Annotated in this window: 48 protein-coding genes (1 of these 48 only partly in view); 22 read left to right on the top strand and 26 right to left on the bottom strand. The window is 73.8% G+C overall.

Going from position 1 to position 56,619, the window contains the following annotated elements; genetic code table 11:
- Both IO39_RS17805 and IO39_RS17800 read left to right on the top strand, forming a co-directional pair.
- Positions 1-1,237 carry the 3' portion of a cytochrome ubiquinol oxidase subunit I gene (locus IO39_RS17805; RefSeq protein ID WP_043623944.1) on the top strand. Its footprint begins 14 nt before the window's first position, so 1,237 of the gene's 1,251 nt are visible here — the last part of the coding sequence; the start codon falls outside the window, past its left edge; its stop codon occupies positions 1,235-1,237.
- An 11-nt stretch (positions 1,238-1,248) separates the two neighbouring features.
- Positions 1,249-1,989 (top strand): cytochrome d ubiquinol oxidase subunit II, encoded by a 741-nt coding sequence (locus IO39_RS17800; protein ID WP_043623941.1) that lies wholly within the window; start codon positions 1,249-1,251, stop codon positions 1,987-1,989.
- 79 nt (positions 1,990-2,068) lie between these two features.
- Here IO39_RS17800 and IO39_RS17795 read toward each other — a convergent pair whose 3' ends face one another.
- Positions 2,069-2,833 (bottom strand): alpha/beta fold hydrolase, encoded by a 765-nt coding sequence (locus IO39_RS17795; RefSeq protein WP_043623938.1) that lies wholly within the window; start codon positions 2,831-2,833, stop codon positions 2,069-2,071.
- A 69-nt stretch (positions 2,834-2,902) separates the two neighbouring features.
- Between IO39_RS17795 and IO39_RS17790 the strand changes: the two genes are divergently transcribed.
- The gene (locus IO39_RS17790; RefSeq protein WP_043623935.1) at positions 2,903-3,505 is read left to right on the top strand and encodes a TetR/AcrR family transcriptional regulator; all 603 of its coding nucleotides are present in this window, start codon (positions 2,903-2,905) and stop codon (positions 3,503-3,505) included.
- A 44-nt stretch (positions 3,506-3,549) separates the two neighbouring features.
- On the opposite strand, the gene IO39_RS17785 is transcribed toward IO39_RS17790, so the two are convergent.
- A complete protein-coding gene (locus tag IO39_RS17785; protein WP_043623932.1) occupies positions 3,550-5,214 on the bottom strand; it encodes an alpha-amylase family protein in 1,665 nt (554 codons plus the stop codon).
- A gap of 132 nt (positions 5,215-5,346) precedes the next feature.
- Here IO39_RS17785 and IO39_RS17780 point away from each other — a divergent pair, with 132 nt between their 5' ends.
- The gene (locus IO39_RS17780; protein ID WP_211267058.1) at positions 5,347-5,508 is read left to right on the top strand and encodes a PNPOx family protein; all 162 of its coding nucleotides are present in this window, start codon (positions 5,347-5,349) and stop codon (positions 5,506-5,508) included.
- A 94-nt stretch (positions 5,509-5,602) separates the two neighbouring features.
- Here the strand turns inward: IO39_RS17780 and IO39_RS17775 are convergent, their stop codons facing one another.
- The 3 genes from IO39_RS17775 to IO39_RS17765 all read right to left on the bottom strand — a co-directional run bounded on the left by IO39_RS17775 (position 5,603) and on the right by IO39_RS17765 (position 7,948).
- Positions 5,603-6,772 (bottom strand): PucR family transcriptional regulator, encoded by a 1,170-nt coding sequence (locus IO39_RS17775; RefSeq protein ID WP_211267057.1) that lies wholly within the window; start codon positions 6,770-6,772, stop codon positions 5,603-5,605.
- Between the two features lie 63 nt (positions 6,773-6,835).
- Positions 6,836-7,036, bottom strand: coding sequence for an EF-hand domain-containing protein (locus tag IO39_RS17770; protein WP_043623929.1), 201 nt, complete (start codon positions 7,034-7,036; stop codon positions 6,836-6,838).
- 33 nt (positions 7,037-7,069) lie between these two features.
- Positions 7,070-7,948: a LysR family transcriptional regulator gene (locus IO39_RS17765; protein ID WP_043623926.1), complete on the bottom strand. Its 879-nt coding sequence runs from the start codon at positions 7,946-7,948 to the stop codon at positions 7,070-7,072.
- Positions 7,949-8,010: 62 nt separating this feature from the next.
- Here IO39_RS17765 and IO39_RS17760 point away from each other — a divergent pair, with 62 nt between their 5' ends.
- The gene (locus IO39_RS17760) at positions 8,011-8,991 is read left to right on the top strand and encodes an aldo/keto reductase (RefSeq protein WP_043623923.1); all 981 of its coding nucleotides are present in this window, start codon (positions 8,011-8,013) and stop codon (positions 8,989-8,991) included.
- Positions 8,992-9,046: 55 nt separating this feature from the next.
- Here IO39_RS17760 and IO39_RS17755 read toward each other — a convergent pair whose 3' ends face one another.
- The 4 genes from IO39_RS17755 to IO39_RS17740 form a co-directional block, all read right to left on the bottom strand.
- Positions 9,047-10,234: a tetratricopeptide repeat protein gene (locus tag IO39_RS17755; protein WP_043623919.1), complete on the bottom strand. Its 1,188-nt coding sequence runs from the start codon at positions 10,232-10,234 to the stop codon at positions 9,047-9,049.
- 10 nt (positions 10,235-10,244) lie between these two features.
- Positions 10,245-11,648: an AAA family ATPase gene (locus tag IO39_RS17750; protein WP_043623916.1), complete on the bottom strand. Its 1,404-nt coding sequence runs from the start codon at positions 11,646-11,648 to the stop codon at positions 10,245-10,247.
- A 110-nt stretch (positions 11,649-11,758) separates the two neighbouring features.
- Positions 11,759-13,117 (bottom strand): crotonyl-CoA carboxylase/reductase, encoded by a 1,359-nt coding sequence (gene ccrA, locus IO39_RS17745; protein ID WP_043623913.1) that lies wholly within the window; start codon positions 13,115-13,117, stop codon positions 11,759-11,761.
- Positions 13,114-18,738 carry a type I polyketide synthase gene (locus tag IO39_RS17740; protein WP_043624131.1) on the bottom strand — a complete coding sequence of 1,875 codons (5,625 nt, stop codon included), beginning with the start codon at positions 18,736-18,738 and terminating at the stop codon, positions 13,114-13,116. Before IO39_RS17740 ends, ccrA begins: the two co-directional genes overlap by 4 nt.
- Positions 18,739-18,957: 219 nt before the next feature.
- Between IO39_RS17740 and IO39_RS17735 the strand changes: the two genes are divergently transcribed.
- Positions 18,958-20,055, top strand: coding sequence for an alpha/beta hydrolase (locus IO39_RS17735; RefSeq protein ID WP_043623909.1), 1,098 nt, complete (start codon positions 18,958-18,960; stop codon positions 20,053-20,055).
- 37 nt (positions 20,056-20,092) lie between these two features.
- Here IO39_RS17735 and IO39_RS17730 read toward each other — a convergent pair whose 3' ends face one another.
- From IO39_RS17730 to IO39_RS17705, 6 genes are all read right to left on the bottom strand, one after another.
- Positions 20,093-20,425 (bottom strand): hypothetical protein, encoded by a 333-nt coding sequence (locus IO39_RS17730; protein WP_043623906.1) that lies wholly within the window; start codon positions 20,423-20,425, stop codon positions 20,093-20,095.
- Between the two features lie 159 nt (positions 20,426-20,584).
- Positions 20,585-21,883, bottom strand: coding sequence for a hypothetical protein (locus IO39_RS17725; protein ID WP_043623903.1), 1,299 nt, complete (start codon positions 21,881-21,883; stop codon positions 20,585-20,587).
- A 55-nt stretch (positions 21,884-21,938) separates the two neighbouring features.
- Positions 21,939-23,147 carry a glycosyltransferase gene (locus IO39_RS17720; protein WP_043623900.1) on the bottom strand — a complete coding sequence of 403 codons (1,209 nt, stop codon included), beginning with the start codon at positions 23,145-23,147 and terminating at the stop codon, positions 21,939-21,941.
- Positions 23,148-23,238: 91 nt separating this feature from the next.
- Complete coding sequence (locus tag IO39_RS17715) at positions 23,239-24,543, bottom strand: MFS transporter (RefSeq protein ID WP_052423032.1); 1,305 nt, start codon at positions 24,541-24,543, stop codon at positions 23,239-23,241.
- 128 nt (positions 24,544-24,671) lie between these two features.
- Complete coding sequence (locus tag IO39_RS17710) at positions 24,672-27,191, bottom strand: MMPL family transporter (RefSeq protein WP_063765299.1); 2,520 nt, start codon at positions 27,189-27,191, stop codon at positions 24,672-24,674.
- A gap of 67 nt (positions 27,192-27,258) precedes the next feature.
- Positions 27,259-29,037, bottom strand: a complete 1,779-nt coding sequence (locus IO39_RS17705) for a fatty acyl-AMP ligase (protein WP_043623897.1) — start codon at positions 29,035-29,037, stop codon at positions 27,259-27,261.
- A gap of 187 nt (positions 29,038-29,224) precedes the next feature.
- On the opposite strand from IO39_RS17705, the gene IO39_RS17700 reads away from it, so the two are divergent.
- The gene (locus IO39_RS17700) at positions 29,225-30,478 is read left to right on the top strand and encodes an MFS transporter (protein WP_043623894.1); all 1,254 of its coding nucleotides are present in this window, start codon (positions 29,225-29,227) and stop codon (positions 30,476-30,478) included.
- Here the strand turns inward: IO39_RS17700 and IO39_RS17695 are convergent.
- The 3 genes from IO39_RS17695 to IO39_RS17685 form a co-directional block, all read right to left on the bottom strand.
- Positions 30,460-30,936, bottom strand: a complete 477-nt coding sequence (locus tag IO39_RS17695) for a hypothetical protein (protein ID WP_052423031.1) — start codon at positions 30,934-30,936, stop codon at positions 30,460-30,462. The genes IO39_RS17700 and IO39_RS17695 overlap by 19 nt on opposite strands.
- Positions 30,937-31,077: 141 nt before the next feature.
- Positions 31,078-32,196 (bottom strand): NAD(P)/FAD-dependent oxidoreductase, encoded by a 1,119-nt coding sequence (locus tag IO39_RS17690; RefSeq protein WP_084773026.1) that lies wholly within the window; start codon positions 32,194-32,196, stop codon positions 31,078-31,080.
- A gap of 92 nt (positions 32,197-32,288) precedes the next feature.
- Positions 32,289-32,918, bottom strand: a complete 630-nt coding sequence (locus IO39_RS17685; RefSeq protein ID WP_157548524.1) for a hypothetical protein — start codon at positions 32,916-32,918, stop codon at positions 32,289-32,291.
- Positions 32,919-32,989: 71 nt separating this feature from the next.
- Here IO39_RS17685 and IO39_RS17680 point away from each other — a divergent pair, with 71 nt between their 5' ends.
- The 13 genes from IO39_RS17680 (at position 32,990) to IO39_RS17620 (ending at position 45,862) form a co-directional block, all read left to right on the top strand.
- The gene (locus tag IO39_RS17680; RefSeq protein WP_043623885.1) at positions 32,990-33,619 is read left to right on the top strand and encodes an IclR family transcriptional regulator; all 630 of its coding nucleotides are present in this window, start codon (positions 32,990-32,992) and stop codon (positions 33,617-33,619) included.
- Positions 33,620-33,699: 80 nt separating this feature from the next.
- Positions 33,700-34,869, top strand: coding sequence for a homogentisate 1,2-dioxygenase (locus tag IO39_RS17675; protein WP_043623882.1), 1,170 nt, complete (start codon positions 33,700-33,702; stop codon positions 34,867-34,869).
- Positions 34,866-35,651, top strand: a complete 786-nt coding sequence (locus tag IO39_RS17670; protein ID WP_052423030.1) for a hypothetical protein — start codon at positions 34,866-34,868, stop codon at positions 35,649-35,651. Before IO39_RS17675 ends, IO39_RS17670 begins: the two co-directional genes overlap by 4 nt.
- Positions 35,648-36,751 carry a fumarylacetoacetase gene (gene fahA, locus IO39_RS17665; RefSeq protein ID WP_043623879.1) on the top strand — a complete coding sequence of 368 codons (1,104 nt, stop codon included), beginning with the start codon at positions 35,648-35,650 and terminating at the stop codon, positions 36,749-36,751. The genes IO39_RS17670 and fahA overlap by 4 nt, the downstream gene beginning before the upstream one ends.
- A gap of 88 nt (positions 36,752-36,839) precedes the next feature.
- The gene (locus IO39_RS17660; RefSeq protein WP_245642032.1) at positions 36,840-38,009 is read left to right on the top strand and encodes a L,D-transpeptidase; all 1,170 of its coding nucleotides are present in this window, start codon (positions 36,840-36,842) and stop codon (positions 38,007-38,009) included.
- Positions 38,010-38,082: 73 nt separating this feature from the next.
- Complete coding sequence (locus IO39_RS17655; RefSeq protein ID WP_043623873.1) at positions 38,083-38,514, top strand: NfeD family protein; 432 nt, start codon at positions 38,083-38,085, stop codon at positions 38,512-38,514.
- Between the two features lie 3 nt (positions 38,515-38,517).
- Positions 38,518-39,594 carry an SPFH domain-containing protein gene (locus IO39_RS17650; RefSeq protein ID WP_043623870.1) on the top strand — a complete coding sequence of 359 codons (1,077 nt, stop codon included), beginning with the start codon at positions 38,518-38,520 and terminating at the stop codon, positions 39,592-39,594.
- Positions 39,595-39,882: 288 nt separating this feature from the next.
- Complete coding sequence (gene tdh / locus IO39_RS17645) at positions 39,883-40,983, top strand: L-threonine 3-dehydrogenase (protein ID WP_084773024.1); 1,101 nt, start codon at positions 39,883-39,885, stop codon at positions 40,981-40,983.
- Positions 40,983-42,152 carry a glycine C-acetyltransferase gene (locus tag IO39_RS17640; protein WP_043623868.1) on the top strand — a complete coding sequence of 390 codons (1,170 nt, stop codon included), beginning with the start codon at positions 40,983-40,985 and terminating at the stop codon, positions 42,150-42,152. The genes tdh and IO39_RS17640 overlap by 1 nt, the downstream gene beginning before the upstream one ends.
- 25 nt (positions 42,153-42,177) lie before the next feature.
- Entirely contained in the window at positions 42,178-43,080 is a 903-nt protein-coding gene (locus IO39_RS17635; protein ID WP_043623865.1) for a LysR family transcriptional regulator, read from the top strand.
- A 60-nt stretch (positions 43,081-43,140) separates the two neighbouring features.
- The gene (locus IO39_RS17630; protein ID WP_043623862.1) at positions 43,141-43,683 is read left to right on the top strand and encodes an RNA polymerase sigma factor; all 543 of its coding nucleotides are present in this window, start codon (positions 43,141-43,143) and stop codon (positions 43,681-43,683) included.
- Between the two features lie 2 nt (positions 43,684-43,685).
- Complete coding sequence (locus IO39_RS17625) at positions 43,686-44,558, top strand: hypothetical protein (protein WP_052423029.1); 873 nt, start codon at positions 43,686-43,688, stop codon at positions 44,556-44,558.
- A gap of 110 nt (positions 44,559-44,668) precedes the next feature.
- On the top strand, positions 44,669-45,862 hold the full coding sequence (locus IO39_RS17620) for an MFS transporter (protein WP_043623859.1): 1,194 nt from the start codon (positions 44,669-44,671) through the stop codon (positions 45,860-45,862).
- A 90-nt stretch (positions 45,863-45,952) separates the two neighbouring features.
- Here IO39_RS17620 and IO39_RS58920 read toward each other — a convergent pair whose 3' ends face one another.
- From IO39_RS58920 to lhgD, 6 genes are all read right to left on the bottom strand, one after another.
- Positions 45,953-47,632, bottom strand: a complete 1,680-nt coding sequence (locus IO39_RS58920) for a GTPase (RefSeq protein WP_052423028.1) — start codon at positions 47,630-47,632, stop codon at positions 45,953-45,955.
- On the bottom strand, positions 47,629-49,437 hold the full coding sequence (locus IO39_RS17610) for a GTPase domain-containing protein (RefSeq protein ID WP_052423027.1): 1,809 nt from the start codon (positions 49,435-49,437) through the stop codon (positions 47,629-47,631). The genes IO39_RS58920 and IO39_RS17610 overlap by 4 nt, the downstream gene beginning before the upstream one ends.
- A gap of 9 nt (positions 49,438-49,446) precedes the next feature.
- Complete coding sequence (locus IO39_RS17605; RefSeq protein WP_052423041.1) at positions 49,447-50,103, bottom strand: response regulator transcription factor; 657 nt, start codon at positions 50,101-50,103, stop codon at positions 49,447-49,449.
- Positions 50,104-50,275: 172 nt separating this feature from the next.
- Complete coding sequence (locus IO39_RS17600) at positions 50,276-51,682, bottom strand: HAMP domain-containing sensor histidine kinase (protein WP_245642031.1); 1,407 nt, start codon at positions 51,680-51,682, stop codon at positions 50,276-50,278.
- An 8-nt stretch (positions 51,683-51,690) separates the two neighbouring features.
- Positions 51,691-52,383, bottom strand: a complete 693-nt coding sequence (locus IO39_RS17595) for a response regulator transcription factor (protein WP_157548521.1) — start codon at positions 52,381-52,383, stop codon at positions 51,691-51,693.
- Between the two features lie 17 nt (positions 52,384-52,400).
- Complete coding sequence (lhgD, locus tag IO39_RS17590; RefSeq protein ID WP_052423026.1) at positions 52,401-53,627, bottom strand: L-2-hydroxyglutarate dehydrogenase; 1,227 nt, start codon at positions 53,625-53,627, stop codon at positions 52,401-52,403.
- Between the two features lie 279 nt (positions 53,628-53,906).
- Here lhgD and IO39_RS17585 point away from each other — a divergent pair, with 279 nt between their 5' ends.
- On the top strand, positions 53,907-54,281 hold the full coding sequence (locus IO39_RS17585) for a hypothetical protein (protein WP_157548518.1): 375 nt from the start codon (positions 53,907-53,909) through the stop codon (positions 54,279-54,281).
- Here IO39_RS17585 and IO39_RS17580 read toward each other — a convergent pair.
- Positions 54,253-54,747: a hypothetical protein gene (locus IO39_RS17580; RefSeq protein ID WP_211267056.1), complete on the bottom strand. Its 495-nt coding sequence runs from the start codon at positions 54,745-54,747 to the stop codon at positions 54,253-54,255. The genes IO39_RS17585 and IO39_RS17580 overlap by 29 nt on opposite strands.
- 158 nt (positions 54,748-54,905) lie before the next feature.
- Positions 54,906-55,919, bottom strand: a complete 1,014-nt coding sequence (locus IO39_RS17575) for a hypothetical protein (protein ID WP_043623840.1) — start codon at positions 55,917-55,919, stop codon at positions 54,906-54,908.
- 85 nt (positions 55,920-56,004) lie between these two features.
- On the opposite strand from IO39_RS17575, the gene IO39_RS17570 reads away from it, so the two are divergent.
- Positions 56,005-56,526 carry a SigE family RNA polymerase sigma factor gene (locus tag IO39_RS17570; protein WP_043623837.1) on the top strand — a complete coding sequence of 174 codons (522 nt, stop codon included), beginning with the start codon at positions 56,005-56,007 and terminating at the stop codon, positions 56,524-56,526.
- The last annotated feature ends 93 nt before the right edge of the window (positions 56,527-56,619 follow it).

The raw sequence follows: 56,619 nt of genomic DNA, 5'->3' as shown, positions 1-56,619 counted from the left end.
CCTCGCCCGCCTGCAGTTCGCGCTCACCGCGGGCGCGCACTTCCTGTTCGTGGCGCTGACGCTCGGGCTGGCGACGCTGGTTGCCGTCGTCCAGACCCGGGCCACGATCAGCGGGAACCCCGTGCACCTGCGGATGACGCGGTTCTGGGGCCAGCTCTACATCATCAACTACGCCATGGGGATCGTCACCGGGCTCGTGATGGAGTTCCAGCTCGGGCTGTCGTGGAGCGGGCTGACGGAGTTCGCGGGCGACGTGTTCGGGGCGGCGCTGGCGCTGGAGACGCTGGTGGCGTTCTTCATCGAGTCCACCTTCCTGGGGTTGTGGATCTTCGGCTGGAACAAGCTGAACCGGTGGGCGCACCTGGCGCTCATCTGGGTGGTGACGCTGACCGCGTACGCGTCGGCGTTCTGGATCCTGATCGCCAACGGCTTCCTGCAGAACCCGGTGGGCCACGTGCTGGAGGGCGGGCGGCTGCGGCTGACGGACTTCGGGGCGATGGTGGCCAACCCGGCGGCGCAGGTGGCGTTCTGGCACGTGCTGTGCGGGGCGCTGGTGGTCGGCGGGTTCTTCATGGCCGGGGTGAGCGCGTACCACCTGCGCAGGCGCACCGCCGAGCAGGACTTCTTCCGCAAGTCGCTGCGCCTGGGGATGGGCGTGGCCCTGCCCGCCACGTTCCTGACCGCGACGTTCGGCGGGCTCGGGTTCGACACCATGCAGCCCGCCAAGGTCGCGGCGTGGGCCGGCTCCCCCGAGAGGCTGGCCGAGGCGCAGGCCGAGATGGTGGCCAGGTTCGGGCCCGGCGACTGGCTGCCGCCGGTGGCGTGGGTGCAGACCAGCGGCACGGTGATGATGGGCCTGTTCGCGCTGATGCTGGCGGTGAGCGGGGTGAGCTGCCTGCTCATGCTGTTCCGGCCGGTGGTGCGCGGGTTCCGGCTGTGGCACTGGCTGCTCATGCTGATGATCCCGGTCCCGTTCGTGGCCATGCTGGCCGGCTGGATCTTCCGCGAGATGGGACGCCAGCCCTGGGCGGTGTACGGGCTGCTGAAGACGTCCGACGCCATGTCACCGGTGACCGAAGGGCAGATGCTCTTCTCGGTGAGCGCGTTCGTCACGGTGTTCACGGTGCTGAGCGTGGTCAACTACTGGCTGCTGGCCAGGCAGGCGCGGCTCGGGCCCGGCGCGGTGGCGTTGGGCGACCGGCCGATCGACGCCCCCGTCCCCGTTCCCTCCTTCTAAGGACGCCCGTCATGGAGATCTTCATCCTGGCCTTCTTCGCGCTCGGCTACCTCGTGCTGGCCGGGGCCGACATCGGGGTGGGCATGACGCTGCCGTACCTGGGCAGGTCGGCCGGCGAGCGGCGCGAGGCGATCGCCGCCATCGCGCCGTTCTTCCTGGGCAACGAGGTGTGGCTGGTCGTGACGGCCGGCGTGCTGGCGGGGCTCTTCCCCGCGCTGGAGGGCGAGCTGCTGCACGGCAACCACACCGTGATCGTGACGCTGCTGCTGGCCTGGGTGGTGCGCGACATGGGGCTGTGGCTGCGCGGGCGGGTGCCGGGGGCGCGCTGGCAGGCGTGCTGGGACGGCGCGATCGTGGCGGGGAGCTGGGGGCTGGCGCTGAGCTGGGGACTGCTGCCGGCCCACGTGCTGCTCGGCATCGAAGGGCCGGCGGCGCTGCTGCCCGCGCTGGTGGTGGCCGCGCTGTTCGCCACCCACGGACTGGCCTTCGCGGCGCTGCGGCTGCGCGGCACGCTGCGGGAGCGGGCCTCGGTGCTGACCGGCGGGGCCGGGGAGGCGCGCACGTACGCGCTGACCTCGGTGGCGCTGGTGGCGGTGGGGGTGCTGGCCGGGTTCCGGCTGCCGCTGGAGCCCGGCACGTCGGGGCCGCTGCTGGTGCCGGTCGTGCTGGTGCTGATCCCGTTCCTGGTGGCGGCGCAGGCGTGGGTGTGGTGGACGTTCCGGCACCGGGTGAGCGGCCCGTCCTATCTCTAGCCCGTCCTGTCTCTGGGCCCGTCCTGTCTCTGGGCCCCGCCCGGCCTCCGGGCCCGCCTCCGCCCCCCGCCCGGACTCTCTAGGACTGCTCTCTGGTGATGAAGTCCCTGATCAGCGCCGTCACCTCGGCCGGGCGCTCGTGCAGGACCACGTGGCCGCTGTCCAGCTCGGCGTACTCGCTGCCGGGGATGGCGGCGTGCAGCGCGCGGGCGTGCTCGACCGGGATCAGGTAGTCCTGGGTGTTGCCGACGACCAGGGTGGGCGCGGTGATCCCGGGCAGCAGCTCCCGCAGGTCCACGCGCAGGTCCAGCTCGATCTGGCGCACGGTGCCGTGGGGCGGCTTGCCCTCGGTGAGCGCGCCGGCGCCGACCTCGCTGACGTAGCGGGGGCTGAAGGCCACGAGCGGCCCGTACGCGGTGAAGCTCTCGGGGTCGGTGGCGGCCAGCCGCGCCCACGTGCGCAGGCCCAGCTCCAGGCGCGAGTCCGCGAGGTGGGTCCAGCCGGCGATCAGCACCAGCCGCCTGACCAGCTCGGGCCGCGTGGCCGCGACCTGCGCCGCCACGGCCGCGCCCAGCGAGAACCCGACCAGGTCGGACGGGCCCTCGAACGTCGCGGCGACCTGCCCGGCCAGCAGGTCGAGCGTGAGGTCACCGCCGGGGTCGGTGGTCTCGCCGCTGCCCGCGTAGTCGGGGGTGATGACGGTGCGGACGTCGGCCAGGCCCGGGACGAGGTGGGCGTAGTTGGTGACGGCGTCGCCGCCGGTGCCGTGCACCATGACGAGGCCGGGGCCGCTGCCCGCCCGCCGGTAGTGGACCGTGCCGCCGTCGTACGTGACCGTGGGCATGCTGCTCGCGTCCTTTCTTTAGCGATCGTTACAGCAACCATAGCATAGCGATCGCTATAGAATGGCGTCATGGCAAGGCAACGGGCGTTCGACAGGGAGGCGGCGCTGGAGAGCGCGCTGCTGGCGTTCTGGCGGCACGGCTACGAGGCGACCTCGGTCGCCGAGCTGACCGCCGTGATGGGCATCAGGCCCCCCAGCCTGTACGCCGCCTTCGGGGACAAGCGGCGGCTGTTCGAGGAGGCCGTACGGCGTTACCAGGAGACCTACGGGGCCTTCACCACCCGCGCGCTGGCCGAGGAGCCCACTGGGCGGGGCGCGATCGAGCGCGTGCTGCGCGAGGCCGCCGCCGAGTACGCGAGCACGGAGCATCCGGCGGGCTGCCTGATCGTCTCGGCGGCGGTGAACTGCGGGCCGGAGTCGGCCGAGGTGGAGGAGCTGCTGCGGGGCTTCAGGGAGCAGGCCAAGGCCGCGATCAGGCGGCGGATCGACGACGACGTGGCGGCGGGGCGGCTGCCCGCCGGGACGGACACGGCCGGGCTGGCCGGGTTCTACGCCTCGGTGATCCAGGGCATGTCCACCCAGTCACGCGACGGCGCCTCCCACGCCGACCTGCTCGCCATCGCCACCCTCGCCATGTCCGCCTACCCGCCGCCACCGCCCACCGGGACCTGACCGGCCGCCGGTTCCGCGCCCGTGCTCCCATCCGCCGCCGGGTGTCAGTGGGACTTGACCGAGGCGTCCTCGGGGGCGATCTCCGGGGGCGAGGCGCGCAGCCAGCGGCAGCCGTGCGGGTCCAGCGGCAGCCGCACCTCGCCCTCGTCCGACACCTCCAGCGTCCCGTCCACCAGCAGGTCGGTGAGCCGGTGCCGGGCCAGCCCGGCCAGCCGCAGCGTCACCTCCAGCGCGGTGTCGCCCAGGTTGTGCACGGCCACCACCGTGGCCCCGTCGGCGTCGCACCGGTGCGCGAAGACGGCCGGATGCCCGGCCTCCAGCACCGTGTACTCGCCCCATGCCAGCTCGGGGCACTCTCGGTAGCGCTCGATGAGAAGCTGGAACCAGCGCAGCAGCGAGTCGTTGTCGCGCTTCTGGTCGGCCACGTTCACCCGCTCGGGGGCGAAGGAGCCCTCGGGGATCTCGCGGACCGGCTCGGCGGAATGGCTGAAGCCGCCGTCCGCCGACCACTGCATCGGCACGCGGACCGCCATCCGGCCCTCCTCCGCCAGGTTCTCCCCCATCCCGATCTCCTCGCCGTAGAAGATCACGGGCGTGCCGGGCAGGGAGAACAGCAGGCTGTAGGCCATCTTGACGCGCCGCAGGTCGCCACCGAACATCGTGGGCAGGCGGCGGCGCAGCCCGCGCCCGAAGATCTGCATGTCCCGCTCGGGCCCGAACGCGCGGAAGACCTCCTGCCGCTCGTCCTCGGTCAGCTTGTCGAGGGTCAGCTCGTCGTGGTTGCGCAGGAACATGGCCCACTGGCAGTCCTTGGGCGGCTCCGGGCGCTCGCGCAGCGCCTTCACCAAGGGTGCGGCCTCGCCGCGCGCCAGGGAGAGCCAGGCCTGCTGCATGCCGATGAAGTCGAAGCACATGGTGATCTGGTCGCCCAGGCCGTCGCCGAAGTAGGAGATCAGCTCCTTGTACGGCACGTTCACCTCGCCCAGCAGGATCGACCCGCCCTTGCGCCGCGTCATGAACGCCCGCAGATCCGCCAGGAACTCGTGCGGGTCGGCCAGCTTCGGATTGACGTTCTCGATGAGGAACGGCACGGCGTCCACCCGGAACCCCGACAGCCCCAGCTCCATCCAGAACCCGAGGATGCGCGTGATCTCGTCCCTGACCTCGGGATTGCCCACGTTCAGGTCCGGCTGGTGCCGGTAGAAGCTGTGCAGGTAGTACTGGCCCGAGCCCTCGTCGTACTCCCAGACGCTGGTCTCCTTGTCGGGGAAGACGATCTGGCCGGGGTCGTCCGGTTCGGGCACGTCGGACCAGACGTACCAGTCACGGCGGGGTGAGTCCCGGCCGGAGCGGGCCTCGACGAACCAGGGGTGCCGGTCGGAGGTGTGGTTGACGACGAGGTCCGCGATCACGCGCAGGCCGCGGTCGTGCGCGGTGCGCATGAACTCCACGAAGTCGCCCAGCGTCCCCAGCCTCGGGTCGATGGAGTAGAAGTCGGTGATGTCGTAACCGTCGTCCTTGTTGGGGGTCGGGAAGAACGGCATGAGCCACAGGCAGGTCACGCCGAGCCCCGCGAGGTAGTCGATCTGCTGCGTCAGGCCGCGGAAGTCGCCCACGCCGTCGCCGTTTCCGTCCTTGAACGTCTCCACGTCCAGGCAGTACACAACGGCGTTCTTCCACCAGACGTCGGAGGTGTACGTCAGTCGCATCCGCCCCCGCTACCCGCCCCCGCGCCCCTCATCCGCCCCGGGCCGCGCCGGAACCCGGGACACCGCCGTCGATCTGGTCGGATGTCGTTCGTACAGGAAGAGAGAGATCGTCCTCAGGGAAGGGAGACCCGCATGTCGTTCACCGAGGAGGAGATCGCCTACCTGCGGTCGCAGCCGCTCGCCCGGGTGGCGACGCTGTCCGGGGACGGGCAGCCGGACGTGGTGCCGCTGGCGTTCGAGTTCGACGGGAGCCACTTCTGGATCGGCGGCGCGGGCGAGCCGGTGCACGGGTGACCGGGCGACAGTCCGTGCAGGGGGTGGCCCCCGGCGATGGTTCTGTCCCTCGAGGGTTCTGTCCCTCAAGGGCAGTCGCCGTCGCAGGTGGCACTCAGCGGCCGGACATGACCGCCTGCCTGGCGCGCAGCGCGATCTCCAGCTCGAACCGGATGTCGGGGTCGGCGAGCTGGTCGCCGTACAGCTCTTCGAGCTGGCGCAGCCGGTAGCGCACGGTCTGCGGGTGAACGTGCAGCCTGGCCGCCACCTCCCCGGCCCCGCGCCCGTGCCGCAGCCAGGCCAGCAGCGTCTCGGCCAGCCGGTCCTGCTGCGTGGGCCGCAGGTGCGCCAGGGGCGCCAGGCGCACCTCGGCCAGCGCGCTGACCAGCTCCTCGTCCTTGAACACCACCAGCGTGGCCATGTGGTCCTCGCAGCGCAGCAGGCCGCGCGGCAGCACCCCGCGCCGCGACAGCTCCAGCGCCTCCCCGGCCCAGCGCAGAGAGGTCGCGGCCGAGGCCAGCGGCACCGCGGGCCCGATGGCGGCGAGGTGGCCGCGCAGGGCGCGTTCGAGCGACTGGGCGCGGCCGGGGCCGGTCGGGTCGGGCACCAGCAGCCGCTCGGGCCCGGCGAGCACGTCGGGCGGCAGCGGCGGCAGGCGGCGGGTGGAGTGCTGGTCGTCGAGCGCCACGCAGGCGACGGTCTTGGGCAGCCGCCAGCCGGCCGCCCTGGCCAGGTCGGCGATGGCCTCCTGGCCGGCGGGCGGCCGGCTGAGCAGCAGGTCGAGCAGGCGGCCGCGGCGGCGTTCGAGCTCGCCGGCCACCCGCGCCCTGGCCTCCTCGAAGCCCTCGGCCGCGGCGTCGGCGAGCTGGTCGAGGTAGACGAAGATGGCCTCGCCGACGTCGTACAGGGCCCGGGGAGACAGGCCCAGCGGCTCGGCCACCTCTGTCAGCCGCCGCCAGCCGACCCTGGCGCCGAGCCGCATCGCGGCCTGCAGCGGCTCCAGGTTGCGGCCCTCGGCCGCCTCCCCCTTGCCGATCATCCGGAACGGCTCGGGGTCCCACGGCGCGTCGGGGCTCTCGATGCGGTCGAGGAAGCCCTCGATGGCCTGCTCGACCGCCATGCGCACGACCTTGATGTAGAGCTCGTCCGACGGCCGGGCGTATTCGGGGATGCGGGTCTGGATCTCCTCGATCACCTCTTCGGAGACCCGGCCGATGCCCGACCTGAGCGCTTTCACGATGTCCGCGGTGGTACGGCTTTCGCTGATGTCACTCTTGATGGCCATCGTCCCTCCTGTCGCCATTGTGACCCAGGCAACAGAAGATTGGTAGCAAGTGCTTGTTTTTTGTCACTTCTGGAGGAACGCGCTGAACTCCTCCAGGTCGATCAGCCCGTCGCCGTCCTTGTCGAGCTTGCGCACCCCTTCCTGCGCCGCCTCCAGCGACACGGGCCGGCCCAGCACGTCCATCACCCGGACCAGCTCGACGGCCGAGATGCGGCCGTCGTTGTCGGCGTCGATCAGGTCGAAAGTGGTCGCGTAGTCGTTCATTGCGGTCGCCCTTCTGCCGAGTCCGATCTCGCGTCAGACCTTAGTCGTGACCTGTCGCAGCGCGTCGACGAAAGCCGCGACTTGCGGGCTCACCCCGCCGGCGCGCCAGGCAATGGCCAGTTCCCCCGGAGGCAGCCCCGTAACGGGCCGGTACGCCAGGCCGGGCCGGTTGTAGAGCGCGGCGTTCCCCTCGGCCACGAGCACGACCCCGAGCCCGCTGGTCACGGCCTCGAACACCTCCTCCGGCGTGTTGGCGGTGACGCCGATCACCGGCTCGTCGTCGCGCGCGTCGAGGCCCAGCCAGAAGTCCCGCAGCGGCCCGGCCGAGGCCGGCAGCGCGATGAACGGCTCCTCGCGCAGCGCCTCGAACGGCACCTCGGCAAGGGCCGCCAGCCGGTGGCCGTCCGGCATGGCGACCCCGCGCCGCTCGGTGGCCAGCACGAGGGTGCGCAGCCCCGGCGGCACCGGCAACCAGATGAACGCCACATCGGAGGTGCCGTCGGACAGGCCGCCGCTGGGGTCGGCCCAGCCGACCAGCCGCAGCGACACCTCCCAGCCCGGCATCGCGGCGCGGAAGCGGCGCAGCGCCTCCTGCTGCAGCCCCCTGCCCACGGCCGTCTGCATCCCGATCACGAGCGTGCCGGCCGGCGCCGCCGCCCGCGCCTGGGCCAGGCCGGCGTTCCACCGATCCAGCAGGTCGCGGGCGACCGGCAGCAGCACCGCGCCCTGCCTGGTGAGCACCACCCCGGTGGGCACCCGCTCGAACAGCCGGCACCCGAGCTGCCGCTCCAGGGCTCTGAGCTGCTTGGACAGCGCCGGCTGGGAGACGAACAGCCGCTCGGCCGCCCGCGTCACGTTCAGCTCCTCCGCCACCGCGACGAAGTAGCGCAGATCCCGCAGATGCACGTCCATAGCCACCGGTTATAGCAAAGGGTCTTGGACAGGCGGGCGGCCCGCACCGCAGCATCGAGCCCATGAAGACCCGCTCTCTTGGCAGCTTGCAGGTTCCCGCCATCGGCTTCGGCGCCATGGTGCTCTCACCCGGCATGTACGGCGAGGTGGACGACACCCGGGCCGAGACGGCGCTGAAGGCCGCGCTGGACGCGGGCGGCACCCACGTCGACACCAGCGACGCGTACGGCGCCGACGGCCACAACGAGCGCCTGGTCGGCCGGGCGGTCAAGGGCCGCAGGGACGAGGTGGTGATCGCGACCAAGTTCGGCCTGGCGATCCCCGAGGGCGAGCCGTCCCGGTCGCAGCCGGTCGGCTACGCCTACGGCGAGCTGCGCGTCAACGCCGAGCCTCGGCTGGTGCGCGGCTACGCCGAGCGCAGCCTGCGCAACCTGGACATCGACGTGATCGACCTCTACTACGCCCACTACCCCGACCCCGGTGTGCCGATCGAGGACACCGTCGGCGCGATGGCCGAGCTGGTGCGCGACGGGCTGATCAGGCACATCGGCCTGTCCAACGTGACGGCCGCCCAGCTCCGGGCCGCGCACGCGGTGCACCCGGTGACGGCGGTGCAGAACGAGTGGTCGATGTGGCGCCCCGTGGACGCCGGCCTGCTGGCCGCCGCCAGGGAGCTGGGGGTGGGGCTCGTGGCGTGGAGCCCGCTGGGCAACGGCTTCCTCACCGGCACCGTGCAGGCGCTCGGCGAGGACGACTTCCGCCGGAACGCGCCCCGCTTCTCGGCCGAGAACCTGGCGGGCAACAACGACCGCTACGCCCCGATCAGGGCGCTGGCCGGGCAGCTCGGCATCACCCCGGCCCAGCTCGCCCTGGCCTGGCTGCTGCACCAGGACGAGCACGTGGTGACCATCCCCGGCAGCCGCACCCCCGCCCACATCGAGGAGAACCTGGCCGCCGCCGACCTCACCCTCCACCCCGACACGCTGGCCAGGCTCGACGCGGCGCTGGCCACGTTCGAGGTGAGCGGCGGGACGCTGCTGTAGCCCGGGGCGGGCGGGTCCGGGGCGGGCGGGTCCGGACGGGCGGGTCCGGGCCCGGTCAGACGGCCTGGGGCGGCCGGCCGCGCAGGCGGCTCGCGATCCAGACCGACAGCAGGCAGGCGTACACCGTGAGCACCGCCACCACCGGCGTGGCGGTCGCCACCGAGACGGCGACGGCCGCGGCGAGCAGGCCCGCCCACCCGTACAGGATCTTCCTGACCCGGGGAGAGCCGGTGTGGGCCGCCTCCTGGACGGGGGTGACCAGCGCCATCAGGCCCACCCCGGCGGTGCCGACCGGCTCCAGGCCGAGCCCGATGCCCAGCCCGAGCAGGACCGCCCCCACCGCCACCAGCCCCAGGCAGGCGGCCGACACCCGCGCCTCGGCGCCCTCGAACAGCAGCCTGGTGGTCCGGCCCCGGGCCAGCCGCGCCGTGGTCCACGCCTCGGCCACCCACGCCACCCAGTGCAGCAGCGCGAGCAGGAAGAAGACGAGGATGACCGGCGGGACCGCGGGCAGCAGGAAGATCAGCCGCCAGCCGTTCGGGAACCTGCCGCGCAGGGCCGACAGCCGCCGGTAGACCGGGTTGCGCTGCTTGAGCGCCGTCACCAGCAGGTCCCTGGCCACGCCGAAGCCGGGGTCGAGGCGCAGCACCTCGCGGAAGCTGTCCGCCGCCCGCCGCGCGTCGCCGGCCCGCAGCGCCGCCCGCCCCTGCACGAAGTGCGCCAGCGTGCTCTCCGGATCGATCAGTACGGCGTGCGCGGCCGCCGCCGTCGCCTGGCCGGTGTCGCCGAGGTTGGTGCAGGCCAGGGAGAGCAGGGCGACCAGGTCGCCGTACTCCGGCTCGATGCTCAGGCCGCGCAGCGCCGCCTCGGCCATCCGCGCCCACTCGCCGCGCAGCATGTGCACGCGGGCCAGCAGCTCCCAGTTGGGGGCGTGCTGGGGCTGGAGGTCCAGGGCGGCGCGGACGGCGGCCATCGCGTCGCCGGCCCGGTGCGCCCGGTAGTGCACCTGGGCGGCGGCGTAGTGGGGGAACCACTGGTCGGGGCCGAGGCGCACCGCCTCGTACGCCTCCTGGACGGCCTCGTCCGCCCGGGCCTGCTGGATCAGGGCGAGCCCGAGGAGCGCGTGCCCCAGCACGTGCTCCGGCTGCTGAGCGAGCAGGCCGCGCAGCTCCCGCTCGGCGTCGGCCGGGCGGCGCATGTGCAGCAGCGTGCGCGCCCGCTGGATCGGGTCCGCGACCTTCACGGCTCGCCCGTCACCACTTGGCCTTCACCCAGGGCATCAGCTCGTCCCAGGCGCCGGAGTCGTTGGCGTGCATGACGTAGTTGCGGGCGGTGGCCATCCATTCGCGCACCGCCGTGGGCCGCACGGTCTTGGCGGCGGCCAGCAGGTCCTGCGTGGTCAGCGGGATGGGCCGGCCCGCGCTGAGCGACTGGTGGAGCTTGGCCTCCACCGCCCGGTCCACCACGCCCTTCAGGTCCGCGCCGACGAAGTGCTCGGTGGCCGCCGCCACCGCGTCGTAGTCCATCTCGGCCAGCGGCTTGTCCCGGCAGAGGATGCGGACGATGGCCGCGCGCGCCGTGGCGTCGGGCGGCGGCACGAACACCGGCTGGTCGAGCCGGCCGGGGCGGCGGAAGGCGTTGTCGATGTACCAGGGGGCGTTGGTGGCGGCCAGCACCAGCACGCCCTCGTTCGCGTTCTGGTCCACGCCGTCCAGCTCGGACAGGAACTGGTTGACGAGCTGGCGGGCGTGCGCCTGGCGCATGTCGGAGCGGCGGCCCGCGAGGGCGTCCACCTCGTCGAAGAACAGCACGCACGGGCGGTTGCGGCGGGCCAGGTCGAACGTGGCGTGCAGGTTGCGCTCGCTGGTGCCGACGTACATGTCCAGGATGTCGGCCAGGCCGACGTTGATGAACGACGCCCCCAGCTCCCCGGCGGCGGCCCTGGCGAGGTGGGTCTTGCCGGCGCCCGGCGGGCCGTACAGCAGCACGCCGCCGCCCGCCCGCTTGCCGAACGCCTTGAACATCTCCGGCTGCTGCAGGGGCAGGAGCAGCTTGATCCGCAGCGCTTCCTTGACCGCCTCCATGCCGGCCACGTCGGCGAAGGACACCCCGGACCGCTCCAGCTCGGCCGTGGTCGTGTCGCCGGGGCCGGGGACGGACGGCAGGAACGGCGACGCCGCGCCGGGCGGGGTCGGCCCCGCGTGCACGGGCGCTCCCGCCGGAGCCGGTCCCGGGATGCCGGCCGACTCGTTGCGCCCAGCCAGGATGCGGGCTTCGAGCTCCTTGTCCGCCACCGCCGGATCGCGGTTGACAGCCTCGAAGTAGCGGTAGGCCGCCTTCCCCATGCTGCCCTCGCCCGCCAGCGCCCGCGCCGCCAGCACCCCGAGCGCGGGCGGGCAGCCGGGCGCGTCCAGCAGCGGCTCCAGCGCCGCCATGGCCGCGCCGAACGCGCTCTGCCGTACGAACGCCTCCGCGAGCCCGGCGATCACGTCGGGGTCGCCGGGCGAGAGCGTGAGCGCGGCGCGGAACTCGGCCTCGGCCTCGGCCAGGTACCCCTTGGCCAGGAGCCGGTCGGCGAGGTGCCGGCGCAGGGGGAGGTTGTCCGGAGAAAGACGCGCCGCGTCGCGGAGCGCCTGAAGGCCGGCATCGTCGGGCACGTGCCGTTCCCTTCTGTCGCAGTTTCGGTCGTCTCGGACTACGCAAGATACCGAAACATCCCGCTGCGGCCGTCCCCGTCCGGATGACCGGGCGGCGGCGACGCGGCTGCTCAGGCCGGTCTGAACAAGCGCAGGCGGTCCTCGCCGATCCGCGCGCGCAGGTCGTGGTCCTCGACGCCGAGCCCTTCCGCCGGGGCCAGGGCCAGCACGCCGACCTTGCCCACGTGCCGGTTGAGCTGCACGGCGCGGGCCGCCTCGGCGACGCCGGACAGCGGGTACACGGCCGAGAGCGTGGGGTGCAGCAGGCCGAGCGAGATGAGCCGGTTGACCTCGTGGCATTCCTGGTAGTTCGCGCCGTGGGAGCCGATGATGCGCTTGAGCTTCATCCACAGGTGGCGGTTGTCGTACTCGTGGGCGTACCCGCTGGAGGAGCCGCACGTCACCACCGAGCCGCCGCGCCTGGCGACGTACACGGAGGCGCCGAACGTGGCGCGGCCCGTGTGCTCGAACACGATCGCCGGGTCCTCGCCCACCAGCCGCCTGATCTCCGCGCCCAGCCGCCGCCACGCCTTCTCGTCGCCCAGGTCGTCGAACTGGGTGCGGTCGATGACGTGCGGGCAGCCCATCCGGCGCAGCAGCTCGGCCTTCTCCGGCGAGCTGACGACGCCGACGGGGATGCCGCCGCCGCCCAGCACGAGCTGCACGCCGTATCCGCCGAGGCCGCCCGTCGCGCCCCACACCAGCACCACGTCGCCCTGCTTCATGCGCGCGCCGCGCTCGCCGACCAGCATCCGGTACGCCGTCGAGGCGCACAACATGTTGCAGGCCGCCTCCTCCCAGGTCAGATGCCGGGGCTTGGGCAGCAGCTGGGTGGCCTTGACCAGGGCGAAGTCGGCCAGGCCGCCGAAGTTCGTCTCGAAGCCCCAGGCCCGCAGGTCGGCCGCGAGCATGCCGTCGTGCTGGACGACCGGGTCCTCGCCGTCCACGTACGCGGGGCTGGTGACCACCCGGTCGCCGACCCGCCAGCGGCGTACCGCGCGGCCGGTCCTGACGACCACGCCGGCCGCGTCCGAGCCGAGCACGTGCGTGGGCAGGTCGTGCCGGGGGTCGGTGCGGCCGAACCGCTCCAGGAACGCGAACGTCGGCACCGGCTCGAACATCGCCGACCACACGGTGTTGTAGTTGATCGCGCCGGCCATCACCGCGATCAGCACCTCGTCCGCGGCCGGCTCGGGCATCGGCACCTCGCCGACGTGCAACGTCCTGCGCACGTCCTTGTCGATGGGGTCTCCGTCGCCCGCGCTCCCGTCGGCCCGGCTCTGGCCGGCCGGGTCCTGGCCGGGGCGGCTCTGGTCGAAGATGCCGACCTCGTCCTTGCGCAGGTGGGCGGCCCGGTAGGTCGTGGGCACGTCCAGGCGCTCCAGCTCGGCGGGCTCCGCACCCGCCACCACTGCCTCTGCCAGCGTCATAGGAGTCCTCTCAGATGCTCGGCGATGACCTCGAAATGCGGTGGATCGAGCAGGTTGAGGTGATGCGCTCCGGGAATCTCGACGATCTCCAGTCCGGGGCAGTACGGGCCGAAGCCCCTGGCCGGGTCGTCCTCGTGGGCGTAGCGGGGGTCGCTCACGGTCCACGGGGCCGGCTCCGTGGAGCGGTAGAGCACGACCCTGCCCTCGTACGGGGCCTCCGGGCGGTAGCGTTCGATCGCCCTGGTGTCCTCGTGCGAGGTGAGCTGGTGGCGCAGCACCGACGCGGGCAGCGCCCCGCCCACGGCCGCCGACAGCCTGGCGCCGAGGGCGCGCTCGTCCAGGTCGAGCAGCTCGGCCGGGTCCCCGAGGCTAGGCTCGACGCCGTACGTGTCGCGGAGGTGCTGGGCGAAGTCGGCGTACCGCCTGGCCTCGATCTCCCGCCGCGCCTCCGCCGGCACCGGCTCCGGCAGGCCGGCGTCGATCATCGCCACCAGCTCGACGTCCTCGCCCGCGCGGGTGAGCAGGCGGGCGATCTCGAAGGCCAGGATGCCGCCGAACGACCACCCCCCGATCCGGTACGGCCCCGCGCACGCCTCCCTGACCGCCCGCGCCTGCCCGGCCGCCCGCTCGGACACCCCGGGGCCGGGCACCCGTTCCAGCCCGAACACGGGGACCTGGAGCCGGCCGGCCAGCAGCGCGTACACGCCGGTGGTGCCACCTGCGGGATGCGCCAGGAACAACGGCCGCCCGGCGGCGGCGGCGTTCAGCGGGCGGATGACGCCGCGCCCGGCCTCCGCCTCGTCCAGCTCCCGCACCACCTCCGCGAGCGCCGCCACGCCGGCCCCGCCCGCCGCGCCGTCCGAAGCCGTCCCGGCCGAAGCCGTCCCGGCCGGGGCCGGGAGCGGCCTGCCCAGCTCGCGGCCCAGGAGGTCGAGGGCCTCGGCCAGGACGCCGGGCGCGAGGGGCTCCGTGACGGACGGCTCGCGACCGAGCAGCCCCGCCAGGACCCGCACCACCTGCCGCTCCGCCCCGTCCCTGGCCCCGACCACCGCCGCCGGCGGCACGGGCGCCGCCGGGTTCCGGGCGTCCGGGCTGGTGGGGGTGCGGGGTGGATCCGTCTCCGCGTGCGGCCCGACGCCGGCCGCCGGAGTGGTGACGGCGTAGGGTGAGTCCGATTCCGGGTGCAGCTCGGCGGTGACCGCCTGCGCGAGGGTGCGCAGGGTGCCGCCCGTGAGCATGGGGGCGGTGGCCACCGTGACGCCGAAGTCGTGCTCGATGACGCCGCGCAGGCGGGTCGCGGCCAGGGAGTCCAGCCCCAGGTCCGTCAGCACCGCATCCGCGCCCAGCCCCCCGGCCGCCACCCCGAGCACGACCGCCACCCGCTCCCTGACCCGCGCGAACACCTCCTCCCCCGACCACGCCACCGCTCCGGCGACGCCCTCGGCCTCCGCCCGCCCGGCCCCATCTTCCGCACGGCCGAAGCCTCCGCCGGCGCCACCACGCCCACCGGCCGCATGGCGGAACTCCTCATCCGCACCGCCAGGCCCCTCGCCGCGACCGCCGGCCGCGCCACCCGGGTCCTCGCCCGGATGGATGGGCGCGCTGCCGGTGCGGGCCGGGGTGAATTCTGTGGTGAAGGCGGAGAAATACGGGATGTAGGTGAGGGCGGGGAAGATCGCCGCCGCCCGGGACGCGTCGGCCTTGATGACCCCGGCCGACAGGTCCCGCCGGATCAGCGCCTCCAGGGCCTCGATGCCCTCCCCGGCCGTCAGCGGCTCCACGGCGGGCAGCGCCCCGGCGGCCGTTCCCGCCCATGGGCCCCAGGCGATCGCGGTCCCCGGCAGGCCCTCGGCCCGGCGCAGCTCGCACAGCCCGTCCAGCCACGCGTTCGCCGCCGCGTAAGCCGCCTGGCCGGGCGACCCGAGCAGGCCGGCCGCCGAGGAGAAGGCCACCCACCAGTCCAGGTCCAGCTCCTTGGTGGCCTCGTGCAGGAGCAACCCGCCGTCCACCTTGGCGGCCCACACCCGTTCGAGGCTCTCCGGGTCCAGGTCGGCGATCAGGCGGTCGTCCAGCACGCCCGCCGCGTGGATCACGCCCCGTAACGGCATCCCGCCGGCGGTCGCCGCCGCCACGAGCCGCCGGGCCGTGCCGGGCACGGCCAGGTCACCCGCCACCACCCGCGCGCCGGGCACGCCCTCACCGGCGGAGGGGTGTCCCGAGCGGCTGTTGAGCACGATGCGGGTGGCGCCGCGCTCCGACAGCCAGCGGGCGGCGAGGCGGCCGAGCCGTCCGGTGCCTCCGGTGATGAGGTACGCCCCCGGCCCCACGACGGGGACCGCGTTGGCGGGCGGGAGCGGGGCGCGGCGCAGGCCGGCCGTGTAGCGGACCCCCGCACGCCAGGCCACCTCGTCGTCGGCGGCGTCCAGGCCCAGCTCCTGCGCCAGGCCGGTGAGGTCGTCGAAGTCCACGAGCGCGGCTCGGGCCTCGGGGCGTTCCAGGGCGAGAGTCCTGACGAGCCCCCGCAACGCCGCCGGGCCGGGGTCGGGCCGCTCCCTCTTCAGCACGGCCTGCGCCCGCTCGGTGCCGATCACCACCCGGGAGCCCGCCTCGATCAGGGCGGCGACGTCCAGGATCACCCGGCGCACCCCGGCCGGGTCGAGCCCCCGGGGAGGCAGCACCACCGCCGCCGACGCGCCGGACGGCGAGGTGGGCGGGGAGGAGGCGAGGAGGGCGTGGAGGCGGGCGGCCCGCTCGTCGCCCTCGCCGGCCAGGACGAGCCAGGCGCGGGGCGGGCCCGGCTTCCGGGGCGGCGCGGGGGCCCACGTGCGTACGACCAGCCTGTCGTCCAGTGTGGCCGGCCGGGTCCGGGGGGTGCGGCCGGCCCAGTGGCGTACGTGGTGCCAGGGCGAGCGGGGCACGTCCACCACGCGCCCGCCGGTGCGCGGGGCGACGACGGTGGCGGCGGTCGCGAGCTGGGCGTGCAGGTCGCCGGTGGTGACCACGGCGCCGGGCCCGAGGGTGGCGCGCAGCGCGCCGGTCAGCAGGGGGTGGGGGCTCAGCTCGGTGAAGAGCGTGAAGCCGTCCTCGGCCGCCGCGCGCACGGCCTGCATGAGGCGTACGGGCCGGCGCACCCCCGCAGCCCAGTACGCCCCGTCGAACACCGGCGCCTCCCGGGGGTCCTCGAAGACGACCGAGTAGTACGGCACCACCGGCTTGCCCCCGGCGACCCCCGCCAGCTCCTCCCTGAGCACCGGCAGCAGCGGCTTGACCTGCGGCGAGTGCCCGGCGCCCTCGGCCGTGAGCGCCCTGGCGAACAGCCCCCGCGCCGCCGCCCGCGCCGCGAACTCCGCCACCCGCTCCGGCGGCCCCGTGACCACGCACTGCCCGGGCGCGGTGTGGACGGCCACGTGCAGGCCGGCGGGCACCTCGGAGGCGTCCACCGCGACCACGGCCATCGCCCCGCCGCCGCCCAGCCCGCCGAGGAGGCGTGCGCGCGTGCAGATGACCTTGACGGCGTCCCGGAGCGACAGGCCGCCCGCCACCACGGCCGCCGCCACCTCCCCCATGGAGTGCCCGATCAGCGCGGCCGGCTCGTACCCGTAGGCCCGCCACGTCTCGGCCAGCGCGAGCTGGGCGGCGAACGTGATCGGCTGGACGGCGGCGACCCCCGAGGGGGCCGGGTCGTGCACGTCGATGCCCGCCTCGGCGGCCAGCAGCGGGGCCAGGGCGTCGATCGTCCTGCGGTAGGCGGGCTCGACGTCGTACAGGGTGAGGTCGGGCGGATGGGGGCGATACCCGCCGAAGACCCACACCGGGCCCCTGCCCGCGACCGGGCGCGGCTCGGCGTCGCGCAGTCCCGCGACCAGCTCCTCCCGGTCGCCCGCCACGACGGCGATGGCCGTCCTGCCGCGTCCCGCGCGCCTGGCCAGGGTGTGGGCGACGTCCCTGAGCCCGGCGGCGGGCGGCCGGTCGGCGAGCTCGCGGGCGTGCCTGCGCACCCTGGCCTCGTTGAGGTCGGTGAGCAGGAAGACGTGCTTGGCCGTGGCCCCCCGCCGGGCGTCCACGACCGCCCCACCGGTCCCCGCGACCGCCCCGCCGGCGTCCACCCCGCCGGCCCCCGCGCCTGTCCCCCGAGCGTCCGTGACGCCGGCCCCGGGGCGGTACGCGTTCACGGTGACGTGCGCGTTCGTGCCGCCGAAGCCGAACGCCGAAACCCCCGCCCGCGCGTCCGGCCGGGGCCACGGCGTCGGCTCGGTGACGACGCGGAGCGTGTCCCAGGGGATGTGCGGGTTCGGCCGCCGGAAGTGCAGGCTGGGCGGGATCACGCCGTGGTGCAGGGCGAGCACGGTCTTGATCAGCCCGGCGATCCCGGCGGCGGCCTCCAGGTGGCCGAGGTTCGTCTTGACCGAGCCGAGCAGCACCGGCGTGCGGACGGCGGCGGCGATGGCGCGGGCCTCGATGGGGTCCCCGAGGTACGTGCCCGTCCCGTGGGCCTCCACATAGTCGGGGCCGCGCTCCCCGTACACCTCCCGCAGCAGCGCCTCCTGCGCCTCGGGGTTGGGCGCGACCAGGCCGTTGGAGCGGCCGTCCTGGTTGACGGCGGTCGCGCCGATCAGGGCCAGCACCCGGTCGCCGTCCCTGAGCGCGTCCGTCAGCCGTTTGAGCACCGCCACCCCGCAGCCCTCGGCCCGCACCATGCCGTCGGCCCCGGCGTCGAACGCCTTGCACCGCCCGTCGGGGGCCGTGCCGCCACCCCGGTCGAAGGCCAGCGTGATCACGGGGGACAGCAGCAGGTTCACGCCGGCGGCCAGCGCCAGGTCACACTCGCCGGCCCGCAGGGCGGTGACCGCCAGGTGGGTGGCGACGAGGGAGGAGGAGCAGGCGGTGTCCACGGCCAGGGAGGGCCCGCGCAGGTCGAGCAGGTACGACAGGCGGTTGGGCCCCATGCCGAGCGCGGCCCCGGTGGCCGTCCAGGCGTCCACGGAGGCGAGGTCGGCGGCGGTCAGGTAGGCGTACTCGTTGCCGGAGACGCCGGTGAACACCCCGGTGCGGGTGCCGGCCAGCGATCTGGGCGCGATGCCGCCGTGTTCCAGCGCCTCCCAGGCGGTCTCCAGGAGCAGCCGGTGCTGCGGGTCCATGGCCGCCGCCTCGCCCGGCGCGATACCGAAGAACTCGGCGTCGAACCCGGCCACGTCGCCGAGGAACCCGCCGTGCCGCGTGGCGCGGGCGTCCCCGTGGCCGAAGGACTCCCATCGCCCCGGCGGCACCCGGCCGACCGCGTCGCGGCCCTCGATGAGCAGCTCCCAGTACGCCTCGGGCCCGTGCGCCCCCGGGAACCGGCAGCCGAGGCCGACCACGGCGACGGGCTCGGCGGGGGCGGGCGCGGGCCGGGCCGGGACGGCGGGGGCGGACAGCGCGCGGGCCAGGCGGTCGATCGTCGGGTGCTCCCACAGCAGCGTCGGGCTCAGCTCCCGGCCCAGCAGCGCGGCCAGCTCGCCCGCCACGGCCACCGACTCGCGCGAGGAGAGCCCGTACTCGCTCAGCGGCCGGTCGGGGTCCACGTGCTCGCCGAGCCGCTCGACGAGGAAGCGGCGGATCTCACCTTCGCCGGGTACGTCCATGATCGCTCCCATGCATCCGGGTGATCGGCCAACATACCCGCAGGTCCGAGGCGAGGGTCAGGCCCGGACTGAACATTCCTCGGCCGCGTTTTGTCACCCGCGTGATGATTTATCCGGCATGGCGGAACGGCGAGCCGATTTTCGTACGCACGCCCATAGCCCCGCCGCCGCTCCGGCGCCTACCCTCGCCTGCACCTCCAGGCGAAGGGGCTTCCGACCATGCGCGGCTTGCTGGCTCTGGCGACGACGCTGCTGCTCGTCCTGTCCGGCCCGAACGTCCTGCCCGCCCACGCCGACCCCGACTGGTCGCTGGTCCCCGAGGACGCGCCCGCCGCGCGGCCCACCGCACGGCCCACCGCGCCACCCGGCACGCGCCCCACCCAGAGGACGGCACAGGACGACACCGGCTACCTGCCGTGGCAGAAGGCGCTGCGCGGCCCCGCCCGCGTCGTGCGCGAGCGCCGCCTCGACGACCGCACCCTGGACGTGCTCATCTCCTCCCCCTCGGTCGGCCGCATGCTGCCGGTCCGCCTGCTCCTGCCCCGGGGCTGGTCGAGGAGCGCGAAGCGTACCTGGCCCGTGCTCTACCTGCTGCACGGCGGCGCCGACGACTACACCTCGTGGACCCGCATGACCGACGTGGCCGCCCACACCGCCGACCTGGACGCGATCGTCGTCATGCCGGAGGCCGGCCGCGCCGGGAACTACACCGACTGGCACAACGGCGGCCGGGGCGGCCCGCCCGCGTGGGCCACGTTCCACACCTACGAGGTGCGGCGGCTGCTGGAGGTCGGCTACCGCGCGGGGACCCGCCGCGCGATCGCGGGCCTGTCGATGGGCGGGTACGGCGCCGTCAAGTACGCCGCCCGCCACCGCGGCATGTTCCGCTTCGCCGGCGCCTACAGCGGCATCCTGGCCACCCGGCTGCCCGGCATCCCCGCGGTCATCATGAACGCCCAGGCCAGCGAGAAGCAGGACCCCCTGGCCCTGTGGGGGCACCCCGAGCGCGACCGGCGGGTCTGGGCCGCGAACGACCCCCTGGCCCTCGCCCCCAACCTGAGGGGCGTCGGCCTCTACCTCTCCAGCGGCACCAACAGCTTCAACGGCCCGCTGGACCCGCCGGGCTCGCCGTGGCACCCGGCGCACCTGGGCGAGCCGATCTCGGCCTACACGGCCAAGGCGCTGAGCAAGCGGCTCAAGCGGCTCGGCATCCCGCACCGGCTCCACCTGTACGGCAACGGCACCCACACGTGGCCGTACTGGGTCAGGGAGTTCAAGAGCTCGTACCCGATGATCCGCGAGGCGCTGGGCGCATGAGCGCGGCCGCCCCGCGTCCGTGACACGGGACGGCCCGCTACGGGACCTTGACGGCCTGGCGCCTGCTCGCCCCGATGACCTCGATCCCCTCGGTGCCGAGGACGCCGTCCAGCGGCAGCGTCACCGTGTAGGGAGCGGTGGCGGGCAGTCCGACCCCCTTCAGCGTGCCGGCCACCTCGACGCCCCAGAACTCCGGCTGCCTGATGTACGTCAGCGGGACGAGCGAGACGTCCATGGTGAGGTACGGCTTGGTGCCGCTGACGACCAGGATGAACGTCTCGGGCACGGTGCCCGGCACGACCTGCGCCTCGTCGAAGTCGATCAGGCGCACCGGCTGCGGGGCGGGCGACCGGTCGAAGCCTTCGGCCATGGTGAAGCCCCTTCGTGAAAATGGCGGAAGCCGGGCGCCACCTCAAGGGGCGGCGCCCGGCCTCGCGTGTGCGGGTCAGGCAGCGTGCAGGTACACCTGCGGGTCGGGCAGCGTGCAGGTACACCTGCGGGTCGGGCAGCGTGCAGCTACACCGGCGGGTCAGGCGGCGTGCAGGTACACCTGCCCGAACACCTCCGACAGGTTCTTCAGGTCGGTCGCCAGGTCCACCTCGGGGTTGGCGGGGTCGTAGACGGTGGACAGCCGCGGCTTGATCGAGCCGAGCTTCTTGAGCTGCTCCCAGGCGGCGCTGCTGGCCCACTTCTCGCCGGACACCCGGCTGACCTGGCCCTGGGCGTCCTGCCAGCGCGACCACAGCGTGACGGTCTCGGCGCCGTTGCGCAGCGGGGCGGCGATGCGCTCGGAGATCGCCTTGGTGGCCTGCTCCTCGGTGAGCGTGGAGCCGCCGGCCGAGGCGAACGAGGCGTCCTCGGCGGCGATCTGCGCGTAGGCGTCCCAGGCGCGGGCGCCGACCTCGATCCACTGGTTGCGCTGGGCCTGGGTGGCGTCGATCTGCCAGGTGGCGTACTCGGTGGCCAGGTGGCCGCTGTCGAGGGCGAGCTGGTCGATGTAGCCCTGGCTGAGCCAGCCGCCGACGCGCTCGGGGTCGAGCAGCGGGTACTTCTTGGTCATCTCGGCCTTGCAGGCGTCGTTCGTGCCGCAGCCGAACAGCGGCATCACCGTGTGCGCGGCCAGCTTCTTGCCCGGCAGCAGCGTGCGCAGCGCGGCCGTGGTCTCGGTCACGAACGTGTCCAGCTCGTCGGCCGTGGCGAAGGTCTGGTTGTAGCCGAGCTGCGAGGTGAACCTGACGCCCACCACGCCGGGCTGGGCGGCGACCAGCGCGGCGACCTTCTTGGTGGCCTCGGCGAGCCGGCCGGCCTTGTAGTCGTCGGCGAGCTCGGTGTCGATCCAGACCCGCATGGTGGTCTGGGTCTGCGCCATGGCCTGGGTGGCGCGGCCGGCCGGGGTCTCCTGGGCGGCGGCCCGCTCGGCGGCGGTGATCTTGCTCGGGTCGACGTAGCACTGCTCGCCGGCCTGGCACTCCGGCGTGCCGCCGTCCTCGGCGCCGGGCACGTCGGGCGAGCCGACGTCGTGCAGCTCGCCGTCACCCTCGCTGTCGGTCGGGCACTCGTTGCCCGCCTCGCTGCAGTCGATCATGATGGGCGGCAGCGGGGCGGCGTCCTTCATGTTCTGGCCGTCGTTGCCGAGCCAGAACTTGGCGATGTCCAGCGCCTCTTCCGGCGTGGCCAGCCACCTGCACACCACGTACGACGGGGTCCCGGCGGGCAGGGTGTCGTTGCAGTTCCTGTCGTCATCCTCCGACCAGGCGGCGGGGGCGCCGATGCCGAGCAGCGAGAGGGTGAGACCGATGATGAAGACCTGCCGTAGCCGCCGTCTCATGGCACCTAACTTCCAGGGGGTGAAAATGCTGGCATTTCGCACAATAACCGGATGATCAATAACGTTCAATGAGATCCACGGCGTTCTTCACGCCATGCTCAACGCGTAGTAGCCGTCCCAGTCGTGCGGCGTTCTCCCGGTATTCACCCGCGGCCAGCAGCCGGGCGGCCAGCCCGTCCCTGGTGAGCGACCGTACGGGCAGCGGCCGGGGCCCCGCCCCCAGCGCCGCCACCCTGCGCCCCCAGAACGGCTGGTCGGAGAAGAACGGGCACACCACGTTCGGCACCCCCGCCGCCAGGCCCGCCGCCGTGGTCCCCGCGCCGCCGTGGTGCACGACGGCGGCCGTGCGCGGGAAGAGCAGGTCGTGCGCCACCTCCCCCACCACCAGCACGTCGTCGTCCTCCGGCATGGGCAGCCCCTGCACGACGCCGCGCAGCCGGGCCCGCCGCAACGCGCCCGCCACCTCGCCGGCCAGCCGCTCGGGCTCGTCCGGGACCATGCTGCCGAAGCCCACGAAGACCGGCGCGGGCCCGGCCGCCAGGAAGTCCTCCACCGCGCCGGCCGGCCGCCGGGGGCCGGGCAGCCGCCAGTACCCGGTCAGGTGCACGTGGCCGGGCCAGTCGGCGGGCCGGGGCACCACCAGCGGGCTGACCCCGCACAACACCGGCACCCGCGCCCGCCGGTCGGCCGCGAACGGGCTCCCGCGCACCGGGCCCAGCCCGAGCACGCCCGCCCGCAGGCGGTTCACCATGCGCCCCAGCACCAGCCAGCCGAGCCGCTCGACCAGGGCGTAGCTGGCCCGGTTCGCCCGCGGGCCCAGGGTGGCCAGGGGCACCAGCGGGTTGGGGAAGGCGCGGGTGGGCTCGCTGGGCTGGAAGTGCAGGATCCGGTACGGCATGCCGTACTTGTCGTGCAGGTGCCGGCCGAAGGCGCCCAGCGCGGGGGCCAGCACCAGGTCCGCGCCGGCGCAGGCGGCGTCCACCTCCGACGTCAGCGTGGCGGCCAGCGGCTCGACCACGTTCCTGAAGCCCCGGACGAAACCCAGCGGCCCGCTCCTCAGCCAGCGCCGCCCCTCCTCGCTCTCCACCACGGCCAGGGGATCCACGCTCAGCGCCGCCGCCGTCACGCCGGCCCCCGCCAGCCGGGCGTACCTCCCGGCCGCGACGAACGTGACCTCGTGCCCCCTCCCGGCCAGCCCTCCGGCCAGCGCCGCGCACGGCTGCGCGTCCCCCCGCGACCCCAGCCCCAGCACGGCCACCCTCACGGCAGGCTCCCCCTCACGGCAGGCTCCCCCTCACGGCAGGCTCCCCCTCACGGCAGCGTCACCCTCATGTCACCCTCACGGCAGCGGACCCTCATGACAGTGTCACCAGGCTGATCAGCGCCCCGGCCAGCACCAGCCCCGCCGCGACCAGCAGCCCGGCGGAGTAGCCTGCCGCGAAGCCGCCCGCGCCGTGCACGATCACCCCGACCGCCGCGATCCCGAACAGGCCGGAGACCTCCCGGCTGACGGAGAAGACGCCGCCCGCCACCCCGGCCCGCGCCTCGGGCACGGCCCCCAGGACCGCCGACCCGAGCGGCATGGTCAGCGCCGACCCCACGCCGATCGCGCACACGGCGGGCAGCAGCCGCGCCCACCCGTCCCCGGCCCGCAGCGTCGCGGCCAGCGCCATCCCGGCCGCCACCAGCACGAGCCCGGCGGCCACCGTGCGGCCGGCGCCCAGCCGCCGCGCCACCCCGGGCGCGACCGGCGTGACCAGCACCACCAGCAGCGCCAGCGGCACGAACGCCAGCCCCGAGGCCGTCGGCGTGAACCCGAGCACGCCTTGCAGGAAGATCGCCGTGTAGAAGAACACCCCGTTCACGCCCAGCCCCCAGAGCACCTGGGCGACCACCCCGCCGGTGAAGCGGCGCACCGCGAACAGCCGCAGGTCCACCATCGGGTCCCCGGCCCGCCGCTCGGCCGCCCAGAACGCCGCCGCGCCCGCCGCGCACCCGCCCAGCGCGGCCAGGACGGCGGGCGACGACCACCCGTGCTCGCCTCCGTGGATCAGCGCGAACGTCCCCGCCCCCAGGAACAGCACGGACGCCGCCGCCCCGGCCGCGTCCAGCTCCCGCCCGCGCCGCCGCGTCCCCGGGATCGCCACGGCGGCCAGCGCGATGACCGCGACGCCCGCCGGCACGTTGATCAGGAACACCCAGCCCCAGTGCGCGTACTGGCTGAGCAGGCCACCCACCACGGGCCCGAGCGCCAGCGCCGCCGCGCCTGAGGCCATCCAGACGGCCACTCCCGCCGAGCGCTGCCGCTCCTCACGTCCGGCCAGCGCGGCCAGCGTCGCGGGCAGGATCAGCGCCGCGCCCGCCCCCTGCGCGAGCCGGGCGGCGACCAGGACCTCGATCGAGCCGGCCAGCCCCGCGCCGAGCGAGGCCGCCGTGAAGGCGCCCAGCCCCGCCAGCAGCACCCGGCGCGGCCCGTGCACGTCGGCCAGCCGGCCGCCGGCGAGCATGAGGCCGGCGAAGGTGAGGATGTACGCGGTGGCGACCCACTCCAGGGCGGCCAGCCGGGCGCCGAGGTCGTGCCGGATGGCGGGCAGCGCGACGGTGACGACCGTGTTGTCCAGCGTGGTCATGAACCCGGCCGACCCCGTGACGAGGAACAACGGCCATCCCTTGGTGTGCCACCGCCCACCGGCCCCGCTCCCCGATCCGGCCCCGCTCCCCGATCCGGCCGCGCCCGCCCCCGCGGCCGCGCTCCCCCTCCCGGCCGCACTCGCCTGTTCGGCTGCGCTCACTCGTCCACCTCCACCCAGGTCCATCCGCCCCGCGGGTCGGCCCGCACCACCCGGGTCCGCCGGTGCGCCACCCGCACCCACCCGGCCCGCTCGCCCTCGGCCTGCGGCTCGGGCAGCGGCACGGGGTCGGTGTCCGCCCCGAACACGGCCGGCCGCCCCCGCACGGTCGGCCCGACCGGCCCGATCGGTGACTCCGCGACCCCCGGCCACGGCGCGACGCCATCCGGCGGCCCGTCGGGCGAGCCGACGACCGGTGGCGGGGGCTCCAGTGCCGGGGCGGGGGTCTCGCGGAGTTCGACGCGCCGGTGGAAGCGCCGCCAGGACCGGGGCAGCCACCAGTTGGCGCCGCCCAGCAGCCGCATCGAGGCGGGCACCAGCAACGCCCGCACGAGCGTGGCGTCCACCACGATCGCCACGAACATCCCCACCCCGAGCAGCTTCACGATCGCGATCCCCGCCGTCGTGAAGGCCCCGATCACCACCAGCAGCAACAGCGCCGCGCTGGTGATCACGCCGCCGGTCTGCTGCAACCCGGCGGCCACGGCGGCGGTGTTGTCCCCGGTGCGCAGCCACTCCGCCCGCACCCGCGACAGCAGGAACAGCTCGTAGTCCATCGACAGCCCGAACACCACGGCCAGGATGAGCACGGTCACGGTCGCCTCGACCGAGCCGGTGGAGGTGAAGCCCAGCACCGGGGCCAGGTGCCCGTCCTGGAAGGCCCAGACGATCACCCCGAACGACGCCCCGATCGACAGCACGTTCATCAGCAGCGCCTTGACCGGCAGCACCAGCGACCCGAACGCCGCGAACAGCAGCGCCCCGGTGACCGAGCAGACCACCAGCGCCATCCACGGCAGCGTGGCGAGCAGGCTGTCCTGGAGGTCCAGTTGCGCGGCCGTGGGCCCGCCGACCACGACCCGCCGCACGTCCGGCCCGGGGGCCAGCGCCCGGATCGACCGCACGAGCTGCCTGGCCTCCTGTGACATCGGGTCCTGGTCGTAACGGACGGCCAGCCGCACCGCGCCGCCGGCCTGCGAGAGCCCCGCCACCTCGACCCCGGTGACGTGCGGCAGCCGCTCCAGCCGCCGCACCAACGGCCGGACGTCGGCGGGCGAGACGGGGGTGACGGCGCCGATCGGCGTGTGCCCCTGGCCGAGCGGCCCCGGCCGGGCGGGCGGGCCGGTGAAGGCGCGTTCGACCAGGACGTGCACGTCGATGGGCGCCATGGCGTTCCTGGCGAAGTCCCGGTCGAGGGTCTCGGCCACCCGGCGGCTCTCGGACCCGGCCGGCAGCACCCTGTGGTCCACGTTCCCGAACGTCACGTGCAGGAACGGCGCCGCCAGCGCGAGCAGCACGGCGGTCACCGCCACCAGGTACAGCAGGGGCCGGCGCATCACGCTGGACGCCACCGCGTGCCACATGCCGCCGCCGCTCCCGGGCCCGAAGTCGGGCGTGAGCCGCAGGGCGTTCACGCGCGGCCCGAGCACCCCCAGTATCGCGGGCAGCACGACCAGCGCGGCCACCATCGCGACCAGCACGACGGCCGCCGCCCCCAGCCCGATCGAGCGCAGGAACATCTGCGGGAACAGCAGCAGCCCCAGCAGCGCCGTGGCCACCGTCAGCCCGGAGAAGGCCACGGTGCGCCCGGCGGTGGCCAGGGTGCGCACGACGGCCTGCTCGTTGGTGGCCCCGCGCCCGATCTCCTCCCTGAACGCCTTGAGCACGAAGAGCGAATAGTCGATGGCCAGGCCCAGCCCGAGCATGGTGACGACGTTCAGCGAGAAGACGGAGACCTCGGTGACCTCGGTGAGCAGCCGCAGCAGCACCAGCGCGCCGAGCACCGCGAGCAGCCCCACGACCAGCGGCAGCCCGGCCGCCACCAGGCTGCCGAACACCACCACGAGCAGCACCAGCAGCACCGGCAGGGAGATGGCCTCGGCGCGGGCGAGGTCGGCGGCGGTCTGGTCGTTCAGCTCGGCCAGCAGCGGCACGGACCCGCCGACCGACACGTGCAGGTTCTCGACGTCCCTGAGCCGGTCGGCGATCGCCGCGTAGGCACGCTGCTCGTCGCCCTTCAGCGTGACCAGCGCGTACGTCGCGTGCCCGTCCTCGGAGACCATCTTCTCCGACCCCGTCGTCCAGTACGTCGCCATCCGGCGCACGTGCGCCCCCGGCAGCGCCCGCAACGACGCGTGCACCGCCTTCCTGTACCGGGCGTCGCGCACTTTGACGGTCGGGTGCCGGTAGAGCACGACCACGTCGGGGGCGTGCCCGCCGTACCACTCGTCGTTCCAGCGGGCGGCGGTGGTGGAGTCGGCGCGCGGGTCCTCGAAGCCGCCGTCCGCCATCCGGCCGAACAGCTCCAGCCCGAGCGGCGCGAGGAGGACGGCCGCCGCCAGGGTCAGCGCCAGCACCGTCCACCGGCCCCGGTGGACGAGCCGGCCCACCGACCCGAACAGCGTCGACCCGGCCGGCGCCGGCCCGGCCGCCCGCTCAGCCGGTGCCCGCCCGGTCAACGCCCGCTCAGCCGACGCCCGCCCGGCCGACGCCCGCTCAGCCGGCGTTCGCTCAGCCGGCGCCCGGTCAGTCAACGCCGGCTCGGACGACCAGGCCCTCCAGGTACGCCCGCAGGCAGGCCCGGCGGGCGATCTTCCCGCTCGACGTCCTCGGCACGGTCCCGGCCTCGGTCAGGACGAAGTCGTGCACCGCCAGGTCGTGATATTTCCGGACGGCCGCCCGTACCGCCCGCGTCACCTCGTCCGGGTCGGCGCCCTGCCCGTGCCGCGACCGCTCGGCCACCACCACGAGCCGCTCCGTCTCCCCGCCCGGCACCGCGAAGGCCGCCACCCGGTCGCGCCTGATGGCCGGGTGCGCCTCCTGCACGGTGACCTCGATGTCCTGCGGGTAGTGGTTGCGCCCGTCCACGATGACCAGGTCCTTGATCCGTCCGGTGACGTAGAGCCGCCCGCCGTACCAGACGCCCAGATCCCCGGTCCGCAACCAGCCGCCGTCTCCGCCGCCCCCGCCGTCTCCGCCGTCCCCGACGTCCCCGCCGTCCCCGAGGTCATCGCCCGCGTCGTCATCACCGTCCCCGCCGTCTTCGTCCGGCAGGGTCGCGCCGAAGACCTCGGCGCTGCGCTCGGGGTCGCGCCAGTAGGCGCGGGCCACGTTCGGCCCGCGCACCCACAGCTCGCCCACCTCGCCGTCCGGCAGCGCCCGCCCGTCGGGGCCGACGGCCCGGACGCGCTGGCCGTGGGGCCGCCCGCAGGAGACGAGCGTGCTGCGTGCCCCCGTCCCGGCCGGCGCCGCGCGGCCCTCGCGCAGCGCGTCGCGGTCGAACGCGGTCACCACCGGCCGCTCGTCCCGCCCGCTCGCGGCGACGAAGACGGTCGCCTCGGCCAGCCCGTACGCGGGCGTGTGCGCCTCGGGCCGCAGCCCGCACCCGGCGAACGCCGCGTCGAACGCCTCGATCGCGCCCGGCCGCACCGGCTCGGCGCCGTTCAGCATGACCCGCACCCCGGACAGGTCCAGCCCGGCCTTCTCCTCGGGGGTGACGCGGGCGGCGGTGTACTCGTAGGCGAAGTTGGGCCCGCCGGTGAACACGTCCGCGAACTCCGACAGCAGCCGCAACCAGCGCACCGGCCGCATGACGAACGCCACCGGGTCCATGAACACCGCCAGGTTGCCGCCCATGATCGGCATCGCCACGGTGGCGACCAGCCCCATGTCGTGGAAGAGCGGCAGCCACAACGCCGCTACCGAGGTCCTGGGCCGGGCCCTGACCACCTCCCAGAGCTGGGCGGCGTTGGCCGTGAGGTTCCCGTGCGTGATCTCGACCCCGGCGGGCGCGCGGGTGGAGCCGGAGGTGTACTGCAGGTAGGCCAGTTCCCCGGGACCCGGCGGCTCGGGCTCCCACTCGTCGGCCAGCAGGCCGGAGACGGTGTCCACGGTGAGCACGTGCTTGGGGGCCGGCGCGCCGGCCAGGAAGCCGGTGACGCCGGGCAGGGCGGCGGTGGTGGTCAGCACGACGAGGGGGTCGGCGTCGGCGTACGCCCCGGCCAGCCGCTCGGCGTGCCCCGGCAGCCCCGGCGCGAACAGCGGCACCGCGACGAGCCGGGCGTACATCGTGCCCAGCATCGCCACCACGTAGTCCAGCCCCTGCGGCACGAGCACCGCCGCCCGGTCGCCCGGCGCGGCCAGCTCGCGCAGCCGCACGGCGAGGGCGCGGGCCCGCAGATCGGCCCCGGCCCAGGTGAGCGTGTGCCGCGCGCCGTCCCCGAGGTGATCGACGAACGTGTACGCGGGCGCCTGCGGGATCTCCCCGGCCCACCGGGCCACCCGTGCGATCAGCGTCTCGCGCATGCCTGGTCCCCTCGCCGCCAGCAGGGACCTAGCAAATTACGGGAGACGACCGGCACGATTCTTGCCAAACACCGGCACATTCCGCGGTCGATCTTGTTACCCGCGTGACAATAAATAAGCACACGACATGGCACGCGAGGTCCGGCAGAATAACGGAGTTTGCCGCTTTTCCAGGGGGTTCGCGCCGGTGCACAGCTATCTTGGCGATCTCGGTCTGCTCAAGGACCGCCGGTTCGCCCTCCTGCTGACGGCCCGGACCATCTCCGTGCTCGGCAGCGCGTTCTCCCCCGTGGCGCTGGCGTTCGGCATCCTCCACCTGCCCGGCGCGACCGCCTTCACCCTGTCGGCGGTGCTCGCCGCCGAGTCGCTGCCCATGATCCTGTTCATGCTGGTCGGCGGTGTGATCGCGGACCGGCTGCCGCGCCAGCGGGTGATGATGACCGGCGAGTTCCTCATGGCGGCCGGCTTCCTCGCGCTGGCCGCGATGCTGCTCACCGGCTGGGCCCCGCTGCCCGCGCTGATCGTGGCGGCGGCGCTGGCCGGGGTGGCCAGCGCGATCACGTTCCCGGCGCTGACCGGGATCATCCCCGAGGTGGTCCCGCTCGACCGGCTGCAGACCGGCAACGCGCTGCTCGGCATGGGCGCGAACGCCTCGCGGGTGGCGGGCGCGGTGCTGGGCGGCGGCACGGTGGTGCTGGTCGGCGGCGGCTGGGCGCTGGCGGTCAGCGGCGCGATGTTCGCGGTCGCCGGCCTGCTCATCGCGATGTTGCGGATGGCGCCCGGCGAGCGGCCCAGGGGCGAGCGCCACTCCATGCTGGCCGACCTGCGTGACGGCTGGCGGGAGTTCCGCTCGCGGCAGTGGCTCTGGGTGGTCGTCGCGCAGTTCTCCCTGCTGGTCATGGCCCTCCAGGCCGGGCACGGCGTGCTCGGCCCGCTGCTGGCCAAGGAGAGCCTCGGCGGCCCGGCGGCCTGGTCGGCGTTCCTGGCCGGCGAGGCCGTCGGCACGATGGCCGGGGTGCTGGTGTCACTGCGGCTGCGGCCCCGGCGGCCCATCCTGGTGGGGGTGCTGCTGTGCCTGCCGTCCGCGCTGCCGTACGTGCTGCTGGGGCTCGACGCGCCGCTGTGGGCGATCGTGGCGGGGGCGTTCGTGCTGGGCGTGTGCTTCGACGTGTTCGGCGTGCTCTGGCAGACCACGATCCAGCGCGAGATCCCGGCCGAGTCGTTGTCGCGGGTGAGCTCGTACGACATGCTCGGGTCGCTGATGTTCGGCCCCATCGGGCTGCTGCTGGCCGCGCCCGCGGCGGGCTGGTTCGGCACCGAGGAGTCGCTGCTCGGCTGCGCCGTCATCGTCGTGGTGGCCACGCTGCTCGCGCTGCTGTCCCCCGCGGTGCGCACCATGCGCGCGCCCGGCGCGCGGGCGGCTCAGGCCGACCTGAAGTAGGCGTTGGCCCTGGGCTGGAACATCAGGGCCAGCGCGCCCAGCACGCTCACCACGTGCAGGATCCGGCTGGCGGCGAAGAGCCAGCCCACGGTGTCCAGGCCGGCCGCGGCCTCGGCGATCGAGCCGCCCGCGAGCAGGTACTCGACGGGCTCCTTCACCAGGGAGATCGTGCCGAACACGCCGAGCGTGCCCGCCAGCGTCCAGCGCGCCCAGTTGGCCCCGCGCCTCAGCCGCAGCGCCAGGAAGATCGCCCCGGCGAACACGGCCAGCCGGAACCCGGCGCCCGGCAGCAGGCCGAGCGGCGCGGCGCCCTCGTACAGCATCGTGCCGACCATCAGCACGGCCTCGAACGCGCCGAACGCGACCGCCGACAACCACAGCGTGGCGGCGGTCTGCACGACGGGCGGAGGCGTGGCGGTCTCACGGGAAGTCTCACGAAGTTCGGTGACGCTGGTCATTGCGGCCTCCAGTTAGTGTTGCTGACCACTGAAGTCTCCGCCGCGGGGCCCCTCCGGGGCATGCCCGCCGTCCCCCGACTTCCGGTAGGGAACACCTCACCCCGCCCGGTCGCCTCCGCACGGCCCCGAGGCGGGGGCGGCCTATCCCACCCGGCCGCTGGTGCGCAGGCCGCGGCTGGGGACGCGGTCGTGCAGGCCGAAGCGCGGCTCGGGGCCGTACGCGCCGTCCAGCACGCCCGCCACGTATCCGGCCAGCGCCGGCGCGTGCTTGAACCCGTGCCCCGAGTCCCCGCCCAGCAGCCACACGCCGGGCGAGACCTCGGCGAGCAGCCACTCGGCGTCGGGCGTGAGCGCGTACTGGCAGACCTGGCTGAACAGCACCGGCGCCTGCGCCAGCCCGGGGAACCTGCGGGCCAGGTAGCTCCTGGCCCGCTCGACGCTGACCGCGTCCACCACGCGCGGGCCGTGCTCGGGCTCGTACGGCGCCCCCTCCGCGTCGGAGGTCGCCTTCATGCCCACCCCGTCCACGTCGCCGTGCCCGTACGCCGAGGCCCCGTGGTCCACCCAGGCGGGCGTCTCGGGGACCGACCACGCGGGCGGCGCCGCGAAGTGCAGCGTGTCCTGCTTGGTCACGGTGATCGGCAGGCCGTCGAACAGCGCGGGCAGCCAGGCCCCGCACGCCCACACCACCCGGTCGGCCCGGTGCACCTCCCCGTCGATCTCCACCGCCGCCGCCCCGCCGGCCACGGGCGTCGCCCGCGCCCTGACCGGCCGGGCCCCGGCCGCCCGCGCCAGCGCCGCGGTCACCTGGGTCGCGCGCCTGGCCCTGATCACGCCCGCGTGCGGCTCCCAGAGCAGGAAGCTGAGGTCGTCGCCGCGGAAGCCGGGGAAGAACCGGCCCCCGTCTGCCGGGTCCAGCACCTCGCAGGGGATGTCCAGGTTCTTCAGCACGGTGGCGCTGGCGTGCTCCCACCCGTCGGGCGTCCCGGCGAACCACACCATGCCGGCCTCCAGGTAGAGCTCCTCGCCCGCCCGCTCGCCCAGCCGCCGCCAGCCGTCCCTGGCCTGCCACGCGAGGCGGGCGTACCAGTCGTCGGCGCCGTGCGCGCAGCGCAGCAGCCGCGTCTCGCCCGCGCTGGACTGCCGGACGTGACCCGGCTTGTGCTGCTCGACCAGCGTCACGCGCCAGCCGGTTTCGGCCAGCCGCAACGCCAGCGACGACCCCCAAATACCCGCTCCGACCACAATGACCGATTTCATGGATCCACGGTGACCGGAGAACGGGCCGCGCCACAAGGGGCGGCCGTCACACGAGGATGCCGTCACACGAGGATGCCGTCACACGATGCCAGTCACACGATGATGAGGCGGACGACGACGCCCGCGCAGTTGCCCGCCACGCAGATGCGCACCGGCACCTCCGCCAGCCCCGGCGCCGCCGGCACGCCGCCCACGTGGCCGTCGGGCCCGATGCTGACGCCCTGCGGCACCTTGTCGTGGTCGGTCACCGTGAAGGTGGGTATCACGCCGGCCGGGCCGCCGTTGATGCCGATCTCGCCGTCCAGCGGGGTGCCGGCCTTGCCGGGGAAGGTCAGCTCGCGCGGCTCCCACGGCACGTTGGCCAGGACCACGAGCGTGACGTCCTGCTGCCGGCACGTCTCGGCCGAGCAGACCTGGACGGGGACGACGTAGGTGCCCGAGCGCTGCGGCCTGCCGTAGAGGCGGCCGCCCTGGTCGAGCCTGACCCCCACGGCGAGGTAGGCGGGCCGGAAGGTGGCGCCCTTGACGGTGGGCAGCAGCCACTGGCTGACCTCGATGCCGACGGTGAGGTAGAAGGTGTCCGACACCAGGCTCCGGTCGGCGGGCGAGAGCGGGGTCTGGCGCGACATCTGCGCCATGTGCGTGGTGGTGATCGAGGGCAGGGCAGGGGTCAGGGCGCACACGGCCAGCCCGGCAAGCAGGAGAACCCACTTTTGCCGCATCATTACCCCCCGGCTCTTCTACGCCGATACGTACCCCCTCAACCGCGCAGCGTCACTCCATAATCGTGCTCATGGCCGCTGAATCCGCTCAGACCCTGGAACGCGGGCTACGCCTGCTGAGACTGCTCGCCGACGGCAAGGGCGGCCGCACGCCGACCGAGCTGAGCGGGGAGCTGTCGCTGAGCAGGCCCGTGGTCTACCGGCTGCTGACGACGCTGCTGGGCGAGGGGTTCGTGCGCAGGGACGCCGAGGGGCGGGTGCACCTCGGGTTCGGGGTGCTGGCGCTGGCCCGGGCCGTGCAGCCGCTGCTGCGGGCGGCGGCGGTGCCGACGTTGCGGCGGCTGGCCGAGCAGGTGGGCGCGACCGCGCACCTGACCGTGGCCGAGGGTGACGACGGGCTGGCCGTGGCGGTGGTGGAGCCGTCGTGGACCGACATGCACGTGGCCTACCGCGAGGGCTCGCGCCATCCGCTCACCAAGGGCGCGGCGGGGCGGGCGATCCTGGCGCTGCGCGAGGGCGGGCACGACTACTTCGTCACGGAGGGGCAGTTGCAGGAGGGGGCCCGGGGCGTCGCCGCGCCGGTGACCGGACTGCCCTGGCTGGAGGCGTCGGTGGGGGTGGTGACGTTCGGGCCGCTGGAGGAGTCCGCGGGGCCACGCGTGGTGGCCGCGGCCGCGGAGCTGGCCGCCGCGCTGGGTTGACATCTGCCCATCGATGACGGACGGTATTCACAAATATAGGACATGCTCGTCCGATAATAGGACAGGGACGGAGGGGCAGGATGCCGCACTACCGGGTCGTGGGAGAGGTGCCGCGCAAACGGCACGTGCAGTTCAGACGGCCGGACGGCGGTCTCTACGCGGAGGAGCTGATGGGCGAGGAGGGCTTCTCGTCCGACTCCTCGTTGCTCTACCACCGCCACCTGCCGACGGCCATCATCAAGGCGGAGGCGGTCACGCCGTCCGTGGAGGCGCGCCTGGAGCCCAACCTGCCGCTCTCGCCCCGCCACTTCCGCACGCAGGACCTGCTCAGCGCGGGCGACCTGATCACGGGCCGCCTGCTGCTGGCGGGCAACGCCGACGTCCGGTTGTCGTACGCCACCAGCGACCAGCCCAGCGACCTCTACCGCAACTCCATGGGCGACGAGTGCGTATACGTCCAGCGCGGGCGGGTGCGCTTCGAGTCCACGTACGGCGTGATCGAGGCCGGCGAGGGCGACTACGTCATCGTCCCGACCGGCACCATCCACCGCTGGGTGCCCGACGGGGTGGTCAACGTGCTGGCCATCGAGGCGTCCGGGCACATCAGGCCGCCCAAGCGCTACCTGTCGCAGTACGGCCAGTTCCTGGAGCACGCGCCCTACTGCGAGCGCGACCTGCGGGCCCCGTCCGAGCCGTTCCTCGCCGAGGGCGAGGAGGTGCCGGTGCTGGTGCGCACGCGCGGCGGGCTGACCAGGCTCGTCTACCGCCACCACCCCTTCGACGTGGTCGGCTGGGACGGCTACCTCTATCCGTACGCGTTCAACATCAACGACTTCGAGCCCATCGTGAAGAAGACGCACGCGCCGCCGCCGGTGCACCAGACGTTCGAGGGGCCGGGGTTCGTGGTGTGCTCGTTCTGCCCGCGGCCGCTCGACTACCATCCCGAGGCCGTGCCGATCCCGTACAACCATCACAACGTGGACTCCGACGAGTTCATGTTCTACGTGGGCGGCGACTACTCGGCGCGGGCCGGCTCCGGCATCGACGTCGGGTCCGTCTCGCTGCATCCGGCCGGCTTCACGCACGGGCCCCAGCCCGGCGCGGTGGAGGCGGTCATCGACGCGGTCTCGCGCGGCGTCACGACGACCACCGAGATGGCCGTCATGGTGGACACCTTCCGCCCGCTCGACCTCGGCAGGGGCGCGTTGTCCTGCGAGGACCCCGGATACGCCTGGACCTGGGCACGATGAGCACCGGCCCGGCCACGAGCCTGTACACCGCGCTGGTCGACGACGCCGGCCTGTTCCCGCCGACGTCCCTGCACATGGACGAGGCCCTGGCCCGCAACCGGCGCGACCTGGAGCGCGGCAGCGACGTCCTCACCCACCGCTTCCTCTGCCCGGCCAGCCGCATCGACCGGCTGCGCGGCATCGACTACCGGCCGCGCCGGATCGGCCTGATCCTCGACACCAGCACGCTGCCCGACTTCTCCGACCTGCCCGTCGACTACGTGGAGACGCGCCTGCCCGCCGACGTGTCGGTGACGGAGCTGGTCCAGCGGCTCGACCTGCCGGCCGGCGTGCGGCTGTTCGCCGAGGTACCGCCCCGCAAGATGGCCGTCGAGCTGCCGGAGAACGTCGGGCTGAAGGTCCGCTGCGGCGGCGAGACGGCCGAGGCGTTCCCGCCGGTCGAGCACCTGGGGCAGTTCATCAGGTCCTGCGCCGACAACGACATCCCGTTCAAGGCCACGGCCGGGCTGCACCACGCCGTGCGCCACTTCGACCCCTCGCTCGGCGTGGACCGCCACGGGTTCCTGAACCTGCTGCTGGCCGTCTGCGAGGCCGTCGAGGGGCGCGACCCGGCGCCCGCGCTGCGCACCACCGACGTGGGGCACCTCGTGCGGCTGGCCCGCGCCGTGCCGGAGGAGACCGCGCGGCGGGCCCGGCGGCTGCTGGTGAGCTACGGCTCGTGCAACACCACCGCGCCGCTGGACGACCTGCGCACGCTCGGACTGATCGAGGAGGACACGTGAGCTGGGGTGTGGACAACCTGCCGTACGGCGTCTTCTCCTGCCCCGGGCAGCAGCCCAGGGTCGGCGTCCGGTACGGCGACAAGGTGCTCGACCTGGCCCCCGCCCTGCACGACGAGGTCTTCGCCGCCCCGTCGCTCAACCCGTTCATGGCCAGGGGCCGCGCGGCCTGGCACGACACCAGGACGCTGATCAGGAACAAGCTGACGAGCGACCTGTCCGTCACCGAGCGGCACCTGATCCCGCTCGACCAGGTGTGCCTGCACCTGCCGTTCGAGGTGGCCGACTACGTCGACTTCTACTGCTCGATCGACCACGCGAGCAACATCGGCCGGATCTTCCGCCCCGGCTCCGAGCCGCTGCAGCCCAACTGGCGGCACCTGCCGGTCGGCTACCACGGCCGGGCGGGCACGGTGGTGGTGTCCGGCACGCCGGTCAAGCGGCCGCGGGGGCAGCTCGGCGCCGGGGAGTTCGGGCCGTGCCGCAAGCTCGACATCGAGGCCGAGCTGGGGTTCGTGGTGGGCGTGCCGACCGAGCCCGGCTCGCCCGCCGGGGCGTTCGAGGACCACGTGTTCGGGGTGACGCTGGTCAACGACTGGAGCGCGCGCGACATCCAGGCGTGGGAGTACGTGCCGCTGGGGCCGTTCCTGGCCAAGTCGTTCGCCACGTCGGTCTCGCCCTGGGTCACGCCGCTGGAGGCGCTGCCCAGGATCCCCGGGCGGGCCCAGGACCCGGAGCCGCTCGGCTATCTGCGCCGGCAGGGCGACTGGGGGCTGGACATCACGGTCGAGATCCTGCTCAACGGGGAGGTCGTGGCGCGGCCGCCGTACTCGGCGATGTACTGGACACCCGACCAGATGCTCGCGCACATGACGGTCAACGGGGCCTCGCTGCGCACCGGCGACCTGTTCGCCAGCGGCACGATCTCCGGCCCCGAGCCGGACGAGCGCGGCTCGCTCATCGAGCTGACCTGGAACGGCGCCGAGCCGATCAAGCTGGCGGGCGGCGAGACCCGCACGTTCCTCCAGGACGGCGACACGGTGACCATCCGCGCCACCGCCGGCGGGCTGTCCCTCGGGGAGGTTTCCGGAACTGTCGGATAAGTGACTCGACGTGCTTGCGATGTGACTCACCGCTACCCTGGGAACACCCCTTCCCTCGGAAAGCAGGAGTCCCATGTGGCGCGCCGCGATGTTCCATGTCGCTTTTCTCCTGGTCTGCGGCGTCCTTCTTGCCGGTTGCGGCTCCGTCCCCGAGGCTCCCACGGGGGCGCCGCCGGTCGTGCGGGTCTGGCCGCCGTTCGACTCCAAGCGGGCCCGCCCCGACCGCGGCCTGGTGGTCACCGCGCAGGGCGGCACGCTCAGCCAGGTGCTGGTCTACCAGGACGGCGAGCCGGTCCCCGGGCGGCTCGACGCGAGCCGGACGACGTGGCGCACCGACTGGACGCTCAAGCCCGCGGCCGAATACACGGTGACCGCCACCGCCACCCGCCAGGGCGCGCCCGCCACCGTGGCGATGGGCCGGGTCCGCACCCGCGCCGCCGCCAGGACGTTCCAGGTGGCCGGCACCGCGCCGCTGCCCGGCGAGACGGTCGGCGTCGGCATGCCCGTCATCATCGACTTCGACGCCCCGATCGAGGACAGGGCGGCCGTCGAGCGGGCGCTGGAGGTCACCGCGGAGGAGCCGGTCGAGGGCGCCTGGCGCTGGATCGGCGACACCCGGGTGATCTACCGCACCCGGCGGTTCTGGACGCCCAGGCAGCAGGTCACGGTCACCGCGCACCTGGCGGGCGTGCGCGCCGGCGACGGCCTCTACGGCGCCGTCGACTCCACCTTCTCCTTCACCGTCGGCCGCAGGCAGACCAGCACCATCGACACCCGGACCCACCAGATGCTCGTCCACCGCGACGGCGCGGTGGCCCGGCGCATGGCCATCAGCGCCGGCATGGCCACCACCGTCGAATACACCACGACCAGCGGCGTGCATCTGACCATGGACAAGGGCCACCCGGTCCGCATGATCTCGCCGGGCCGGGAGAAGGGCGACCCGGGCTTCTACGACCTGATGATCGACCACGCCGTGCGCATCTCCGACAGCGGCGAATACGTGCACGCCAAGGACAACCTGTGGGCCCAGGGCCGGTCAAATGTCAGCCACGGCTGCGTCAACGCCCGACCCGACCAGGCGGCCTGGTTCTACGACACCTCGCTGCGCGGCGACCCCGTCACGATCACCGGCACCAGCCGCCCCCTCGAATGGGACAACGGATGGGGTTTCTGGCAACTGCCGTGGGAGAAATGGCGTCAGGGCAGCGCGCTGGTGAAAATCGACGCCGCAGGTGGAAGGGTGCCGAAGCGCTGAAATCCGGACTACGGTGGAGGTTGGGGGGAACCACACGCGGACACGGGCCCGTTGTCTTGACAGGAGGGCCGACATGGATGAATGGATCATCTGGGTAATCCTCGCAGTCGTCCTCGGCGTGGCCGAGATATTCACGCTCACCGCCTCGCTCGGCCTGCTCGGTGTCGCCGCCCTGCTGACGGCCGGGACCGCGGCCCTCGGACTGCCCGTCCCCCTGCAGTTACTCTTCTTCGCCCTGTCCTCGGCGGGCGGCCTGCTGGTGCTCAGGCCGATCGCCATGCGCCATGTCAAGCAGCCGCCGCTGCAGCGGTTCGGCGTGGAGGCGCTCGTGGGGAAACCCGCCTACGTCGTGTCCGAGGTGACGGGGCGCGACGGTCGCGTGCGCGTCGGGGGCGAGGAATGGTCGGCGCGCGCCTACGACGAGACCCTGGTGATCCCCGCGGGGGCGACCGTCGACATCATCGAGATCGAAGGGGCGACAGCCCTCGTATATCCCCGGGAGTGACTCATGGACCCGCTGTTGCTGGTCGGACTGTTCGTCATACTCTTCGCCGTGATGACCCTGCTCAAAGCGGTCCGGATCGTCCCGCAAGCCCGTGCCCGCAACGTCGAGCGCCTCGGCCGCTACCACCGCACGCTCAAGCCGGGTCTCAACTTCGTCATCCCGTACATCGACCGCGTCTATCCCATGATCGACCTCCGTGAGCAGGTCGTCTCCTTCCGCCCCCAGCCGGTCATCACCGAGGACAACCTGGTCGTCGAGATCGACACCGTGCTCTACTTCCAGGTCACCGATCCGCGGGCGGCGGCGTACGAGATCGCCAACTACATCACCGGCGTCGAGCAGCTCACGGTCACCACGCTGCGCAACGTCGTCGGCTCGATGGACCTGGAGAAGACGCTCACCTCCCGCGACACCATCAACAGCCAGCTGCGCGGCGTGCTCGACGAGGCCACGGGCAAGTGGGGGCTGCGCGTCAACCGCGTCGAGATCAAGGCGATCGACCCGCCGAAGACGATAAAGGACGCGATGGAGAAGCAGATGCGGGCCGAGCGCGACAAGCGCGCCGCCATCCTCAACGCCGAGGGCCAGCGCCAGTCGCAGATCCTCACGGCGGAGGGCGACAAGCAGAGCCGCATCCTGCGCGCCGAGGGCCAGCGCACCGCCGCCATCCTGGAGGCCGAGGGCCAGTCGCGCGCCATCGACCAGGTCTTCCAGGCCGTCCACCGCAACGACCCCGACCCCAAGCTGCTGGCCTACCAGTACCTCCAGGTGCTGCCGCAGCTCGCCCAGGGCGAGGGCAACACGTTCTGGGTGATCCCCAGCGAGGTCACCTCGGCGCTGCAGGGGGTCTCGAAGGCGTTCACCGAGGCCCTGCCGCGCTCGTCGGCCACCCGCGAGGAGGTCCCGGAGAGCTCGGCGGCCGAGGAAGAGGCCGCCAAGGCGGCCGAGGCCGCGGCGGAGGCCGTCGCCGACGCCCAGGAGGCCGAGAGCCCGAACGGCCCCCGGCAGCTCACCCAGGCCGCCAAGGAGCCGTCTCCCTTCCCCGACCTGGACAAGAAGCCCGAGCAGGCCGAACACTGACCCCACCGCGCCGGCCCGCCCGCGGCCGGCGACCCCGGCCACCCGGTCACGCCCCGAACGGCGCCCGTCGCACGCCTGGCCCGTGCGGCGGGCGCCGGCTTGTCCGCCCTTCCTTCGCCGTCCGCCCGCGTCGCCGGGTTCCCGCCGTTCGGCTCCTTCGGCACGGCCGCGTGAAGCAGAACGGCCGCGTGAAGCAGAGCTGTGGGGGCACTTAAGAACTCCTCGATGGACAGGTCCCGGGCGGAGCGGGCACAGTGCGTTAGGTTCTTTCTGGGGGAAGTGAGGGGCATGAAAGCGCTGGTCAAGGAGAGGGCCGAGCCTGGTCTGCGGCTGGTGGACGTGCCGGAGCCGGCGCCGGGGCCCGGTGAGGTGAAGATCCGGGTGCTGCGCACCGGCATCTGCGGCACCGACCTGCACATCCGGAAGTTCGACGACTGGGCCCGGCACACGCTGGAGCTGCCGCTCATCGTCGGGCACGAGTTCTCCGGCCACGTGGTCGAGGTGGCGCCCGGCGTCGAGGACATCTCCGTCGGCGACCTGGTCAGCGGCGAGGGCCACATCGTGTGCGGCAAGTGCCGCAACTGCATGGCCGGCCGCCGGCACCTGTGCGCCAACACGGTCGGCCTGGGGGTCAACAGGGACGGCGCCTTCGCCGAATACCTCACGCTGCCCGCCTCGAACGTGTGGGTCCACCGCGTCCCCGTGCACCCCGACGTGGCGGCCATCTTCGACCCGTTCGGCAACGCCGTGCACACCGCGCTGTCCTTCCCGCTGGTCGGCGAGGACGTGCTGATCACCGGCGCGGGCCCGATCGGCCTGATGGCCGCGGCCGTGGCCACCCACGTCGGCGCGCGCAACGTGATGATCACCGACGTCAGCGACGAGCGGCTCGACCTGGCCGGCAAGCTCGGCGTCTCCCTCGCGCTCAACGTCTCCCGCTCCTCGATCGCCGAGGGCATGAGCCGGCTCCACCTGCGCGAGGGCTTCGACGTGGGGCTGGAGATGTCCGGCAGCCCGGTGGCGATGCGCGACATGATCGCGAGCATGGCCCACGGCGGCAGGATCGCCATGCTGGGGCTGCCCGCCGAGGAGTTCGCCGTCGACTGGTCCACGGTCGTGACGTCGATGCTCACGATCAAGGGCGTCTACGGCCGCGAGATGTACGAGACCTGGTACAACATGTCCGTCCTGCTGGAGAAGGGCCTCGACCTCTCCCCCGTGATCACCGACCGGTTCTCCTACCGGGACTTCGACGCCGCCTTCGACACGGCGGCCAGCGGCCGGACGGGCAAGGTGATCCTCGACTGGAGCGAGGGGGCCCTGGCCGAGGGGGCGGGGAACGAGCCGACCGAGGCCGCAGCGGCCACGACCATCGACAGGAGCGCCTGATGTTCACGAACGTGCGCGAGCAGCTGCGTACGACGCTCGACGAGATCACCGAGGCCGGGCTGCTCAAGCCCGAACGCGTGATCTCCACCCCGCAGAGCTCGCAGGTGAGCGTGGCCGGCCGCGAGGTGCTGAACTTCTGCGCCAACAACTACCTGGGCCTGGCCGACCACCCCGCGGTGGTCGAGGCGGCCAAGCAGGCGCTCGACCGGTGGGGGTTCGGCATGGCCTCCGTCCGGTTCATCTGCGGCACCCAGGAGGTGCACAAGGAGCTGGAGGGCCGCCTGTCGGACTTCCTGGGCATGGAGGACACCGTCCTCTACAGCTCGTGCTTCGACGCCAACGGCGGCGTGTTCGAGACCCTGCTCGACGCCCAGGACGCGGTCATCTCCGACGCGCTCAACCACGCCAGCATCATCGACGGCATCCGGCTGTCCAAGGCCCAGCGCTTCAGGTACGCCAACCGCGACATGTCCGAGCTGGAGGCGCGGCTGAAGGAGGCGTCGGGGGCGCGGCGGCGGCTGATCGTGACCGACGGCGTGTTCTCCATGGACGGCTACCTCGCGCCGCTGCGGGAGATCTGCGACCTGGCCGAGCAGTACGACGCCATGGTCATGGTCGACGACTCCCACGCCGTCGGCTTCGTCGGCCCCACCGGCCGGGGCACGCCGGAGCTGCACGGCGTCACCGACCGGATCGACATCATCACCGGCACGCTGGGCAAGGCGCTGGGCGGGGCCAGCGGCGGCTACGTCGCGGCCCGCAAGGAGATCTGCGAGCTGCTGCGCCAGCGCTCGCGCCCCTACCTGTTCTCCAACTCCCTCGCCCCGGTCATCGCCGCGGCCTCGCTGCGCATCCTCGACCTGCTGGAGACCTCAGGCGAGGCCCGCGAGCGGCTGCGCGCCAACACCGCCCGCTTCCGCAGCGAGATGACCAGGAACGGGTTCGACATCCTGCCGGGCGACCACCCGATCGTGCCCGTGATGATCGGCGACGCCGCCGAGGCGGGGGCCATGGCCGAGCGCCTGCTCGACCTGGGCGTCTACGTGATCGGCTTCTCCTACCCGGTCGTGCCGCACGGCCAGGCCAGGATCCGGGTGCAGCTCTCGGCGGCCCACTCCGAGCAGGACGTCGACCGCGCCGTGGCGGCGTTCGTCCAGGCCAGGGGCTAGCCGGGGCACCCAGTATCCTCGCTGCGTGATAGACACGCGGCGGTTGCGCACGCTGCGCGCGGTGGCCGACCACGGCACGGTCACCGCGGCCGCGGCGGCGCTGCACCTGACGCCCTCCGCCGTGTCCCAGCAGCTCGTGGCGCTGGAGCACGAGGTGGGCCACCGCCTGTTCACCCGTGACGGGCGCGGCGTGCGCCTCACGGCCGTCGGCACGATCATGCTCCGCCACGCCAACGAGGTCCTGGCCCAGCTCGAACGGGCCGAGGCGGAGGTGGCGGCGTACACGACGGGCGAGGCGGGCGAGGTCACCGTGGCCTGCTTCGCCACCGCGATCAGCGCCGTGCTCTCCCCCGCGATCGCCGCCCTGCGCGCCGCCGCCCCCGGCCTGTCCGTGCGCGTGCACGACGCCGAGGGCGACCAGGCGCTGACCATGCTGCTGGACGGCCGGGCCGACCTGGCGATCGCGGTGGAGTACCGGGGCGCGCCCGACGCCGCCGACCGGCGGCTGTCACGCCGTCCCCTGTACGCCGAGCCGTTCGACCTGGTGCTCCCCCGCGACCATCCCCTCGCCGAGACGGCCACGCTGGTCTCGCTGTCCGGCGAGACCTGGATCGGCCCCTATCCGGGCAACCCCGTGCACGACGTGATCACGTTCGCCTGCCAGCAGGCGGGCTTCACGCCCGGCCTCGTGCACTGCTCCGACGACTTCCGCGCCGTGGTGGCCCTGGTCGGGGCGGGGGCCGGGGTGGCGCTGGTGCCGCGGCTGGCGCTGCGCGACATGGCGCTGCCGGGCGTCGTCGTCCGTCACACGCCGGGTCCCGAGCGCCGCGTCTTCGCCGCCGTACGCCGCGGCTCCGACGCCCATCCTCTCCTGCGCCCGCTGCTGGCCACCCTCCGCACGATCGCGGAATCTCTCGGAACGGCGTGAAACACCTCCACATATCCGGACATCTCCTCAAATGTGTTCGCCGATCGGAAGGAACGCCACATGGGGCCGTCTGAGCCCGAGCAACGCTTCGAGGAGATCTACATGGCGTACTATCCCGCCGTCGCCAGCTACGTGCGGCGACGCGCCGGGTCACCCGACGACATCGCGGACGTGATCGCGGAGACCTTCACCACGGCCTGGCGGCGCCTGAGCGCCGTCCCGCAGGGCGACGAGGCCAGGCTCTGGCTGTACGGCGTCGCCAGGCGCGTGCTCGCCAACCACTTCCGCGCCGAGGAGCGCAGGATCGCCCTGGCCGTCCGGCTGCGCGAGGAGGCCGCGGCCTGGACCCAGCCCGGCACCACCTACGACCCGGCCCAGCAGGCGTTCCAGCGGCTGGCGGACGACGACAAGGAGCTGCTCTCGCTGGTCGCCTGGGAGGGCCTCAGCGGAGCCGAGATCGCGAAGGTGCTCGGCTGCTCACGCGGAGCGGCCCGGCTGCGCCTGCACCGCGCCCGCAAGCGGCTGGCCAAGGAGCTGGCCGCCCTCGACCCCGACCTCGCCGGCTACGGAAGCCGCGCCGTCTCTCTCGCGAAAGGACAGTAACCATGGGCCACAAGCACATCGACGACGTCGTCTCCCGGTTCGCCGCGCCTCCCGTCACCGGAGTCAGCGAGGGAGCCCGCGAGCTGATGCACGAGATCATGGCGGGCCCGCCCGCCCCCGAGCCCGCGCGGTCCCGCAGGCGGCTGGGCCTGCGGGTGGCCATCCCCGCGGGAGCGCTGCTGGCGGCCGGGGCCGTGGCGGCCACCACGTGGCTGCTCCCGGTCTCGCCCGCCGCCGCTCTCGACATCAAGGAGGAAGGCGGCCACTACGTCATCCAGATCAAGGACCTCTACGCCAACCCGAAGGTGTACGAGAAGCAGCTACGGGCCGCCGGGCTCAACGTCACCCTGCGCGTCATACCCGCCACCGCCGCCTTCGAGGGCCAGGTCTTCCCCACGACGCCGGACGACGAGTACGTGAACGAGATCAAGGGCATCTACCCGCCGGGCCCGTGCGCCCGGATGGACGGCTGCGCCATCGGCGTGAAGATCCCGAAGGACTACGCCGGCACCGCCGAAATCGCGGTGAGCAGGAAGGCGCGGCCGGGCGAGAAGTACCAGAGCGTCACCACGTTCGACGCCAAGGGCGAGCCCATGGCGTGCGTGCCCTACCTCAACAAGAAGGTCTCGGAGGTGCTGCCGCTGCTGAAGGAGCGCGGGGTGCGCGTCAGCGAGTACTCGAACAGGGCGCTGGTCGGCAACGACGACGGAAGTGACATGATGAGCTCCGCGCCCGCCGACTGGCACGTCGAGGGCGGATTCCTCACCGAGCCCGGCGTGGCCACCCTGTCCGTCGCGGAGGAGCCGATGACGGAGGAGGAGGTCGCCCACCGCAACAAGAAGTCGCAGCGGGTCAACGGCTGCTCCGTCTCCTGAACCCGGAGCGGCGGGGGAACAGCCTGGAGCAGCGGGGGAACGACTGCTCCGTGCCCTGCCTCCCCAAGCAGCGGTCAACGGCCACCCTGGGCCCGGGTAGCGTGTCACATATGCCGCGAAACGGGCCGGACGGCCTTCCCTACCGGAGGCTGCTCGCCCTGCCCGGGGTCCCGGCGCAGGCCGTGCTCGGGTTCCTGGCCCAGCTCACGCAGCAGGTCGCGCCCGTCGGGATCGTCCTGGTGGTGCAGGAGGCCGACGGCTCCCTGGCACTGGCGGGAGTGGCCGCGGCGGCGTTCTCCGTCGGGAGCGGCATGGGCAGGCCCGTGCAGGGGCGGCTCATGGACCGGCGCGGGGCCCGGCCGGTGCTGGCCGCCACGGCCCTGTTGCACGTGGCGGCACTGCTGGCGCTGCTGGCCTGCGCGCGGGCCGGATCGCCGTGGTGGGCCATGACGGCGCCGGCATGGGTGGCCGGGATCGGGCTGCCGCCGATCTCCGTCAGCATGCGGATCGAGTGGGGCCGCAGGACGGGCGACGAGGGGCGTACCGCCGCCTACAGCCTCGTCTACCTGGTGCAGGAGCTGGCCATGATGATCGGGCCGCTGCTGTTCGGGCTGCTGATCGCGGTGGCCTCGTCCTCGCTGGCCCTGGGCGTGGTCGCGGCGGCCGCCGGCTCCGGCACGCTGGCCTTCTCCCGGGCGCTGCAGGCGGGCCCGGGCCCGTCCTCGCGGGGGCGAGGGCGGGTCTTCGCCGACCGCCGGATGCCGGTGCTGCTGTCCGTGGTGCTGCTGCACGGCTGCACCTTCGGGGCGCTGCAGGTGGGGGTGCCCGCGCTGGCCACCTCACAGGGCGTGCCGGCCGCGGCCGGGGCGCTCGTCGCGGCGCTGTCGCTGGGCGGCATCGCGGGGGCCGCCGCCTACGGCGCGCGCTCGTGGGGCTCGGCGGTCCAGGCGCGGCTGGTGGCGCTGATGCTGGCGCTCGGGCTCGCCCTCGTGCCCGCGGCGCTGGCCGGCGCGTTGCCGGTGGTCGGGGTGGTGCTGTTCGCCGGGGGGCTGGTGCTCAACCCGGCGCTGACGACGTCGTCGCTGCTGGTGGACGAGTACGCGGCCGGCGCCGAGGCCGAGGCGTTCGGCTGGGTGTCCACCTCGCTCGGCGCGGGCGGCGCGGTGGGCGCGGCGGTCGCCGGGATGGCCGGGGAAGGCTTCGGCCCCTCCTCCCCCTTCCTCGCGGCCTCCGCCTTCGCCCTGCTGGGCGCGGCCCTGGCGACGCCGCTCCTCCTGCGCGGGCGCGGTCGAGGACCTCGGTGAGGCGGGCCTACGGGGTCCAGCTCCGCCTTCACGTACGAGCACGGTCGGGGCCTCGGTGAGGCGGGCCTGCGTGTCCGGCTCCGCCGCCGCTCACGTACGGGCGCGGGCCAGGTCGAGGGCCTCGGTGAAGCGGGCGTACGTGTCCAGCTCCGCCTGGACCGGCTCCAGCACCAGCTCCCTGCCGACCTGCCCGATCGCGGAGCGCAGCGCCTTGGCCGTACGGCGGGCCCGGCGCCGGCCGCCCGCCCAGGCCGCCAGCCGCGACAGCGCGGCGATCAGCACGCCCGCCAGCGCCCCGCCCACCAGCAGCACCGTCGGCCACGGCACGACGCCGACGGTCGGCAGCGGCGGCTGGGGCAGGCGCAGGTAGTCCATCGCGAACAGCACGCCCAGCCACGCCACGCCCGCCAGCAGGGCCGCGAACACCAGCCACTGCACCGCGTTCACGGCCCGCCACCAGCGGGGCCGCCGGGTGCCGACGGCGGAGTTGGTGGCCACCGCCCGGTCCACCGCGTCCGCCAGCTCCCCGGCCCGCGACCTGGCCGCCTGCCGCGCCGCCGCCGCCCACGGGCCCGGCAGCCCGGCCGAGGCCGCCTCGCCGACGTCCCTGACCGCCGTCTCGACCTGCGCCCGCTGCACGGCCGACGCCGCCGGCACGGAGGTACGCCCGACAACCTCCCGGCCCTCCTGCCCGGCCGGCGCGGTTTCCGGCCGCTGCCCGATGCCGATGCGGAGTCTGCGCAAGGGGTCGGGGCGGAAGCGTCGCACCCATCGGGTGACCGGCCAGCCGGTGGCGGCGATGGCGCGGTGCCGGTGCCCCTTGGCCACGGCCTCCACGACCAGCGGCACGCCGGCCGCCGTGCACAGCGCGCCGGTGAGCGCCCGCTCGGCCCCCGCCGCCCACTTCCCCGCCCCGCCCGCCGGAGCCCCGGCGTCCGTCCCCGCCGGAGTTCCGGCGTCCGTCCCCGCCGTGGCGAGGCGGCCGGCGGCGGTGGTGATGTCGGCGGCCAGGCGGGCCGACCAGGACCTGCGTTCCGAGACGCGCTCCCCCAGCAGCGCGCGCAGCTCCGCCACGCCCTGCCCGGTCCGCGCGGACACCGCGAGCGCGGGGATGCCGGTGAGGCCGTCGCCGTCCAGGAGGCGGCGCAGGTCGTCCAGGCAGCGCTCCACCGCGGGGGCGGGCAGCCGGTCCACCTGGTTGAGTACGACCACCATCACGTCCCGGTGCCCGGCCAGCGGGCGCAGGTAGCGCTCGTGGAGGGCCGCGTCGGCGTACTTCTGCGGGTCCACCACCCACACCAGCAGATCGACCTGCTCGACCAGCCGGTCCACCTCCAGCCGGTGCGACAGGCGGATGGAGTCGTGGTCGGGCAGGTCGAGCAGGACGAGCCCGGACAGCTCCGGACCGTCGGCGGTGGCCGCGTGGCGGTGCGGGACCTCCAGCCAGTCCAGCAGCGGGCCCGCTCCATCGCCGTCCCACAGAGCCGCCTGGGCGGTCGAGGTCGTGGGCCTGGTGACGCCGACGTCCGCCAGCTCCTCGCCGGCCAGGACGTTGTAGAGCGAGGACTTGCCGCTGCCCGTGGCGCCCGCCAGCGCGGCCACGGTGTGGTCGAGGGACAGCTCGCGGCGCGCGCCGGCGCGTTCGGCGACCGCCCGCGCGCCGGACACGTCCTGCTCGGGCAGCCGTCCCTCGCCCAGCGCGGCGGCCTCCAGCAGGGCGGCCAGCCGGGTGTCGAGGGAGGGCCCCTCCTTGCGGCGCAGCAGCTTCACGGCCTCTCCTCCGCACCGTCCGCCCGCCCGGTCGCGGGCAGGCCGGCCGCGGGGAGGTCGGCCGCGGGGAGGTCGGCCGCGGGGAGGTCGGCCGCGGGGAGGTCGGCCGCGGGGAGGTCGGCGCGGTGGGCCTCGATGCGCCGGGCCGCCGCGCGCAGGGCGTCCGCCGTGCCCCGGGGCGGTTCGACCGTCTCCAGGTGCGCGGTGAACCGGGCCGACTCCTCGGCCAGCAGCTCCCGTACGCGGTCCCGCAGGTCCTCCCGGGCCCGGGCGGTCAGCGTCCGCACCGCCTGGTCGCCGAAGACCGCCTCCAGCAGCTTCTGCGACAACACGCTGGTCCCGCCCGCGATCCCCACCTCGATCCCCGTCAGCCCGCCGGTGGAGGCGAAGACGGCCAGCATGAGCAGCAGCCCGGCCCCGTTCACGCCGAAGGAGGCCACCCTGGCGGCGGTCCGGCGTTCGGCTCCCTCCTCGCGCACCAGGTCCAGCACGTACCCCTGCCAGCCGCGCACCGCCGCCTCGGCCCGGCCGCCCAGTCCGGCCGAGGCGCGGCCCAGGCGGGCGGACTCGACGGCGCCGAGCCGGTCGAGCAGCCCGGCCCCGCCGGGCGCGGCCGACCAGCCCTCCAGCGCCCGCTCCGCGGCCCCGTCGGCGACGCCCCTGATCAGCGACTCCACGCCGCTCTCCAGCGCGTCCCTGAGCCGGGCCTCCGGCACCCGCCCGGTGAAGAAGCCGACGACGCGGTCACGCAGCCGGCCGACCCGGCTCTCCAGGGAGCGCATGAGGTCGCCGGTGCCGATGAAGTCCTGCCAGCGGGCCAGCACCTCGCCGCGCAGCAGCGACCCGTCCCGCAGGCCGGCGTCGAAGTCGGCCATCGCCCCCGCGTACGCGCCGGTCACGACGGAGCGCAACCCGTCGAAGGCGGCCTGCTGGCGTTCGACGGCCGTGGCCAGCGACGGCACCCGGGTGGCGAGGCTGTCGAGCGCCCCCGAGAGCGTCTGGCGTACGACGCGGGCGCGTTCGGCGGCGTCGGCGGCCAGCCCCGTCAGCCAGGCGGAGACGGGCTCGACACAGGCGGCGGGCAGCCGGGCCTTCTCGTCGGGGAGCGCGATCTCGGGGACGGTGAACAGCCGGGTGCCATCGAGCCCGTTCTCGGCCAGCAGGCGGGCCAGGTCGCGGCTGACGGGCTCGACGGCCTCGGCGGGCACCCGGTCGAGGACGACGGCCAGCGCCGTGCTGCGTTCGCGGGCCGAGCGCAGGAAGCTCCACGGCACCTCGTCGGCGTACCGGGCGGCGGTCGTGACGAACAGCCACAGGTCGGCGGCGGCCAGGAGCTGGGCGGCCAGCTCCCGGTTGGCGGTCACCACGGAGTCGATGTCGGGCGCGTCGAGCAGCGCCAGCCCGGCGCCGAGCGCGGGAGAGGTCACCACGCGCAGCGCGCCGGGGCTCTGGCCGGTCGCGCGGGACAGGCCGGGCAGCACGTTCTGGCCCATGAACCAGGAGCGGTCGGCCGGGCTGACGACGAGCGTGGGCACCAGCGTGGTGGGCCGCAGCACGCCCGGCTCGGCGACGTCGGCCCCGACCAGCGAGTTGACCAGCGTGGACTTGCCCGCCCCGGTGGAGCCGCCGACGACGGCGAGCAGCGGCGCGTCCAGGGCGCGCAGCCGGGGCAGCAGATAGTCGTCGAGCTGCCCGGTCAGCTCCCGCAGCGCGCGCCTGTCGGCCTCCGCCTCGCCGACGGCCAGCGGGAACAGCTCCCGGTCCAGCGGCCGCCGCAGCGACTCCAGCGCGCCCAGCAGGTCCATGAGGTCAAACTAACCAGGCGGCGGCTCTCTAAGCACGTATCCGACACTGCGCAGGGTGTGGATGAGCCGCGGCTCGACGTCGTCGACCTTGCGCCTGAGGTAGGACACGTACGACTCGACCACGCCCGCGTCGCCGCCGAAGTCGTAGTTCCACACGTGGTCGAGGATCTGCGCCTTCGACAACACCCGCCCGGCGTTGACCATGAAGTAGTGCAGCAGCTTGAACTCGGTCGGCGACAGCCGCACCTGCCGGCCGCCGCGCGTCACCTCGCGCGCCTCCTCGTCCAGCTCCAGGTCGGCCACCTTGAGCTTGCTGACGGGCGCGCTCTCCCCGCGCGTACGCCGCAGCACCGCCCTGATCCTGGCCTGCACCTCTTCCAGGCTGAACGGCTTGGTCACGTAGTCGTCGCCCACCCGCAGCCCGGCGATCTTGTCCTCGGTGGCGTCGCGCGCGGTCAGGAACAGCACCGGCGCCGCGATGCGCCTGGCCACCTCGAACCCGTCGAGGTCGGGCAGCATCACGTCGAGCACCACCAGGTCGGGCGAGGTGCGCAGGGCCACCTCCACGGCCTCCTCACCGTCGGCGGCGGTGAGCACCTCGAACCCGGAGAAGCGCAGACTCGCGGAGAGCAGATCCCTGATGCTGGGCTCGTCGTCCACCACCATGATCAGCGCCTCGGGTTTCGTCACCTACTTAGAGTGACGCAGCAGCCTGAGGGTTAGCTGAAGGATGACTCCAAGGCGAGTGGGAGTTCGGCGCCGAAGGACGCGTCGGAGCCGGCGCGCAGGGCCCGGCGGGCAGGGCCCGGCGGGCAGGGCCCGGCGGGCGCGAAGGGGATCACTCCAGGGCGAGCGGAAGCTCGACGCGGAAGGTCGAGCCGGCCTCCGGCGAGGTGTCCAGGCTGACGGTGCCGCCGTGGGCCTGCACGAGCGCCCGGACGATGGCCAGGCCCAGCCCGCTGCCGCGGTCTCCGGCGGTGTTGCGGCGCGACCGGGCGGAGTCGGCCCGGTAGAAGCGCTCGAAGACGTGCTCGGCCTGCTCGGGCGTGAGGCCGGGCCCGTGGTCGACGACCTCGACGAACAGCTTGTCCGTGCCCGCCCCGGCCCGCACGATGATCGGGGAGCCGGGCTCGGTGTGCACGATGGCGTTGGTGACGAGGTTGCTGACGACCTGGCGCAGGCGCACCTCGTCGCCGGAGACGATCAGGGCGGCGCCGCCGACCACGTCCAGCTTGATCAGCCGGTCGGGGGCGAGGATGCGGGCGTCCTGCACGGCGTCGGCGGCCAGCGCCAGCATGTCCACCGGCTGCATCTTCAACGGCCGCTGCTGGTCCACCCTGGCCAGCAGCAGCAGGTCGTCCACCAGCAGGCTCATCCGGGCGGCGGCCTTCTCCACGCGCTGCATCATCTCGGCGGGGTCGGCGTTCGGGTTCTGCCGGGCGTACTCGGCGAAGCCGCGGATGGAGGTGAGCGGGGTGCGCAGCTCGTGGGAGGCGTCGCCGACGAACTGCCGCATGCGGTCCTCGGAGCGGCGGGCCGCCGCCTCGGAGGCGGACCTGGCGGCGAACGCGGCCTCGATCTGGGCCAGCATCCCGTTCAGCGACCGGGCCAGGCTGCCCACCTCGGTACGCGGGTCGCCGTCGGGCACCCGGCGCCCCAGCTCGCCGCCGGCGATGGCCTCGGCCGTACGCCCGATCTCGGCCAGCGGCCGCATGCTGCGCCGCACGATCGTGATGCCCACCACGGTCAGGATGAGCAGGATGCCGCCGCCGCCCAGCAGCTCGATGAGCACGAGCCGGCGGGTGATGGCGTCCACCTCCTCCAGGTCCACCGCGACCAGCAGGGTGCGCCGCTGCACCATGCTCTCCAGCACCCGCCACTCGCCGTCTCCGCTGGCGGCGCGGGTGGTGTAGGGCTCGGGCGGGCCGGGCGAGCGCGGCAGGACGGGCTTGGGCTTGCGGTCCACGTCGCGGTCGGTCAGCATCGGCACGAACTCCCCGCCCGGCTCCCTGACCAGGGCGATCGCGTCGGACTCGATGAGGATGGGATGCTCGCCGGTCTCCCTGTCGCGCCTCCAGTCGCTCCTGACCTTCTTGTCCATGCGCGCGCTGAGCAGGTGGAGCTGGCTGTCGACGCGGTCGAGCAGGTAGCCGTGCAGCACCGACACGCTCACCAGGCCGATGAAGAACATGCCCAGGCCGAGCAGCGCCAGCATCGACGCGATGAGCTTGATCCGCAGCGGCATGCCGCGCATCAGGGGCCCGGCGGCAGGCGCAGGACGTATCCGACGCCGCGCAGGGTGTGGATGAGCCGCGGGCTCCGGTTGTCGATCTTCCGGCGGAGCACGGACACGTACGACTCGACGATGCCCACCTCCCCGCGGAAGTCGTAGTCCCAGACGTGGTCGAGGATCTGCGGCTTGGACAGGACGCGGCCGGCGTTCGTCATGAAGTAGCGCAGGAGCTTGAACTCGGTCGGCGACAGCGCGACCGCGTTGCCGCCGCGCCACACCTCGTGGCTCTCCTCGTCCAGCTCGATGTCGGCGAACGTCAGCCGCGGCGGCGCCGCCTGCGGCTCCCCGGCCGTGCGGCGCAGCACGGCGTGGATCCTGGCGACCACCTCCTCCAGGCTGAACGGCTTGGTCACGTAGTCGTCGCCGCCGATCGTGAGCCCGCGGATCTTGTCCTCGGTCTCGTCACGGGCGGTGAGGAACACCACCGGCGTGTGCAGTCCGCCGCCGCGCATCCGCCGGACGATCTCGAAACCGTCCAGGTCGGGCAGCATGACGTCGAGCACGACGAGGTCAGGGCGGTGTCGTTGGACGGCGGCCACGGCGTCCAGGCCACTCTTCGCCGTGGTCACGTCGAAACCCGCGAACCTCAGGCTCGCGGCGAGGAGTTCGAGGATGTTGGGGTCGTCCTCGACTATCAGCAGGCGTGATTCCATCACCTCCAAGGATGCCCTCATTGGACGAGTGCTGGGACAATTCCCGCGATATGCCGCGCAATGGCGAGGCTTGACGTGGCGGCCGGCGAAGGGGCGTTCCGCACCAGGACGACCCTGCCCTGCACGTCCACCACGAAGTCGTCCACCAGGCGGCCGTCCCGGGCCACGGCCTGCGCGCGTACGCCGCCGGGAGCCCTTTCCAGGTCAGCGGCGGTGAGGCCGGGGACGTAGCGGCGCGCGGCACTCAGGAAGACGTTCTTGACGAGCGATCCGTAGACCTCTTTCACCCCGGTGCGCCAGTGGGTCCTGGCCATGCGCAGCGTTCCCGGCCAACCAATAATTTGCCCAACATTACGGAAATTCGACCATCCGTAGCCTTCGTACGCGAGCGCCAGCACCGCGTTCGGCCCCACCAGCACGCCGCCGCCGATCTGCCGCGTCAGGTGCACGCCCAGGAACGGATAGCGCGGGTCGGGCACCGGGTAGATCAGCCCCCGCACCAGGTCCCGCGCGGTGCCCTTGAGCGCGTAGAACTCGCCGCGGAACGGCACGATGCGCACCTCCCCCGGCGCCCCGGCCATCCGGGCGACCGCGTCGGTGCCGAGCCCGGCGCACACCACCAGCCGGTCGAAGGCGAACCTGCGCCTGCCCGCCACCACCTCGACCCGGCCGGCCCGTTCCCTGATGGCCCTGACCGGGTGCGCGAGGCGTACGGACCCGCCCAGCTCCGCCACGTCCAGCGCGAGCCGCCGCGCGACCGCCGGGAAGTCGCAGATCGCGGTGTGCGGCGAGTGGACGGCGGCGACGCCCACCGCGTGCGGCTCGATCTCGCGCAGCGCCAGCGCGTCCAGCTCCGCGATGCCCGGCACCCCGTTGGCGCGCGCCCGCTCGGCCAGCGCGGCCAGCCGCGGCCGCTCGGCCCGCGTGGCGGCCACGACCAGCTTGCCCGCCTCGTGGTACGGCAGGCCGTGCGCCGCGCAGTACTCCTTGAGCAGCGCCACGCCCTCCCGGCAGAGCCTGGCCTTGAGCGAGCCCGGCGGGTAGTAGATGCCCGCGTGCACGACGCCGCTGTTGTGCCCGGTCTGGTGGACACCGACGCGCGGCTCCTTCTCCAGCACGGTGACCGCGGCCCCCCGGGTGATGGCCAGTTCGCGAGCCACCGCCAGCCCGACGACGCCCGCCCCCACGACTCCGATCTTCTCCGTCACAAGCCGATTTTCCGACTTACCAGCCCTCCCCGCCATATCTGGACGATCAAACGCGCGCCCTGCCGCCGTACGGGGGCTCAGTGACGGCTCAACGGTCGGGCTCTCCCCTCGTCAGCGCCTTGCGTCCCAGGTGTGGAAGGCGCCGCGCAGGTGCGCGAAAGAGAGGCACCGCCTGGCACCACGGCCTCCAGGTGATCGTCGTGGACGGGAAGCTCCTGGTGATCGTAAACGGCCGGTCCGCCTGGCGCCATGCACCCGCGCGTCCACCGGGGAGCACCCTCCCTCAGGGTAATCGAACCTATGTACGATGACCGTATGTATCTGCCGCCGGAGTGGCCGCCGGAGGTTCGTCCGCCCAGCGTGCCCGACTGGGAGACCTCGGCCGTGGCCTGGCTGCTCGACGCCGTGCCGCCCGACTACCGGGCCCACGAGGTGTTGAAACGTCATCCGATCGCGCTGGCCAGGATGGCCGCGCACCACGTGAACGCGGCCGTCGAGGCCGCCAGGGCGGGCTACCGGAGCGCGGCGGTGGAGCTCAAGGGCCACCTTCCGCCCCATGCCGTCCAGTCCGTGCTCGACGTCTACCGCGAGGAGGGGCCGCGGCTGGTGCGGCTGGCCCGCTCCGTCGCCGTGGTCGAGCAGGCCCTGCGCGGCGACCTGTTCACCGCGACCATGCGCCACTTCCGGTGAGCCCCCGCCGGCCCGGCGCGCGTCCGGTGGCCGCCGCGTAGGAGCGGGTCATCTCCAGGAAGAGCCCGATCACCAGGAGCCCCAGGACTCCGTGGTACCACCGCCAGCCCACGCCGACGCCGACGAACCCGTCCACGATCATGATCCCCGCGCCGCCGCCCACGGCCAGGAGCATCCCGGCCAGCACGAGCAGCATCGGCACGCGCGGCAGCCTGCGGCCCAACGCCGTGACCGTGGCGAGGGCGACCAGGGCGCCCAGCACGCCGGACGCGGCGGCCAGCCACTGGGCGGTGGCCGCGTCCAGGAAGTAGCTCTCGGTCTCGGCCGCCGTGACGGGCGGGCCGCCGGGGAAGCCGAGCCGGCGCTGGAGGGCGAAGGCGGCCTTCCCCACGGCGTAGCCGAGGAACAGCACCGCCACCGCGTACGCCGGCCAGCGCCGCCGACGATCAGCGTGAACCATGTCCATGCCCGTGACCCTAGGGACGGCCCGCCCGCCGTCACTCCCCCGCGCGGGGGAACCACCCTCCCCGGCGGGAGCGAGCGCCGGAAACCTCCGCCCGGCGACGGCGGGCGGCGGGGCAGACCCCAGGCCGGGAACGGCGGGTGGCGGGGCAGCGCCGCGGCTCAGCGGGTGCGGCGGGCCAGGAAGGTGATGACGCCGATGGCTGCCGCGGCGGCGGCGAGCCAGATGAGGATGTCCGTGCCCGTCAGCCCGCCGCCGCCCGCGGAGTCCTCGGCCGCCGCGCTCTCCTTGTCGTCCTCGGCCTTGGCCGGGCTCGGGGTGGGCGTGGGCGTGGGCGTGGAGTCCTGCGGGATCGGCACCCGGTAGACCGGGCTGCGCGCCCCCTCGGTGCCCGTGAGCAGGGACTTGCCGTCAGGCGTGTACGCGATCGACTCCGCCTGCTCCAGCTCCGGCATCGTGACCTTGGCGATCGTCTGCCCGTCGGGGCGGAAGAGGGTGGCCGAGAAGTAGGTGCGGACGATGTACGACGAGCCGTCGGGCGCGTAGGCGGCGTCGGTGGCCATGAGGGGCGCGCCGGCCACCTTGCGCAGCACGTTCACCCGGTCGGCGCGCAGCCTCTTGGGGGCGGCGTAGACCGAGCCGGCGAACTCCTTCGACACCACGTAGAGCCGCCCGGTCTTGGGGTGCACCATGAGCCCTTCGGCGTTGCGCGCGCCGTCGGCGTACCGGAACCGGTAGCGGACGGCGGGCAGCGTGGCGTCGGCGAGCGTGGCGGGCTCCATCACCTTGTAGACCGAGACGTCGGGCCAGGCCCCGTCGAGGTTGTCGCCGATGTCGGCGAACCAGAGCACGCCCCGGCCGGTCGCCGGGTCCCGGCTCGCGGCCATCGCCTCCCAGTCGCGCGCCTGCGCGCCGCGCAGCTGGAAGGTGGCGCGCGTGCGCCCCTGCCCGTCCACGGCGTAGAAGGTCGGGGTGGCCGAGCTGTCGTTGTGCGTGTAGTAGACGCCGTCGTGCGTCGGCGACACGGCGAGCCCGCTCGACTCCGTGATCCGCGCGTCCCTGAAGGTGAACAGTTTCTCCATCCTGTCGTCGTCCGCCGCCGCGACGGCGGGCACGGCGGGCAGCAGGAAGAACGCCGCCACGACGGCGAGCACCCTGATCACGAAGTCCCCCACCTCGCCATCATGCCCCACGCGCCGCCCCACCGGCTTCCAACGCGATCGGGCCCCGTCGCGTTGATAGTCGGGTGAGAGGAGACGCATGGACCCATATGAGGGCTTCAGGGAGTTCGTACGGGCGCGCCAGCGATCGCTGATGCGCACCGCGTACCTGCTCACCGGCGACGCCCCGCAGGCCGAGGACCTGCTGCAGACCGTGCTGATGCGGACGGCCAGGCACTGGCGGAGGCTGTCCGGGGGCAACCCGGAGGCGTACGTGCGCCGGGCCCTCGTCAACGAGCACATCTCCTGGCGGCGGCGCTTACGCGCGGAGACCCCGACCGCGTCACTCCCGGAGACCGGGCAGCAGGGCGACCCCGGCGACGAGAGCCTGACGCGGATGGCGCTGCAGCGGGCGCTGATGCGTCTGACGCCGCGCCAGCGGGCCGTGCTGGTGCTGCGTTACTACGAGGACCGCAGCGTCGAGGAGACCGCCGGCCTGCTGGGCTGCTCGGCGGGCACGGTCAAGAGCCAGACGAGCCACGCGCTCGGCCGCCTGCGTGCCCTCGCCCCCGAACTGGCCGGTCTGCTGCGTGACGTCGACCCCGAGGAGGTAGCCCGATGACACCCCCTGTGTCAACCTCACGCTGGAACATGCTCGGTCGTTTGCTTGGTAAGGGCGGCTGCAGCGCCGTGTTGATGGGGGTTGTAGGGCCTG

It is taken from the genome of Nonomuraea candida (assembly GCF_000725485.1).
Lineage (GTDB): Bacteria > Actinomycetota > Actinomycetes > Streptosporangiales > Streptosporangiaceae > Nonomuraea > Nonomuraea candida.
The sequence above is the reverse complement of the archived record's forward strand: the minus strand, read 5'-3'. Positions and strand labels throughout refer to the sequence as shown.

Bases quoted from the DNA above. Each gene is read 5' to 3' on its own strand.
- IO39_RS17800 (WP_043623941.1), top strand. From the start codon at position 1,249: ATGGAGATCTTCATCCTGGCCTTCTTCGCGCTCGGCTACCTCGTGCTG.
- IO39_RS17795 (WP_043623938.1), bottom strand. From the start codon at position 2,833: ATGCCCACGGTCACGTACGACGGCGGCACGGTCCACTACCGGCGGGCG.
- IO39_RS17790 (WP_043623935.1), top strand. From the start codon at position 2,903: ATGGCAAGGCAACGGGCGTTCGACAGGGAGGCGGCGCTGGAGAGCGCG.
- IO39_RS17785 (WP_043623932.1), bottom strand. From the start codon at position 5,214: ATGCGACTGACGTACACCTCCGACGTCTGGTGGAAGAACGCCGTTGTG.
- IO39_RS17780 (WP_211267058.1), top strand. From the start codon at position 5,347: ATGTCGTTCACCGAGGAGGAGATCGCCTACCTGCGGTCGCAGCCGCTC.
- IO39_RS17775 (WP_211267057.1), bottom strand. From the start codon at position 6,772: ATGGCCATCAAGAGTGACATCAGCGAAAGCCGTACCACCGCGGACATC.
- IO39_RS17770 (WP_043623929.1), bottom strand. From the start codon at position 7,036: ATGAACGACTACGCGACCACTTTCGACCTGATCGACGCCGACAACGAC.
- IO39_RS17765 (WP_043623926.1), bottom strand. From the start codon at position 7,948: ATGGACGTGCATCTGCGGGATCTGCGCTACTTCGTCGCGGTGGCGGAG.
- IO39_RS17760 (WP_043623923.1), top strand. From the start codon at position 8,011: ATGAAGACCCGCTCTCTTGGCAGCTTGCAGGTTCCCGCCATCGGCTTC.
- ccrA (WP_043623913.1), bottom strand. From the start codon at position 13,117: ATGACGCTGGCAGAGGCAGTGGTGGCGGGTGCGGAGCCCGCCGAGCTG.
- IO39_RS17740 (WP_043624131.1), bottom strand. From the start codon at position 18,738: ATGGACGTACCCGGCGAAGGTGAGATCCGCCGCTTCCTCGTCGAGCGG.
- IO39_RS17735 (WP_043623909.1), top strand. From the start codon at position 18,958: ATGCGCGGCTTGCTGGCTCTGGCGACGACGCTGCTGCTCGTCCTGTCC.
- IO39_RS17730 (WP_043623906.1), bottom strand. From the start codon at position 20,425: ATGGCCGAAGGCTTCGACCGGTCGCCCGCCCCGCAGCCGGTGCGCCTG.
- IO39_RS17725 (WP_043623903.1), bottom strand. From the start codon at position 21,883: ATGAGACGGCGGCTACGGCAGGTCTTCATCATCGGTCTCACCCTCTCG.
- IO39_RS17705 (WP_043623897.1), bottom strand. From the start codon at position 29,037: ATGCGCGAGACGCTGATCGCACGGGTGGCCCGGTGGGCCGGGGAGATC.
- IO39_RS17695 (WP_052423031.1), bottom strand. From the start codon at position 30,936: ATGACCAGCGTCACCGAACTTCGTGAGACTTCCCGTGAGACCGCCACG.
- IO39_RS17690 (WP_084773026.1), bottom strand. From the start codon at position 32,196: ATGAAATCGGTCATTGTGGTCGGAGCGGGTATTTGGGGGTCGTCGCTG.
- IO39_RS17685 (WP_157548524.1), bottom strand. From the start codon at position 32,918: ATGCGGCAAAAGTGGGTTCTCCTGCTTGCCGGGCTGGCCGTGTGCGCC.
- IO39_RS17680 (WP_043623885.1), top strand. From the start codon at position 32,990: ATGGCCGCTGAATCCGCTCAGACCCTGGAACGCGGGCTACGCCTGCTG.
- IO39_RS17675 (WP_043623882.1), top strand. From the start codon at position 33,700: ATGCCGCACTACCGGGTCGTGGGAGAGGTGCCGCGCAAACGGCACGTG.
- IO39_RS17670 (WP_052423030.1), top strand. From the start codon at position 34,866: ATGAGCACCGGCCCGGCCACGAGCCTGTACACCGCGCTGGTCGACGAC.
- IO39_RS17660 (WP_245642032.1), top strand. From the start codon at position 36,840: ATGTTCCATGTCGCTTTTCTCCTGGTCTGCGGCGTCCTTCTTGCCGGT.
- IO39_RS17655 (WP_043623873.1), top strand. From the start codon at position 38,083: ATGGATGAATGGATCATCTGGGTAATCCTCGCAGTCGTCCTCGGCGTG.
- IO39_RS17650 (WP_043623870.1), top strand. From the start codon at position 38,518: ATGGACCCGCTGTTGCTGGTCGGACTGTTCGTCATACTCTTCGCCGTG.
- tdh (WP_084773024.1), top strand. From the start codon at position 39,883: ATGAAAGCGCTGGTCAAGGAGAGGGCCGAGCCTGGTCTGCGGCTGGTG.
- IO39_RS17640 (WP_043623868.1), top strand. From the start codon at position 40,983: ATGTTCACGAACGTGCGCGAGCAGCTGCGTACGACGCTCGACGAGATC.
- IO39_RS17630 (WP_043623862.1), top strand. From the start codon at position 43,141: ATGGGGCCGTCTGAGCCCGAGCAACGCTTCGAGGAGATCTACATGGCG.
- IO39_RS17625 (WP_052423029.1), top strand. From the start codon at position 43,686: ATGGGCCACAAGCACATCGACGACGTCGTCTCCCGGTTCGCCGCGCCT.
- IO39_RS17620 (WP_043623859.1), top strand. From the start codon at position 44,669: ATGCCGCGAAACGGGCCGGACGGCCTTCCCTACCGGAGGCTGCTCGCC.
- IO39_RS17610 (WP_052423027.1), bottom strand. From the start codon at position 49,437: ATGGACCTGCTGGGCGCGCTGGAGTCGCTGCGGCGGCCGCTGGACCGG.
- IO39_RS17605 (WP_052423041.1), bottom strand. From the start codon at position 50,103: ATGGTGGTGGACGACGAGCCCAGCATCAGGGATCTGCTCTCCGCGAGT.
- IO39_RS17600 (WP_245642031.1), bottom strand. From the start codon at position 51,682: ATGCCGCTGCGGATCAAGCTCATCGCGTCGATGCTGGCGCTGCTCGGC.
- IO39_RS17595 (WP_157548521.1), bottom strand. From the start codon at position 52,383: ATGGAATCACGCCTGCTGATAGTCGAGGACGACCCCAACATCCTCGAA.
- lhgD (WP_052423026.1), bottom strand. From the start codon at position 53,627: ATGGCGGGGAGGGCTGGTAAGTCGGAAAATCGGCTTGTGACGGAGAAG.
- IO39_RS17585 (WP_157548518.1), top strand. From the start codon at position 53,907: ATGTATCTGCCGCCGGAGTGGCCGCCGGAGGTTCGTCCGCCCAGCGTG.
- IO39_RS17580 (WP_211267056.1), bottom strand. From the start codon at position 54,747: ATGGACATGGTTCACGCTGATCGTCGGCGGCGCTGGCCGGCGTACGCG.
- IO39_RS17570 (WP_043623837.1), top strand. From the start codon at position 56,005: ATGGACCCATATGAGGGCTTCAGGGAGTTCGTACGGGCGCGCCAGCGA.